The organism is Novosphingobium sp., from assembly GCF_024642085.1.
GTDB lineage: Bacteria > Pseudomonadota > Alphaproteobacteria > Sphingomonadales > Sphingomonadaceae > Novosphingobium.
Window position 1 is genome coordinate 1 of the sequence record NZ_JAHEBV010000006.1, and the last position, 57671, is coordinate 57671.

Sequence of the window (57671 nt, forward strand, 5' to 3'; positions counted from 1 at the left end):
AAGAAACGGTCGGGGCCGGCATCCGATCGGTCGTGCCCGGTTCGCCCGAAGCGGAACAGCTGAAAGCCGCGCTGATCGGACAGGGCATGTGGTCACAATATCTCGAAGTTGCCATTGGCCCCGATGCAGAAGTGTTTTCCAAAGCGCCGGTCCTGTCGTCCGTGGGCACTGGCGAACCCATCGGTGTGCGATCGGATTCGACCTGGAACAATCCCGAACCCGAAGTCGTGCTGATTTGCGACAACCACGGTGAAGTGATCGGCGCAGCACTGGGCAATGACGTCAACCTGCGCGATTTCGAAGGACGGTCGGCGTTGTTGTTGTCCAAGGCCAAGGATAACACGGCAAGCTGCGCCATCGGGCCGTTCATCCGCCTGCTTGATGCAGGTTTCACTCTGGATGATGTGCGTAAGGCCGACGTCCGCCTCACCATCGAAGGGACCGATGGCTACCACCTTGAAGGGGTCAATCACATGGATCAGATCAGCCGCGATCCGCTCGAACTGGTCCGGCAGGCGATAAGCGAGCATCATTATCCTGACGGGATCGCACTGTTTTGCGGAACGTTGTTTGCGCCCGTGCAGGACCGCGGCACGCCAGGTGCAGGCTTCACCCACAAGTTGGGCGATCGGGTGACTATCGCGTCGCAGCGGCTGGGACGGCTGGTCAATACGGTCACCACATCGCGAGATGCGCCGCCCTGGACCATGGGGCTGGGAGCATTTATCCGCAATCTGGCTGCGCGCGGCCTGGCGGAGAAGGTCTGATGGCAGAGCCCCTGATCCGCAATGTCTACCCCAGCCTGGCCGGCAAGCGCGTTATCGTAAGCGGCGGCGCGGCGGGAATCGGCGAAGCCATCGTTGAAGGTTTCGCCCGGCAAGGCGCCGCAGTCGCGTTCGTGGATATCGACAAGGCAGCGGGGCAGTCGGTCGCTTTCCGGCTGGTCGATGCGTTCGTGCCGCCGGTCTTCTATGCCTGCGACATCAGCGACTGCGATCGTTATGTGCAGACAATCGGCCAGATTTCAGACAGTCTTGGCGGCTGTGACGTGCTGGTCAACAACGCCGCCAACGACGATCGCCACAGCGTCGGCAATGTGACCGGACAATACTGGGACGAACGCATGGCCGTGAATCTCAAACATCAGTTTTTTGCAGCTCAGGCCGTCATTCCGGCCATGACCGCGGCCGGCGGCGGCAGCATCGTCAACATGGGTTCGATCAGCTGGCACCTTGGCCTGCAAGATCTGGCCATCTACCAGACGGCCAAGGCGGCGATCGAAGGTCTGACCCGCAGCCTGGCGCGCGATCTGGGGCGGCACAACATCCGCGTCAACACCATCGTCCCCGGCAACGTCCAGACACCGCGCCAGCAAAAATGGTACACGCCCGAGGGCGAAGCCGAAATCGTTGCAGCCCAGTGTCTTGATGGCCGCATCCTGCCAGCCGATATTGCGGCGATGGCCATGTTTCTGGCCAGTGATGATGCCAGGTTCTGCACCGCCCACGCCTATTGGGTCGATGCGGGGTGGCGTTGATAACCGAAGCCAGGTCCGTCTGCGCAGCGCAGGCACTTTTAGGCGAAGGCCCGGTATGGGATGCGGCGCGCCAGGTCCTGTGGTTTGTCGATATCAAACGCCGGCTGCTGTGGTGCCATGATCCGGCCGATGGCGTGAACACATCGTTCCCGGCGCCCGGTCAGATCGGATGGGCCCTTCCCGCAGAAGATGGACTGCTGCTGTGCGGTTTGCAGGACGGGCTTTACCGGTTCGATCCTGCAACGGCCCTCTTTTCGTTGCTGTGCACGGTGCCCGGCGAACCAGCGGGAAACCGGCTTAACGATGCCTGCACCGATCCCTGGGGCAGGGTCTGGTTCGGCTCGATGGACGATGCGGAATCCCAACAAAGCGGGCGGTTCTATTGCTTCGACCGCGGCAGCGTGACCCCGGCAGGGCCATCAGGCTATGCCATCACGAACGGGCCGGCGGTCGATCCGCTGCACGGGCTGATCTATTTTACCGATACCCTGGGCAAACGCATTGTCGTCGCCGATCTTACCGCAGCGGGTGCAGGCGATATCCGCCCCTTTGCGGATTGCGCGCGCGATTTTCCTCAGGCCTATCCCGATGGCCCGGTCGTCGATGCCGAAGGCTGCCTGTGGACGGGTTTGTACCTGGGCAGTGCTGCAGCTCGCTATGATGCCCGCGGCACGCTGATCGATCGCGTTGCCATGCCCGCGCGCGATGTCACCAAGATCGCCTTTGGCGGCGTGGATCTTATGACCATGTTCGTCACCACGGCCACCAAAGACGTGGCGGATGACGAACGCCGCAATTGTCCCCTTGCCGGGCATCTGCTTGCCATGCCGTCATCGGTGCGCGGGACGGTTTCGGTTCCGGTGCGGTGGTGAAGCGGGCCAGAGCGGGGCGGCGCGTGCAGCATGCGCCATATCGGACTGCCAATCAGTGGTTGTGCCGCGGCAACTTGCGTGCGGTGCCCCGATACTTGACCGCAAACTCCATCACCGCTCCCGCGCCAAGCTGCCCGGTTTTTTCGCGGTAGAGTTCTTCCCACGGCGTTTGGCCGGGGGGAACGACAGGCGCCGGACCGCTGGCCAGACGGCGCGCGATTTCATCCGGTTCGACCAGTGCATCGCAGGTCCGCGCGTTAAGATCGACCCGGATCACATCACCGTCGCGCAGCCATGCGAGGCCGCCCCCGACTGCCGCTTCAGGACTGGCGTTCAGAATGGATGGACTGTCGCTGGTTCCCGACTGGCGGCCATCACCAAGCGTCGGCAGCCACTGCACCCCTGCGCGGATCAATGCGTCGGGCGGCTGCATGTTGACCACTTCGGCGCTTCCGGGCCAGCCGATCACCCCTGCCCCGCGGATGACCAGGATCGATCCCGCATCGATCGCCAGGCCGGGATCGTTGATGCGGTGGTGGTAATCGTCCGATCCGTCAAAAACCGCTGCCCGCGCTTCAAACACATTCTCGGACCCGGGATTCATCAGGTAACGCGCCCTGAATTCGTCCGAAATGACCGAGGTCTTGAGGATGGCAAAATCGAACAGGTTTCCGCGCAGCACCAGAAACCCGGCCTTGTCCTTCAGCGGGTCGGCATAGGGGCGGATCATTTCGCGATCCGGGCTCTCTCGGCCGGCAAGGTTATGGGCGATGGTTTGCCCGGTGCAGGTCAGCGCGCTGCCATCCAGTTTACCAGCCTGGAGCAATTCCCACAGCGCGGCGGGCACCCCGCCGGCACGGTGAAAGCGTTCGCCCAGGTATTGGCCGGCAGGCTGCATATTCACCAGCAGAGGCAAGTCATAGCCATGATCCTGCCAATCATCAGCGTCCAGCGCCACGCCGGCATGGGCGGCCATCGCCGCTACGTGCGGCTGTGCATTGGATGATCCACCGATGACGCTGACTGCGGCAATCGCATTGCGGAATGCGGCGGGCGTAAGAATGTCCGACGGCTTGAGATCCTCGTGGACCATGGCCACGATGCGCTGGCCGGTGCGATAGGCCATCTGGCCGCGTTCACGGTAAGGGGCGGGAATGGCCGCGCATCCGGTCAGGCTCATCCCCAGTGCTTCGGCAACGGCGTTCATGGTGCTGGCCGTGCCCATGGAATTGCAATGCCCGGCGCTGGGCGCGCTGCCGGTAGCGCGGCGAAGAAACTCCGTCTCGTCGATTTCGCCAGCCGCCAACTTGCGGCGGCTGCGCCAGATCACCGTGCCCGAACCGACCAGTTCGCCGTCATGCCAGCCGTCCAGCATCGGACCGCCGCTTAGTACAATGGCCGGGATGTCGACCGTGCTGGCCGCCATGATCTGGCTGGGGGTCGTCTTGTCGCAGCCGGTGGTCAGCACCACCCCGTCGATCGGATAGCCGTTCAGCAATTCGACCAGCCCCAGGTACAGCAAATTGCGGTCAAGGGCGGCAGTGGGACGGCGGCAGTTTTCGAAAATCGGATGAACCGGAAACTCGATCGGAATGCCGCCGGCATCGCGGATGCCGTCGCGAACCCGCGTGGCCAGATCGATGTGGATGCGGTTGCACGGGCTAAGGTCACTACCCGATTGTGCGATGCCGATAATCGGCTTGCCGCTTTGCAGTTCCTCTGGCGTCACGCCGTAATTCATGAACCGCTCAAGATAGAGCGCGGTCATGTCCGGGCGATCGTGATTGGCAAACCAGTCGCGGCTGCGCAGCGGCGTTTTGCCCGCGCTCATGTTTGCAAACCGGATTTCGCGGTTGGTGCCGACAGCGCCGGCGCGGCATCGGATTCACGTCGGATAAGATCATAGGGCATCACTGCCCGTTCGATCTTGGGAAGTTCGGCGGATCGCTTGGAACGCAGGGCGCGCACGATCGCAGCCACCGCCCAGGCAGTCATTGCCCGGATCGGCTGGCGGATCGTGGTCAGCTCAGGCCAGATCGAGCGCGCCAGATCGGTATCGTCAAAACCGCATACCGATATGTCGTTTGGCACGTCGAGATGCTGACGGTGCGCCACCGCCACCGTTGCTGCGGCCATATCATCGTTCGATGCAAATATGGCGGTGGGCCGCGGATCGAGCGCCAGGAGGCGTTCTGCTGCGGCCATGCCGGATCGGTAATTGAATCGTCCCTGGACCAGCAGTTCGTCAGGCACATCAAGCCCGGCATCCTGCATTGCCTGGCAGAAACCGCCCAGTCGCCGGCCGCTGGCAACCTGTTCGGGATTGCCAATGATGAACCCGATGCGCTTGTGACCCAAGCCGATGATGTGCCGCGTCATATCGTAGGCGGCCTGGAAATCGTCAATGGTCACCGAACCATGGGTGCCGTCGGCCTTGCCCGGCCCGACTGCAATCGCGACGGTATCAAGTTCGGCGACCAGGTCGAGCACCGACTGGTCATCGCACAGCGGCGGCGGCAGAATGAAACCGCTGATCCCGCTTTCGAACATCTTGCGCATCATCGGCTTGGCTTCGTCCGTGCTGTCGCAGCTTTGCACTTCCAGATGCACGTCGCGCCGTCCCGCTTCTTCCAGGGCGCCCATCAGAAACTCTGCCAGATAGGACGCCGAAGGATTGTCGAACAACAGCCCGATACGGACCTGCGCCCCGCCCGCCAGGCTGCGCGCTGCCCGGTTGGGGGTATAGTTAAGCTTGTTGATCGCTTCGAGAACCAGTTCGCGGGTTTCTTCGCGCACGCTGTCTTCGCCGTTGATCACCCGGCTGACCGTCATCGGTGAACACGCAGCAGCACGGGCGACATCGGCGATGGTCGGCGCTTCGCTGCCCCTGCGCGGCGTGCGCACCGCACCTTTTAGAGCCTTGGTCCTGTCACTAGCCATGCCCTTGGCCTTTAGTCGCTGCTGCGCTCATGACAAGTGGGCCGCGCGCCGGATGACGGCAGACAGCAGGCCCGTTTCAAGCCGTTTTCCGGGCGTGTTGACAAGCTCGCTGGCCATCATATGGTAGCGCTAACACAAAGCGTTGCGCAGTCAAGCGGCACCGCCGCGGGAGAGTTTCGATGGTGCTTAAATCCTGGCTTTGCATGGCGTTGACAAGCGTTGCCGTGACCGCCCTGCCCGCTGCACCGGCAATGGCCAAGCAAGCCGCACATGCGCCGTTGCCAGACCGGCCGATGCCCGATGCGGCATACTGGAATGCGCAGTTGCCGGTGGCGCAGCGCGTGGCCGATCTTCTGGCGCGCATGACGCTGGAAGAAAAAGTCGCCCAGGTTACCAGCGTGTGGCAGGGCAAGACCAAACTCCAGCGCGCCGATTTCACTTTTGATCCGGTCAAGGCCCGGGCGGTCTATCCGCATGGGATCGGTTTCTTTACGCGGCCCAGCGACAAGACCGGCCCGGGAAGCCCGCGCGACAATGCTCCGCGCAGCATTGCCGACAGTGTCGCCTATGCCAACGCGGTGCAGAAATGGGCGCGGGAGGGAACACGGCTGGGCATACCTGTCATGCTGCACGAGGAATCGCTGCACGGTCTGGCTGCGCTTGATGCAACAAGCTATCCCATGCCCATTGGCCTGGCTTCGACCTGGAACCCCGACCTGGTCCGCGAAGTGAACCGCCAGATCGCCGGCGAAGCGCGTGCCCGCGGCGTGCAACAGGTCTTGTCCCCGGTCGTCGATGTGGCACGCGACCCGCGCTGGGGCCGGATCGAAGAGACGTTTGGCGAAGATCCGTTTCTCGTCGGTGAAATGGGCGTTGCAGCGGTTGAAGGGCTGCAGGGGGTGGGCAAGAATCCCAAACTCAGCCCCGGTCACGTGATGGCCACGCTGAAGCACATGACCGGGCACGGCCAGCCCGAAAGCGGAACCAACACGGCCCCCGCACCGCTTGGCGAGCGGACCCTGCGCGATTTCTTTTTTCCGCCGTTCAAGCAGGTGATCGATCGCACGGCCGTGGCCTCGGTCATGGCCAGCTATAACGAGATTGATGGCATTCCGAGCCACTCGAACAAATGGCTGCTCGGCACCGTCCTGCGCAACGAATGGAATTACCAGGGCGCGGTCGTCAGCGATTATTTCGCCATCGAAGAAATGGTCAACCGGCATCACGTGGCGGCTGATGTCCCCGAAGCGGCCCGGTACGCACTGGACGCCGGGGTCGACGTGGATTTTCCCGATGGGGTTTCCTATTCGACCCTGCTTGCCCAGGCCAAGGCCGGGACCGTACAGGCCGCCCAGATTGACCGCGCGGTTACACATGCCCTGACGATGAAGTTCAACGCCGGGCTGTTCGAACAGCCGTTCGTTACCGACCTCAAGCCAGCCCTGTCATCCAACACCGCCGCGGCAGTTGCACTGGCACGAAAGGCTGCAGAGCAATCGCTGGTCCTGCTGCAGAACGATGGCACCTTGCCCCTGGCCATGCCAGCGCCCGGTGCGGCGAAACGGACAATCGCGGTCATCGGGTCCAGCGCGCAGAAAGCCCGGCTGGGCAGCTATTACGGGATACCCCGCGCAACCGTAAGCCCGCTGGCCGGGATACAGGCGCTGGTGGGAAGCCGCGCCAATGTGATCTACGCCCCCGGGGTAGAGATAACGAAAAACGACGATTGGTGGGCCGACAAGGTTGAACTGGGCGATCCCCAAACCAACCGCCGGATGATCGCCCAAGCCGTCGAAACGGCCCGCGGCGCTGACACCATCGTGCTGTTTCTGGGCGATACCGAACAAACCAGCCGGGAAGGCTGGGGTGATGACCATCTTGGTGACCGCAGCGATCTTGATCTGGTTGGCCAGCAGAACGAACTGCTTGCCGCGGTCAAGGCCCTGGGCAAGCCGGTCGTCGTCGTGCTCGTCAACGGACGTCCGCCCAGTTACCCGGCGGTAGCCGCCAGTGCCAATGCCGTCCTGGAAACGTGGTACGCCGGCGAACAGCAGGGGGCGGCGATCGCCGATGCGCTGTTCGGGCGGGTCAACCCATCTGGCAAGCTGCCCGTGACGGTCGCGCGCAGTGTGGGCCAGTTGCCGGTTTTCTATGACTACAAGCCCAGCGCGCGGCGCGGGTACCTGTTCGGCACGACCGAGCCGCTTTATCCATTCGGTTACGGTCTTAGCTATACAACGTTCGACATCGGCGCGCCGACCCTGTCAGCAGTCACGATCCGGCCGGGCGAAGCCGTAACCGTGCGCGCAGCGGTGACCAACACCGGCTCGCGCGCGGGGGACGAGGTTGTGCAGGTTTACCTGCGCGACGATGTAAGTTCGGTGACACGCCCGCTCAAGCAACTGGTCGGTTTTACCAGGGTCCGGCTCCAGCCGGGTGAACGGCGCGATGTAGCGGTTGCCATCCGGCCCGAGGCGTTCGGCCTGTGGAACCGCGAGATGAAGTTCGTGACCGAACCGGGCAGCTTTACTCTGATGGTCGGCGCAAATGCACGAGACATCAAGGAGGTAAAGCTGACGGTCGCGCCATGATCGCCGATCGCCGTACCGTACTGGGCGGCCTGGCCAGCCTGCCCCTGGCCGCTTGCGTAACCGCGGCGGACGTAACCGGCGAAGGTTCACTGGCAAGCCTTGCCGCACGCAGCGGACGGCAGTTCGGCAGCGCGATTGCCGCCCGTGGCGGCGGGTCCATCCGCAACCCTGCCTATGCCGCGCTTGTCCGGTCGCAATGCAATCTGGTCGTGCCGGAAAACGAAATGAAGTGGCAGGCGTTGCGGCCTGATGCGGACACGTACGATTTCACCGGGATGGATGCCATCGTGCGCTGGGCTGCGCAGCACGGTCTAGCCGTGCGCGGCCACACGCTTTTATGGCATCGGCCCGAATGGTTTCCGCAATGGCTCAACGCCCATGATTTCGGCGCCAATCCGCGCCTGGAAGCGGAACGGCTGCTCACCGGCCATATCCGCGCGGTGGTTGAACGCTACGGACCGCGCATCACAAGCTGGGATGTGGTGAACGAGGCGATCGATCACCAGGCCCGCGGCCCGGTGCAGACCAGCCTCAGCCGCGCGATGGGGGGCGCCGAGGCGGTCCTTGATCTGGCCTTTCATACCGCGCGGGATCTGGCCCCGGCAAGCGAGCTGGTCTATAACGACTATATGAGCTGGGAGCCGCAGCACGCGGCCCATTGCAGCGATGTACTGCGACTGCTGGAAGGTTTTCGCAAACGCGGCACCCCGGTCGACACGCTGGGTATCCAGTCCCACATCGAAGTTCTTGAAGTGGACCGGGCAACCGGCGTCGGACCGTATCGCGAGCGCGCATGGCGGGATTTTCTGAACGAGGTGACTGGCATGGGTTACCGGCTTCTGATCACCGAATTCGATGTGAAGGACAATGCTTTGCCCGCCGAAGCGGCTGCACGCGATGCCAAGGTGGCGGAATACGCGCGGCGCTACTTCGACGTGATGCTGGACCAGAAAGCGTTGGGCGATGTCCTGGCCTGGGGGCTTGCCGACCGGTTCAGCTGGCTGCAGGACTTTGCGCCGCGGTCAGACGGCCTTGCGCAGCGCTGCTGCCCCTATGATGACCGGTACCGTGCAAAGCCCCTGCGAAACGTTATCGCTGCTGCTCTGACCACCGCGCAGGCGCGCTAACTACCCGACCGAACGACGAAAGTTGGCAAAAAATGCCCGCCGCACCGATGCGGTGCGGCGGGCAGTCTACGCCTGGGAGGGCGCGAAGTCAGAAGTTGCCGCGAACCACGAACGAGAAGCGGCGGTCATTCATAAAGTAAGACCGCGGTGCCAGCTGGGCCGGATCACCGGTGTAGGCCTGCGACGTCTTGGTCACTTCGTTGAGCAGGTTGACACCCTGCACCCCGACCTTGATCTGTTTGGTCAGGTTGAAGAAGATCGACCCGTCAAGCTGCCCCGTCGGCTCGTTGAAAATCGACGTGTAAGGGAAAATCACGTCGGCAACGGTCAACAGGAACCGCGAGCGCCAGTTGTACGCCGCACGAACCGATATCGGCCCCTTTTCATAGAAAACCGCCACATTGAAGTTGTGCTTCGACAGGCCTTCCAGCGGCAGGCTGCCTGGCCTGATCGTGCTGGAATCCACCGGTTCGCCGGTATTCAGGAAGGCATTGGGCAAGCCCGAACTTTCGATATACGAATAGTTCGCGCTCATCCCCAGACCGTCGAACGGCGCCGGAAGGAAATCATAGGTCTGCTGGTAAGCAAGCTCGAAGCCCTTGATCTTCCCGGTTCCGTTATAATTTGCCGGGGCCAGAATGCTGGCATCCAGGGTCACCCCGTTGTTGGTGATCTGGAACGGCTGCGGAGTGGAATAGAAGAACCCGTTCACCGATTTGTAGAACACGTTTGCGGTAAGCGAGCCGACCGGCGCAAAATACCATTCTGCGGTCAGATCGAACTGCCAGGCGGTTGCCGGACGAAGATCCGGATTTCCTGCCGAAAGCAGCAATGTGCCCTGGCTGGTATCGAACGTCAGGTAATTGCGGATGTAGGATGTTTGCGGGCGCGTCAGCACTTTTGAAGCCGCTGCGCGCAAGATCACCTTGGGCGTGACTTCCAGCATCACGTTCAGGCTGGGCAGGAAGTAATCGTAGCTGGTTTCCGTGCTGCGCGGAACAATCGTTGCATTAGCGCCGGTGAAGGCTTGCAGCTGGTTGTACCCCGCCAGACCCAGTGAGCAGACGCCGCCCGGAGGGCTGACCGCCGTACCGGGCGGTGCGCTGGGCGGCGGCGTCGCCGAACAGCGCGCCGCAAAGCTTTGAGCGATGCCAACTTCGCTTGCCGTGGGCACGCGGGTCGCGCTTGACGAATTGACCTTCGTGCTTACCCAGCGAACACCCAGGTTGCCGGCCAGTCGCTTTCCGCCATCGCCAAGATTATCTGTGCCGAAGCGCAGCATGGCGTAGGCCGCGAAGTCCCTTTGCTGGATGTCGGATATTTCGTCAGGCCGGAAATAGGATCCACCGACCGCATCGGCGCGTTCTGCTGCCGGCCGCCACGCCTGGGATCCAGGCGTTGCGCCCTTCGCCAGCCACTGCTGCGAGATCGATTTGAAGATGCCGGCCGATTTCGTGTAATCGTTGATCAGATCGCCGCTGAAATAACGGCTCGATGGCGGTCCGGGTACTTCGCCGCGGAAAAAGTTCGGAAAATCATACGAATCGTAGATGCCCGGCGTCTGGCTTAAACGCACGACATCCGAGCCGGCCCACACTTCCGACAGCACGCCCCAGTTGTAGGTCGTATAGCGAATGGTCTGATCGCGATCCGCATAACGGGCGCCGACCTTTGCCTGGCGGATAAACGAATCGTCGCCAAAGTCGTACGTCAGGTCGCCTTTGAACGCGAACTCGTCACCTTCGCTGCGTTCGAAGTGGTCCATTGCCGCCCGCCAGAACTGGACATCGTTGCTGGCAAAATAATTCGCCTCGCTCAGGCCGGCCAAGGCGGGATTGCCGCCTGCCCAGGTCTGCGCATACTTCGTTACATTCGGCTTGTGCGGGATGATCACCGGGTATTTGCCGGTAAGGTCCAGTTCCTGATCGGCGAAAGTCGAACCAAAGACGCTGACATCGTCAACATCATGCTTGGACCGGGTGTACTGACCGTCCAGTTCGATCGTCAGTCCGCCTTCGGTCTTGTGCCGGAAGTTCAGGCCAAAATCGTTGTTGGTCTGCTCTTCGAAAACCTGGCGACGGGACAACGTCTGCTGCACGCCGCCATAGGGCACGTAGGTCGAACCATCATTCGGCCCGGCGCCGCGCCACCCTGATGCCGGGCTGGTGATATAGCCCGACTGGAACAGCCCGTTGGCATCATACTGGTAATTGCTGAACCCGGTAGTGGCGCACTGCACGTCACCTTCGCTCGCCGCTTGGCCGCCAGCATTGGGATTCAGGAAGCAGCCGCGCGGATAGGTGTTGTATTCCGCATTGTCCGGCGCCGATTCAAACGTGCGCTCACCCCAGGCGTTGGTGGTGTGCGACCGGATAAACTGGGCAGTAAGCAGTGTATTGCGGTCCGAACTTTCGAACTGCGCGGCTGCCGCAATACCATCGCGTTTGCGATCGAAATCCTGGGTACGGAACTGACCGCCAACCGGTGCATACCGCAGGCTGGCCAGATCGACGAAACCGTCCGCACCGGCGGTTTGCGCGGCGCCGCAGGTTCCGGAAGCGGGCAAGGTTGTCGCATCGCCGCTACCGGGCAGGCGGTTGCGGCAGACAAAGCTGTCAAGCGCATTGGCCTGGCGCACGGATGATCCGTCGCGGGTCTGGTAGTTGGCGATCTGGATGCCATCGGCCCGGCTTTTGATCCGCGAATAGTTGCCGCTGATCAGCAGGCCGAACGTGCCTGCATCGGTATCCCAGGTGTTGCTGATCAGACCAGAGAAGCTGGGGGTCCATTCCTTGCGGAAATCGCCATAGTTCGCCTCGGCACTGAAGCCGATGTGGAAACCGCGGTTGTCGAGCGGCTTGCGCGTGTTGAGGTTGACCGTGCCCGCCAAACCGCCTTCGATCATGTCAGCGGTCGAGTTCTTGCTTACGATGACCGATCCCAGAAGTTCAGCCGGGATATCGGCAAAATTGATTGCCTGGCCGTTCACACCGGCAGCAAAGGCGTCGCGTCCGTTGAACTCTGACCGCACGAAGTTAAGGCCGCGGATGACCACGCCCGAACCTTCGACCGAAAAGTGATCCGGATCGTTCGATCCGGCAAAGCGGTTGATCGCAACACCAGGGACGCGCTGCAGGGCTTCGGTTACCGAACGGTCCGGCAGGGCACCGATATCTTCGGCAGTAATGGCGTCGACCACGGTATCGGCTGACCGCTTGATGTTCTGGGCGTTTTCCAGCGAGCGGCGAATGCCGGTGACGATGATTTCGCTGGTTGGCGCATCAGCGCTGTCGGCCGGCTGCTGGGTTGCAGTGCTGCTTTGCGCCGCTGCCATTGCCGGTGAAAGCAACAGACCGATAACCGCCAGCGATGCGCTGCCTTTCAAACTCACGACGCGTGCCGGAAACCGTACGTGCGTGGCCATATGCCTTTCCTCCCCATGTTAGCGCTACCATTTTGGCGCGCCCGACGCCGAAAGCGTTTTATTGATTGCATCCGGATATCCGCGATCCTATCGCATTGCAAGAGGGAGATCAGCAAAATGGTAGCGGAACCATTGCAGGGCTGCCGCAGCTTGGGTATCTGCCCGCCCCATGCCTGACGTCCGCCCCATTTCACGCGTTGTCATCGTCGGTGGCGGAACCGCAGGCTGGATGACGGCTGCAGCGATGTCGCGCTTTTTCAATGACGGGCAGCGGCAGATCACAGTGGTCGAATCGGACGATATTGGCACTGTCGGCGTGGGCGAAGCGACGATACCGCCTATTGCCACTTTCAACCGCATGCTCGACATCGACGAAAACGAGTTTTTGCGGGCCACCCGCGGGACCTTTAAACTTGGGATCGAGTTCGTAAACTGGGGCCAACTCGGAGACCGGTACTTCCATCCGTTCGGATCCTATGGCGAAGACCTTCACGGCATATCGTTCCATCAGCTCTGGTTGCGTGAGGCCGCGCGGGCGGGCGGCGGGTCGATATCCGATTATTCGATGTGCACGGTTGCCGCCGCTCAGCGCCGGTTCGGGCGGCCAAAGGCCGGGGCGCAAAGCCTGGTTTCGCAGATTGCCTATGCATTCCATTTCGATGCCGGACTTTATGCCAAGTTCCTGCGCGGTCTGGCGGAACGACAAGGGGCCCGCCGGATCGAAGGCAAGATCGTTCACGTCCACCGCGACGGACAAAGCGGCGATGTCACTTCGGTTGAACTGGCCGGCGGCGAACAGGTTGGCGGCGATCTGTTTATCGATTGCTCGGGATTTCGCGGCTTGCTGATCGAAGAAACGCTGGAAGCCGGTTTCGAGGACTGGAGCCACTGGCTGCCGATGGACCGTGCAATCGCCCTGCCGACGCGCAACGTGACATCGCCGGATCCTTTCACGCGTTCAACCGCGCACGGCGCAGGCTGGCAATGGCGCATCCCCCTGCAGCACCGTACCGGCAACGGGCACGTGTTCTGCAGTGCCTATATGCAGCCGGATGAGGCGGAACGCATCTTGCTAGCCGGGGTTGAGGGAGAGCCGCTGGCCGAGCCGCGCATGCTCAGCTTCCGAACCGGGATGCGGCGCCAGCCATGGAAAAACAACGTGGTGGCAATTGGCCTTTCGTCCGGTTTCATCGAACCGCTTGAATCGACCGCCATCCATCTGATCCAGAACGGCATTCACCGGCTGTTTGCCCTGTTCCCCGACAACCCGGTCACGCCGCTGGAACGGGATGAATACAACCGCGGTATGGGTGAACTTTACGCCGATGTGCGCGATTTCGTGATTCTCCACTACAAGGCCACGCAGCGCAGCGACACCGCGTTCTGGCGGTATGTGCGGGATATGGAAGTCCCCGATTCGCTGGCCCGAAAGATCGAACTGTGGAAGCGCCGTGGCCGCGTGTTCCGGGAAAATGTGGAACTGTTCAGCCAACCCAGCTGGATAGCGGTCATGCTGGGGCAGAACATCGTACCCGAACGGTGGGAGCCGATTGCCGATACCCTGGACGAGGACAAGGTCGCTGCGGCCATGGCGCAGATGCGCGCGGCCTATCAGGCGGCGGCAGCATCCCTGCCTGGTCAGGAAGAGTTTCTGCGCCGAGCCGGAGGCTGGGGCGCATGAACGACAGCGGCCCGATCCGCCGCATCGTGATCGTCGGAGGCGGTACCGCCGGCTGGATGGCAGCCGCCGCGCTGTCCAAAGTGCTGCACGGTATGCCGGGGCTGACTATCGAACTGGTCGAAAGCGAGGCAATCGGCACCGTAGGGGTTGGCGAGGCGACCATTCCGCAGATCATTGCTTTCAACACCCTGCTGGACATCGACCACGCAGCCTTCATGCGAGAGACGCGGGCCACCTACAAATTGGGAATCGAGTTTGTCGACTGGCGGCGCATCGGCCACAGCTACATTCATCCCTTCGGCGGCTTCGGCATCGATATGCTGGGGATCGAGTTTCACCACTTCTGGCTGCGCGGTCAGCGGCTGGGGGAAACCGCGCCGCTGGATGCTTATTCCATTGCGGCCGTTGCGGCCGCGATGGGCCGCTTCGATTTGCCGCGGCCGGACTTGCCCAATTCGCCCATGGCCAAGCTGGCCTACGCATTCCAGTTCGACGCGTCCCGTTATGCCCGTTTGCTGCGCACAATTGCAGAAGGACGCGGCGTCAAGCGTACCGAGGGGCGAATACGTTCGGTTGAACAGAACCCGCTCAGCGGCTTTGTCGAAACGGTGACGCTGGAAAATGGCATTACGGCGGCGGGCGACCTGTTCATCGACTGTTCGGGCTTTCGCGCGCTGCTGCTTGGGGAAACGCTGGGGGTGCCGTTTACCGATTGGAGTGAATGGCTGCCGTGCGACCGCGCGGTTGCAATCCCTTGTGCCTTGGGCGGGGCCGATCTGCCCCTGACCCGATCGACCGCACGCCCGGCCGGGTGGCAGTGGCGCATTCCGCTGCAGCACCGGATCGGCAATGGGCACGTGTATTGTTCAGCCTTTACCACCCAGGAACAAGCAACGCAGTTGCTGCTGGCAAACCTGGACGGCAAGCAGCTGGCCGATCCCAACCACCTGCGCTTCACCGCCGGGCATCGCGCCCGCGCGTGGGACAAGAACGTCGTTGCGCTGGGATTGGCGGGCGGATTTCTTGAACCGCTTGAATCGACATCGATCCATCTGGTGCAAAGCGGGATTGCCCGGTTGATGACACTGTTTCCGACCAGCGCCTTTTCAGCAGCAGAAATAGACCGGTACAATCGGGAATCGGTGCAGGACTATGTTGATATCCGCGATTTCCTGGTTTTGCATTACCGCGCGACGGAACGAAACGATTCTGCCTTTTGGAACCATTGCCGCAACTTGCCCGAACCCGCCGGACTGGCCGAAAAAACGGCCATGTTTGCTTCGTCTGGCCGTATCATCCGCGAGCACAACGAACTGTTTACCGAGGCCAGCTGGCTTGCCGTATTGGTTGGGCAAGGCGTAGAGCCCGGCGGTTACCATCCGCTGGCCGAAGCACTGGAAGCATCCGAACTGCATCGACGTCTGGATCATATCCGCGCAGTCATAGCTGATACGGCCGGGCGTCTGCCCACCCAGCGTCAGCATTTACAGGCAATCGGCGGCGCAGCATCGGTTGAGCAGGCGGTCGCGTAAATCGCCGGCCTATGCGGAAAGTTGGCCGGCCAGCCATTCGGCATAGGGCGGCGTGCGCACCAGCACCGAACGCGCCTTAACGGCAAAGGCGGCAGCCACCGCTGCTTCATCAGCCGGGCGCGCAGCCGCCAACGTTGTAGTCCCGGGCGCAAAGCCCAGCGCGACAAGCAGCGCGCAAAACTCTTGCCCGGCCAACGGCGCTTCTTCGCGAAACGGCATGCGCCCGCGCCGCGTATACTGGTCGATCGTGCGATCAAGCTGGGCAGAGCGGCCTTGCGAACCGAAAACGGCCATTGCTGCCGGCGCCGCGTAATGTACCGCAATGGTATCGCGCACCGCATCGGCCATCAAAGCGGCGCGCCGGTTGTATTCGGCGCGCTCGGCGGGCGCGAAGGCCAGGCTGGGAAGCAGTTCTAGCAGCAGTGCAAGTTGCCGGTGCGCCAGATCGAGAGGGTAGCCGCCGATGGGTTCAAAGCGTGCTGCTGCATCGCCAAGCGCAACGACGTTGCCCAGCCAGGATGCCTTCGCGCGTGCCGGACCGATCGGGATCGCTTCGGCCGCCGGCGCCCCCAAGGCATCCCGAACCTCTTGCGGGTCAAGCGAACGGGACGCGGCCAGCGTTGTCTGCAATCCATCCCGCCCCGCCAATTCAGACAGCCAGCCCTGCGGCAGCAAGGTCATGCGGTCTTCCAGGGCCAATACCGGCGGTCCCGGTTCTGCCAGATATACGGTGCGCACAGGCAGGCGGTCCGCCCAGTCAATGACCGCGTGTTCACGCAGCGCCGCAAGCAGCTTGGCATCAGGCCCGGTGCAGTCGACAAACAGGTCCGCCGTGATATCGCCATCTGCCGCGGTCGCAACCGAACGCAATCCGCCTTGGCCATCCAGCTTGCATCCAACGACTGGCCCGGCCAGTCCGGCAATCCCCAGCTGCGCAGCCGCTTCGCTCAGGATTTGCCGGTAAGCGCCCGTGTTCCAGCGCATCGCATGATCGACGGCGCCTGCAGCACCGCCGTCATCAGCCAGCGGAAAGGCATAGCGGCCCGCGTCTGCCAGCACTTCGGCGATGGAACCGGGTGCGGTGTCTGCCGAAACGTTGCGCTGTCCGCCGCCCCAGCTGCGGGCAAAAGCACCGGCCATGGCCGGATCCAGTTCGGCGCCATAGGCCGCAACGCCGTGGCTGTCCGACCCGCCCCAGCCGAAGTACCGGGTGATGAGGCGGTGGCTTGCGGCGGCGCGGCGCAGCAGCGCGGTATCCGCAATGCCCAGCCGCTCATGCAGCCTGCAGGTAAAGGGCAGTGCCGTTGCGGATCGGTCGGCAAAGGCGGCGGCACCGGTTGGAGCCGAAATGACCACCACGTCACACGGCGGCAGTGATCGTTTCAGCGCCGCAGCGGCCAGCAGACCCACAGGCCCGTCCCCGGCAACAACGATGCGGCGTAGCGGCCCGGCTGCAGCCATTATGCCGCCGACGCAAGGCGCGCCGCTTCGTGCCCCAGGAAATCGGCGTGCCCCGGCATCGCCGCAACCTCATCCGCGATTGCTTTGCGCAGCGCGTCGAAGGCCCGTCCGACACGCGCCGGATCCGCCAGAGCAGTGCGCTTATCATAGGCTTGCGGCACCATGCCCTGGCCCACGTAAACGGCAAACCAGCTTGCGTCATAGAACAGGCCGTCGGAATATTTTTCGATCCGTGCAGCATCCCGCCACAGGGCCAGCTTGTCGGTCAGACTGTCAGGCACCTGCATGGTGCGAACATGATTCCAAAACGGGGAATCGCTGCGCGTCGTGGCGTGATAATGCAGTATCAGGAAATCACGAACCCGGTCGTATTCCATGTCGACCAAGCGGTTGAACTCGTCCCGATCGCGCGGATCGCAGTGGCCGCCCAGCGGAAACAGTTCGATCAGATAGGTGATCGCCATTTGCGACAAATAGATCGAGGTCGATTCAAGGGGCTCAAGAAATCCGCTGGCGAGCCCCACAGCGACGACATTGCGGCTCCAGCTTCGGCGTCGGCGCCCGGCCCTGAACCGCAGCACGCGCGGATCGGCCAGGGCCTCCCCCTCGGCCGCCGCGGCTATTGCCGTGCATGCCTCGTCTTCTGAAAGATGCGCGCTGGAAAAAACATAGCCGTTGCCCATCCGGTGCTGCAGCGGGATCTGCCAGCGCCACCCGGCCGGCATGGCTGTGGCGGTTGTATAGGGACGCAGCGGCGCTCCCAGGACATGGGCACACGGCATCGCCGCCGCGCGGTCGCAGGGCAGCCATTCGCTCCAGTCCTCCCAGCTTTCATCCAGCGTTTCGCCCAGCAGAAGCGAGCGGAACCCCGAACAGTCGACGAACAGGTCGCCTTCGATGCGCCGGCCGTCCGACAGGATCAGAGCGGTAACATCGCCGTCAACTCCGCTGCGTTCGACCGAAACGACCCTGCCTTCGTGCCGGATCACGCCGTTCGCCATGCCGAAGCTGCGCATAAACGGGCCAAACAGAGTGGCGTCAAATTGATACGCATAACCATAGGTTGAAGCCAGTGACTGGTCTTGTGCCGGGGGGCGGAACCGGTTGGCCTGTGCTGCTGCTACAGCCAGCGAATAGTCGCCCAGCGGTCCTGCCTTGCCGCGGCGCGCCTGATCCAGCCACCAATGGTGAAAGCCCACCCCGGCAACCTCTTCGCCAAAGCTGCCGAAAGGATGGATGTAACTGGTACCCAGCGCGCCAAAATCGCGAAAGTCGATACCCAGCTTGTAGGTTGCGTGGGTCGCCTTCATGAAGGCTGCTTCATCGATGCCCAGCTTTTCAACAAAGGCGCGAATATGCGGCAGTGTAGCTTCGCCTACGCCGACTATGCCGATATCTTCGCTTTCGATCAGCGTAACCTGCGCATGATCGGGCAGCAGTTTGGCCAGACCGGCCGCAGTCATCCACCCGGCTGTACCGCCGCCCAGCACGACGACCCGAACGCGGTGGTGAAGACTAGCCTTCATCAGGCAGCCCTATCGTACTGGCAACCTGCAGATGCAACTGGTCATCCTTGCATGTCTTCCAGCTCCATCCCCTTGGTTTCGTGAACGAAGGCCTTGACCAGGAAAAAGCTTATGACGGCGCAAACGGCATAGAATGTGTAACTTGCCGCCAGTCCAATCCCTGCTGCCATAGCCGGAAACGTCTGCGCAATAAGATAGTTTGCCAGCCACTGGAAAAAGCCCGCCACGGCAAGAGCGCTGCCGCGGATCTGGTTGGGGAACATTTCGCCCAACATCACCCACATGACGGGGCCCCAGCTGACGTTGAAAAAGATTACATAAAGATTGGCGGCAATCACCGCGACCAGGCCCATTTGCGATGACAGCTGCAGCTTGCCTGCGCTGTCCAGGCTGCCTTGGCTGAAGGCATAGACCATAATGAACAGCGTTGCCGCCATGCCGGCAGATCCGATCAGCAACAGGGGCTTGCGGCCAATCTTGTCGATCACGGCGATGGTGATGAAGCAGGCCGCGATGGACACCGCGCCCGACACGATGTTGATCAGCAGGCTGTCGTTTTCGGTGAAGCCGGCCAGCTGCCACAAGGTCGCACCGTAATAGAAAATCACGTTGATCCCGACCAGCTGCTGAAACACCGCCAGCATGATGCCAACCCAGACAATCGGCCGCAGGCCAAGAAAACCCCGGGTTCCAGCTGGCGCTTTCACATCCGACAGGCGCGGACGGTGATCTTCGGCAAAACTCGCGCGGATTTCGATCAGTTTGGCGTCTGCGGCGTTTGCGCCGAACAGGCTGACAAGCACCCTGCCCGCATCGTCAAACCGGCCCTTGGCGACCAGAAAGCGCGGGCTTTCCGGAATGAAGAACAATGCGATGAGAAACACCAGCGCCGGAACCGCCTGCATAATGTACATCCACCGCCACGCTGCAATTCCGGCCCAGAACGGGGCCGTGGATTCGCCGGCCGATCCGGCAACGACATAGTTGACCAGAAAAGCCGCCGTCAGTCCGGTGATGATCATGATCTGCTGCACGGTCGTCATGCGCCCGCGGATGTTGGCCGGTGCCACTTCCGAGATATAGGCCGGAGACAGGACGCTTGCCGCGCCAACCGCAATGCCGCCCGCCACGCGCGCCATTACGAACAACAGGTGGCTTTCCGAAAAACCCTGGACCAGCGCGCCGCCCAGAAAAAGTACCGCTGCCAGCCGCATCACGTTGCGACGCCCCAGGCTGTCCGCCAGCGTTCCGGCAAAAAAGGCTCCGATAAAACAGCCGATCAGAAGCGAACCCACCGTGAAGCCCAGCCCGGCTTCGTCCAGCTGAAACGCCGATTTAAGGCCCTCCTGCGTGCCGTTCACAGCACCGCTATCGTATCCGAACAGCAAACCGCCGATCGTCGCCACCGCGACAATGGCCCAGATCAGACCGGTATTTGCACTTTCGCGCGGCGCGTTCATCCTGTCTCTCCCCAGCGGCTATTGCCGTAATGTTAGCGCTACCTTACTAGGCTTGCGTGGGGCTGCAAGCGTTTTGCGGCTTGCCCCTTTTTCGCAAGCGCAGGAGCGGATGCACATGAACCTTTCCGGACAGAACTTCATCGCTGGCAAGCGCCGCGGCGCTGACGCAACCTTCAAGGCGCGCGATGCAGAAACCGGCGCGCTGCTGGAGCCGCCATTTGCCGCAGCGTCATCGCAGGACATCACCGATGCTTGCACGGCAGCAGGCAAGGCGCAGGCGGCTTACGCCAACCTGTCGCTGCCTGATCGCGCTCGTTTCCTGCGATCCTGCGCTGACCACATCGATGCCCTGGGCGATGTGCTCACCCAGCGCGCCATGGCAGAAAGCGGCTTGCCCGAAGCCCGATTGACCGGTGAACGCGGCCGGACCGTGGGACAGCTGCGGCTGTTTGCAGACGAGGTCGAGGACGGCGCCTGGCAAGCATTGCGCATCGATCACGGCGATGCAACGCGCACTCCTCCCGCCCCCGACCTGCGCCTGCGCATGGTGCCGCTGGGACCGGTGGCGGTGTTTGGCGCCAGCAACTTTCCCTTGGCCTTTTCTGTCGGCGGAGGAGACACCGCGTCAGCCCTCGCGGCGGGATGCTGTGTCATCGTCAAGGGCCACCCGGCCCATCCCGGCACATCTGAACTGGTGGCCGGCGCGATAACCGCTGCGGCCGCTGAAACGGACATGCCGGAGGGCGTTTTTTCCCTGCTCAACGGGCCGGACAACGCGCTGGGCGCTGCACTGGTCAACGATCCGCACATCGCTGCTGTTGGCTTTACCGGATCGCGTGCAGGCGGCCTGGCGCTGATGGATCTGGCGGCAAAAAGGGCCGTACCGATCCCCGTCTATGCCGAGATGAGCAGCGTCAATCCCGTTGTCCTTCTACCCGAACGGCTGGACGAAGCGGCAGAGGTGCTGGCAAGCGGCTATGTTGCGTCACTGGCCCTGGGTGCCGGTCAGTTCTGCACCAATCCGGGCATTGTCCTTGCCATTGATGGTCCTGCACTTGATCGGTTCATCGCGGCTACGGCCGCGGCAGTGGCCGATGTGGCGGGTCAGACCATGCTGACAGCATCCATCTCGCATGCCTTCGTGCGCGAAACGCGGCACCTTGCCAGCCTGCCAGGCGCGCGCATGATCGGCTGCGGCAAGGAAGCCGCCGATCATGCCGCAAGGGCGCAGGTTCACATCGTATCGGCTGGCGATTTCATAGCCGACGGCGCCTATGCCCGCGAAGTTTTCGGGCCAAGCTCGATCATCGTGCGCTGCCAGGACATTGCGCAATTGCAGCAGGTACTGGAAGGCATGGAAGGACAGCTGACTGCCACCGTGCACATGGCCCCGGCTGACTATCCTGAGGCCGCCCGCCTGCTGCCCGTACTGGAAACGCGTGCGGGCCGCATCCTGGCAAATGGCTGGCCGACCGGTGTTGCCGTAACCCACGCCATGAACCACGGCGGTCCGTTTCCGGCAACGTCGGACGGGCGCAGCACCTCGGTCGGGACACTGGCAATTGGCCGCTTTCTGCGGCCGGTGAGCTATCAGGACTGGCCCGCCCAGCTGCTTCCCCCAGCGCTGCACGATACGCCCACCACAGCTTTGCGCCGGATTGATGGCATTTGGACCGTTGGGTAAGGGACCCGGCTATGTGGCGCGCATTTTAGCGGGCGGTCATGGCCTGCCGTACAAACTGCACGGTCAGTTGTAACCGCGCCCCGATGCGATTTCGCTTAGTACGCCCGCCGCACGGCTACACCGCCGTGGCCCGCACGGCGGGCAGTCCCTTATAAAGAACGCGGCCAGTTCCGGCCGCAATCCACTGCGCTTTGCGGGGGACGTCCGGGCCGCAGCAGCTGTTAGCTCAGCCGCACTGGCGATGTTGATCAGTGTCATGTCATCATCCTCTCTTTGGGATGGATCTGATTCTGGACTTCGCGCTTGCCAGGCAGAATTGCTTTTGCGCTATTGGTGCAATGCCTGTGCCGCCCAGCCCCGAGGCGGATCATCACCTTTGCGCATCGAAGTAATGCGTGAGCAGCATTTGCCACAAAGGCGCCGGCAATCGATCATGAGCTGATCAACACAGCACACGGAATCTGCCGACATGAACACCTTATCCCGCCCAATCCGCAGCATGATCGCCGGTGGCATGGCTGCCGCGTCCGCACTTTGCATCGCCGCTTCGCCAGTGGCGGCAGCGCCGGTCGATACGGTCCAGACAGCGCCCGCCGACGGGGTGATCAGGCTGAAAAGCGCCAACGGCTTCGATGAAACGGTGCTCCGCCTGAAGGCCGACGTGCAAGCCAAAGGTATCCGTTTTTTCGACGTGATCGATCAGTCCGGCCTTGGCGCACAGGCAAACCTCAAGACAGCGCGTTCCACATTGATCATTTTCGGCAACCCGCCGCTGGGCGTTCAGTTTCTTCAGTCCAACCCCTATGCCGGACTTGATTGGCCAGTCAGAATGCTGGTCGTAGAAGAAGGCGACGGCAGTGTCTGGGTCGCGTGGAGCGATTTCGCGTTCATTGCCAAGCGATATCGCATCAGCGATCGAAACGCACAGTTTGCCATGGCGAACCAGGTTGCCGGATCGATTGCAGCTGCAGCGACAGCGCGTTGACGCGCGGGCGGGGACCATGATGAACGCGCTGCATCTTCACAGCAATTTGGCGCTGATGGCGGCGATTGCTGCAGCGGCGGCGATGGGCGCGGCGATCCAGCATGGCGGCACCTGCGTGGTCGCCGCGGTTGATCAGGTTCTCAGCATGCGCTCGGCGCAGCGCCTGGCTGCACTGGCGGAATGCAGCCTGTGGGCTGCAGTGTTGGGAATGATGGCGCTGGGCGCCGGTTTCCATTTTGCAGCAAGTCCGTCCTATCCTGCAGGGTGGTCGGCCGCCGCCGGCGGCGCGATGCTCGGCTTCGGTGCGTGGCTTAACGGTGCTTGCGTATTTGGTTCAATCGCGCGGATCGGTTCGCGCGACTGGCACTATCTGCTCACGCCTTTTGGATTCTTCGCGGGCAGCCTGATCCACGCGCGGACCTTGGGCCCATTCGCAACGCACATAGAACCGCGATCTACGCCCGATGTATGGGGTTTGCTGGTCGTTCTCGCCACCTTGAGCGCGGGATATTCGGCCTGGCAACTGCGGCACCGCAGGCGCGCAGCCCTGTGGGGCTGGCGTCATGCGACAATTGCGATCGGATTTGCATTTGTCGCGCTGGCGTCATTGGCCGGACCGTGGACCTACACCGAAGCTTTGGGCCGGGCAGCGCACAATGGGTCCTTGCTGGCCTGGCAGGACGCCGCCCTGTTTGCAGCGCTTTTGGGAGGCGCTGTTGCGGGCGGTGGATCGCGACCAAGCGCAACGCAATTCGCATGGGGCCGGGCGGCATCGTGCGCCGCTGGCGGTGCCTTCATGGGATTTGGCGGAGCTTTGGTGCCTGGCGGCAATGATAACCTCATCCTGGTTGGCCTCCCCGCGCTGCAAGCGCACGCCTGGCTGGCCATTGCAGCGATGGTTCTGACGATTGCCGGGGGCTTGCTTGGATCCCGCGAATACAGCAAAATGCGCCTGCTCCGGTCAGAGAGTCGCGCTGAACCGGTTTGACAGGCCCTAGGGTGGGGAAGCGACATGGAAATGCAGCAAGTCCGCTATTTTCTGTCTGTAGCCAAGACGCTCAATTTCACGCGGGCGGCAGAACAGTGCAATGTAACGCAGCCAGCTTTGACGCGCGCGATAAAGCAGCTTGAGGACGAGCTTGGCGGCGAACTGATCCGGCGCGAGGGGCGACACAGCCACCTTACCGATCTTGGCCTGCGGATGCTTCCGCTGCTGACCCAATGCCATGAAAGTGCGCTCAACGCCAAGGTGCTCGCCGCCAAGGTTCGCAGCGGCGATGTCGCGACGTTGGCGGTCGGTGTTTCGGTGACGCTCGACGTCGATCTGTTGCTGGTTGCCCTCGCCGAACTGCAACGCGCTTTTGCCGGACTGCAACTGGTGATCCGCCGCGGCAATGGTTCGCAAATAGCCGATTGGCTAAAAAACGGAGAAATCGAGCTGGCCTTTGGCGGTCCGCTGGGTGAAAGCTGGGACAGGCTGGATTGCTGGCCCATGTTTACCGAGGCTTTCGATCTGGTGGTCGCCAACGATCACGAACTGGCCATGGTCAACGACATGGATCTGCAGGTCGATCTGATCGGCAAGGAACGCCTCTTGCTCCATTCGCTGCTCGACGGATCAGAATTGACGACCAGCAGCCTCGAAGCGGCCGGGGTCAGGGTACGAGACGCACATCAGGTCAGCTGCAACAGGGATCTGGAAAAGCTGATGCTGGCGAAGTTCGGCGTGGCGATCCTTCCGGCCAGCTCGTTCCGTTCGCCCCATCTCCGGCATCTTCATTATCCCGGACTGGACTTGCGGCGCACCGTCGCGGTCTATTCGATAGCAGGGCGCCCGCGTTCGCGCGAAGCGGCAGCGCTGTTGTCGTTGGTTCGCGCCGCGGACTGGTCTTCAACCGACGCTGCCTAACCCCGCCACTGCTTTGATCAGAGCGTCGATTTCCATTCGCCGGCGAAAGTCGGGGTCGATATGACGAGCGCGGACAATGCCTTGGCGGTCCAGGACGAAAACCGCCGGGATTGCAAGCGTCCAGCCTCTGCTTCCGAGAAAATCGGGAATCCGCTTGCCCAGGCGCAGATAAAGTTGCTGGATTGCCGGATCGAACGTCACGGCAAGGCCAGCTGAGCGCGCAAACTCCGCGTCCATGTCGCTCAGAAACCTGAAGTGACATTGCGTCTCGGCCCTGATCCGCCGGGTATAACGCTGCATTTCAGCAGAGATCGCAACAATGCGCGCGCTGGCCAGTTGGACCTGTGCTTCGGCAATACTGGCCAGCGTCACGCGGCAATAAGGGCACCAATGGCCGCGATGGAAAACGATTACCAGCGGCCGATCGCGGTGCAGCTGGGCAAGGTCTGCAAGGCGGCCTTCGTGATCGGGCAGCATGAACGGCGGGAACATTTCACCGGCTGCCGGTGCCCCTTGGCCGGCTTGCGCCGCTTCAAGCCGCGCCACGAATCCGTCAATCAGCGCCATGTTGTCGGGGCAGCGCTCACGCGCATCGCGGGCCACTGCTTCAAGCCGTTCCTTCAGCGCCATTGGCCTGCGGATAAGACGCGTGACCAGATCGTCGGGACTGTCGGGAACCGATCCAGCCGACTGGCCAATACTGCCGGCCCACTCCGGACCTTCAGTCCCCAAGCGCTGCCACCCCAGCGACAATGGCATCCAGCTCCATTCGCCGCCGATAGTCAGGATCGACGTGGCGTGTGCGGATGATGCCCTGGCAATCGAGGATGAAGACAGAGGGAACCGGCAGAATCCATGCCTGTCCGCCCTGATAGCCAGGAATATCCCATCCTGCCCCCCCGATCAGCGATGCCATGAATTCGTCCACCCAGATGGCAAGGTTGATCGACAAGGCGTATCCCGCGTCGGTATCGGTCAGCAGCGGAAACCGCGCGCCCGTTTCATCCCGCAACTTGCGCGTGTAGGTCTGCAACTCGGCAGAAATCGAACAAATCTGTGCATGGCCCAACTGGTCCTGGATTTCCGCCAGGCCCTTAACGTTGATCCGGCAATAGGGACACCAGTGTCCACGGTGAAACACCAAGACGACAGGACCGCGATCGAGCATGGATTGCAGGCTCACCAGCCGGCCATCCTGATCGGGCATGGTGAAGTGCGGCATCGGGTCGCCGATCTGAGGCGCGCTTGCCCCGGCTTCGGCGGCTTCCAGTCGGTTGACGAAAGTATCGACCGCCATGGCAAATTCGGGGCTGCGCGCGCGCACCTCATCGGCAATTGCCAGGAGCCGGCGACCGAGCGGCCATTCTGAATCGCGCAGTTCCCAGACCATGTTATCTAGCGCGGCAACAAGGGGATGGGTCATCGCACACCTCCGAAGCCGCAAACCTATCATACTCGGTGATCAAGGTCATCGCCTTCACCCCGCTGCAGCGGTACGAATGATCTCTCCGCCCGACAGTTCATGAAGGACGAAGCCTTCCAGCGGGTCTATCTCCTCGCGCCAAGGGGCCTGGGCAAGCGTTTCGGCCGTATGGCGGTATCCCGCCTCGCGCCGCAGCTTGATACCGTTAGCGCTGAAGTCGATGTCCTTTGAATGGTCTTCGCTGTCGAGAGACGGGGCAAGCAGGCGGATGACATGCATCCGCGTGTCGCAGCCATAGCCGCGCAGTTCGGCGAGCCGGCTGGCCGAGGCTGCGGTATCTGGTACAAGCTTGGCGATCTCGGTGACGACATGGCGCAATCGGTGAAGCTGCCGTTGACGCTTGATGTTTTGTGCAGCGCGGCTTGAATACTGGAGGTCCTTCTGGCGGTTCAGCACCTGCCAGATCGAATCCGGTTCCGGACCGTGCGGGTTCCACAGATGCACTGTAAACACCGTGCCTGATCGGCGCGGTTCATCGTCAAACACGATTTCCACCGGGGTATTTGAAAGAATACCGCCATCCCAATAGAGTTCACCATTGATGCGAACGGCCGGAAACGCTGGCGGCAACGCGCCGGATGCAAGGATGTGATCGACCGTCAAGGTTTCCCTGTCGCTGTCAAAATAGACCATCTCGGCGCTCTGCACCTTGGCCGCTCCGACTGACAGGCGGGTGGGTCCATGGTTGATCCGGTCAAAATCCACCAGTTCATTCAGCAATTCACGCAGCGGGTCGAGGGAATAGTAGGCGGCCTGTTCAGCGCCCAATCCCATAAGCGGGCTAAGGAATGCAAACGGGCGCGGCCGGAAAAAGGCTGGCAACCCCGAAGTGATGGTCATCGCGTTGCGGATGTTCTGACCGATCCAGTCAGGCATGGGCATGCCCATTAGATTGCCCTGTTCGACGCGGCGCCAGAACTCGGCCAACTTTTTCAGGCGGGTTTCCTGCGTCGACCCGGCAATCAAGGCTGCGTTGATCGCGCCAATTGATGTGCCGACTATCCAGTCGGGTTCGACCCCGGCGTCATGCAGCGCTTCGTACACCCCCGCCTGATAGGCACCCAGCGCGCCTCCGCCCTGGAAAACAAGCACAATCTGGCCGCGCGCGGCAAGTTCATCGTGTAGCTGAGACATGACTTTCTCCTTGAAAGGGGGCGGCTAGACCAGGCGCCTGGTTGGCCCGGACATCGCCAGTGATGAGGCGCGCATGGCGCGCATAGGTCAGGTAGTTCCAGGCCAGTTTCATCCCGACTTGCAACCGGCTCCTGAAATCGACGAGGAAGAATACGTGCGCCGTTGACCACAAGAGCCAGGCCACAAAACCGCGAACCTTCCACCACCCGAAATCGATCACAGCGTGACTGCGACCGATAGTCGCCAGATTCCCGAAATGGCGATACCGGAAGGCCGGCTCGGACCCACCGTTCAACAATTGCCGGATTGCCTGGGCGGCGTGCCGCCCCTGCCGTTTGGCCACAGGAGCAATCCCGGGAAGCGGACGGCCATCGGCGCCTTTGCAATGGGCGGTGTCACCGATTACGAACACGTACGGATCGTTATCTGGGTGCAAGTGCGCATCCACCATGACCCGCCCGGCTTGATCTGCCTGTACCCCTAGCCAGCTGGCCGCCGGCGACGCTGCTACTCCGGCGGCCCAGATCACGGTGTGGGCAGGAATGGTCCGCCCGCCGGCTATCACCCAATCGTTGCCGATCGCTTCGACCGGGGTCGAAAGACGGACTTCGACGCCCAGGTTTTCCAGATCTCGCAGCGCTGCTGCGGACAGTTCTTCCGGGAAAGATTCCAGCAGACGCGGTGCAAGGTTCAACAGGATGATCCTGGAGCAATGCGGTGTGATCGACCGAAAATCGCGGCTGACAGACCGGTGCGCCAATTCGGCAATTGCTCCGGCCAGTTCAACGCCCGTCGGCCCGCCCCCGATGACGACGAAGGTCAGAAGTGCCACGCGGCGCGCCTTGTCTTCCTCGGTTTCCGCTCTTTCCAGCGCCAGCAAGATCCGGCTACGAACCGCGGTTGCGTCCTCAATCGTTTTGAGACCCGGTGCGTGCCCTGCCCATTCGTCCCGTCCGAAGTAGCTGTGCTGTGCACCCGTCGCGACGACAAGCCAATCATACGGCAACGAACGCCCGCCATCGAGAGCTACCGTTCGCCGGCTTCGATCAATCGCGACAACCCGGTCCAGAACCACGCGCGCGTTGGCTTGGCGGCAAAGGATCGAACGGATCGGACTGGCCACATCGGCCGGAGACAGGGCCGCAGTCGCAACCTGATACAGCAGCGGCTGGAACACATGGTGGTTGCGCTGATCGATCACGGTAAGGTCGACGGACGCACCAGCAAGACCGCGGACTGCGGCCAGTCCGCCAAATCCTGCGCCTATGACGACGACCTTTGGTCGCGCGGGTCCAGCAGAAAGGACCATGTCACTGTGCCGTCCAACCGCCATCAACCGGGATCGCGGCACCATTGATCGACGCTGCCATTGGTCCGGCAAGGAACAACGCGAGTGCGCCGATTTCCTCGACGGTGGCAAAGCGCTTGCTTGGCTGGGCAGCGAGCAGCACATCCTCGATCACCCGGGTGCGATCAAGCCCGCGGGCTTTCGCAGTATCTTCGATCTGAGCCTCGACCAGAGGGGTCCAGACATAACCGGGGCATATCGCGTTGCACGTGATGCCTTGGCGGGCTCCTTCCAGCGCGACGGTCTTGGTCAAGCCCAGTACGCCGTGTTTCGCGGCGACATAGGCGCTCTTGAAGGGCGAGGCGACGAGACCGTGGGCCGAGGCGACGTTGATGATCCGGCCAAAGCCCGCCTCTTTCATGCCGGGCATGGCGGCGCGAATTGTATGAAATGCAGCAGCCAGATTGAGCGACTGGATCGCATCCCATTTGTCTATCGGAAACTCTTCGATTGGAGCGACGTGCTGGATCCCGGCGTTATTGACCAGAATATCGACCCGCCCATGCCGTTCGAAGGCGGCATGAACCAGTTCAGCGGCGCTTTCACCCAGCAACAAGTTCGCAGGATCATAGTCTACCGCGACATCCAGTTGTGCAAGTTCGGCGACAGTGCGCTCTATCTCGTCGGCGCGGCCGAGACCATTTAAAACAATGGCGGCGCCCGCGTCGGCCAAGGATCTGGCAATGCCCAGACCGATTCCGCTGGTCGATCCGGTAATTATTGCAACCTGACCTGACAGCTGCCGGCATTGCGGCGTGTCGCACTGGTCAAGATGGCGGGATGTGGCGGCGAGGTTCATCGAAAAATCCTTCACGCTGGGTGTCCATGAAGGATGGTCGCAGTGCCGCGCGAACTAAAATGCCTTCTGGTTCGGCTTTCGATGCTGAGAGGTTATCGCCGGCCATTTGCGATGCGGCCCAAGCATGGTTTCGATGCGGCAATGCGATTGGCGCAGCGGCCGGCAAATGGCGAAAACCAACGGCATCGGGACGGTTTTCCACCAGACCCGAACTTACCGGTTTTTCGAACAGGAGCCTTTTATGCGTAAACCAACAATAGCCGCTGCCGCTTTGGCGCTGGCGACTTCGTTCGCCATCACCGCGCCTGCTTTTGCAGGTGACTGCCCGTCGGGCCAGGAAGCCGCGAACCCCCTCACCGGTGCCCCAACCATGGGCAAGGACGTTACGGACACAGTGATCGGTTCGATCGACCTGAACAGCGAAATCGGCATTGCCAGCCGCTTGCTGCGCACCCGCCGCCTGGTTGTCCAGCCGGGCGGCATCGTGCCGATGCACAGCCACAAGAGCCGTCCCGCGCTGATCTACACCGTCAGCGGGCAGATCACCGAACATCGCAGCAGCTGCGCTGTGCCGATTGTCCACAAGGCGGGCGACATTGCGCGCGAGGCGGACGGCATTTCGCATTGGTGGATGAATGAAGGCAGCGAACCTGCGGTCCTCCTTTCCTCCGACGTGTTCAAGCAGCCCTGACCCGCAGAACCGTTACCCTTTCCGGCGCCGGCATTTCCCCACCCCCCGCCAGCCTGCGCCGCGGCGTCCCGCCGGCAAGTCTAACAGAGACTGCCGGCCGGGACGCCCAACCGTTGGGGGTGATCCGAAGTCCAAAGGAGAAGTATGATGAAGACCACAACTGCCATTTCTGCCGCCGCGCTTGCCGCAATGCTTTCGGCTGGACTTGCCCACGCCGGGCCCGTCCCGCCGCAGCCCAACAAAGAAAAATGCTATGGCATTTCCCAGGCAGGCCGCAACGATTGTGCCGCCGGCGCGGGGACCAGCTGTGCTGGCACGTCGCACCGCGACTATCAGGGCAACGCCTGGAAATACGTCAGCAAGGGAACCTGCACCAAGATCCGCACGCCAACGGGTGTGGGATCGCTGACCCCCAAGGCCCGGTAAGCGCCGCGCCGCCTTGCAAGGGAGAACGGCCATGATCCCGACCGCCGGCATAGGTCTAAAGGCCCGCCATTTCGACGAGGCAATGATCTCGTCGGCGGTTGGGTTGTGGTTTGAAGTCCATGCCGAAAATTACATGGTCGGCGGCGGTCCACGCCTTGCCATGCTGGAACAGGTTCGCGCCGAGCGACCGCTTTCCTTGCACGGTGTCGGTTTGTCCCTGGCCGGCCATGAATTGCCCGACGTTGAACACCTCGCGGCGCTTAAACGACTGATCGACCGGTTTGAGCCTTTCCTTATTTCCGAGCATCTTGCCTGGTCGCGCTGGGGATCCCGCGCCTTGCCCGACTTGCTGCCGTTCCCCCGCAGTGCAGAGGCTCTGCTGATCGTTTGCCGCAACATAGATTTCGCGCAATCGCTGCTGGGACGCCAGCTGTTGATCGAGAACCCATCACATTATCTGGACGTCAACGGCCACAATTGGAGCGAAACCGATTTTCTTGGTGAGGTCGCGGCCCGAACAGGCTGCGGTCTGCTGCTCGATCTTAACAACGTGCAGGTCAGCGCCAACAATCTGGGTTTCGCTGCCGGCGACTATCTTGCTTCTTTTCCGGTGGACAAGGTGGGCGAGGTTCACCTGGCCGGCGCGAGCAGCGATGCGCATCTGCAACTCTTGATCGACACTCACGGAGCGCCAGTCGCCGATGAGGTCTGGGATCTGTTCGGCCGCTACCTTGAAAATCACGGACCGGTACCGACCCTGATCGAATGGGACCGCGATGTGCCCGTGTTTCCGGTGCTGATAGCCGAACGTGACAAAGCTGCCCGCATGATGGCGGCCATATCCAAAAAGGAGAGAGAATATGTCTGAACTTGCCGCTTTCCAGCGCGGTTTTGTTGCTGCGCTAGATCAGCCCATGCCCGCTTTCGCCCCGATGCGGGTCTACCTCAACACCGTGATGCTCGGCGCGGTCGAAGCACTTGTCGCCAATTTCCCGGTTACCGCAATGATCGTCGGGGCGCGGACTTTCGAAACGAATGCCCTGGCCTATGCCCGGCATTTTCCGCCTGAGGTGCCGGTGCTCGCCCTCTATGGGCAAGGCTTTGCAGCGTGGTTGGAAGGCCAGCCACTGGCCCGTGAACTTGAATACATTGCCGATGTGGCGCGCTGTGAGGAACTTCACGCACAGGCGCTTCACGCCGCTGAAGCCCACGTGCTCCAGCCGCAGGATCTGAGTCCTTTAGATCCGGAGCGGCTGCTTACTCTGAAGTTGCACTTGCACCCTGCGGCGCGTTTCGGGTGGTTCAAAACGCCGGCAATGGCCCTGTGGCTCGCCCATCAAGACCCGATTGCCGATGAAATCGCGCCCCAATGGATTGCTTCGGGGGGCCTGATGACACGGCCCGGCAATGCCGTTGTTGGCACGATACTTGATCCGCCAAGCCACCGGTTGCTGGCGGGAGTTCGCCTTGGCGAAACGATGGGGGGCGCGGCCAAGGCTACCAATTCGCTTTTCCCCGATGCCGCGGTCGGAGAAATCTTTGCCGCACTCATCTCCTGCGGCGCTTTCGTCGCGAAATCCTTTTGAAAGGACATCAACCATGAACGCCCATTTCATTCCTGCTGAAGAACTGCAGATCGAAAATACCGGTGCAGCTAGCGCCCCGGCGTCTTTCCCCAAACAAGCCGCGGCCTTGTTGGAAAGTGGCTTGCCTCCCGCGATGCTCCTGCTGGTGCAGCGCCTGGGGATTGCCGCAGTGTTCTTCCAGTCTGCCCGGACCAAGGTCGATGGCTGGTTCACGATCAGCGACGGGACGTACGAGCTGTTCCGGACCGAATATGCCGGAGTTCCGCTACCGGCTGAATTCGCCGCCGTTGCAGCGACGGTCAGCGAGCATGTTTTCGCGATCTTGTTGATCGTCGGGCTGTTTACCCGGTTTTCGGCCCTGGCTTTGCTGGGAATGACTGCCGTGATCGAGATTTTCGTCTATCCCGACGCGTGGCCAACCCATCTGAGCTGGGCAGGATTGCTGCTTCCGCTGGTCGCACTTGGCGGCGGGCGGCTTTCGATTGATCGGCTGCTTTTCCGGTAATGCAAAGCATCAGGCTGCACAGGCGCATCGCAAACATGCCAAGTGCGCCGCGGCACTCCCCGGCAGCCTTGGCGCGTAGATCGGGCGCCCAATAGCGTCAGGACGGCAAGACTGCCTTGACCGCGCTTTTCATAAGCTTTGGGTTGTCGGGAACTTCACCGATGATCTCGATACCGTTTGCGGTGGTCCGGCGGATCATCACCAAGGCAAACTCCTGCCCTTCGGCCGGAATGCCGCTGATGTCGGTCAAAGGCATCTGGCGTAAACGGCGAAGCGACCGGTCGCTCAGCCCGTTATGAGCGGTGCGGTCATGGCCCAGCATGGCCGGCCGTTCGCGGCGTTCAAATGCCACGATCGATTTAATTCCACCTTGCGCCGAACCAAGCAGTGTTTCCAGCTCCCCCCGGGCCACGTTGTGCCGGGCGGCATGGGCCAGCACCGCGGCATATTCCGCGATGCGTGTCTTGTCATAATCCGAGCCGAAAACGAGCTTTATGATCGGGGTCATCGGTGCGCGCGGCTGCGCGCTTATCCCTGACCGTTCAAGCAACTGGTCGTAATATCCGGGTGCATCGCGCACGGTGAGCGCCAGATCATATGCCGAAGAAATCGCACGATACAGGACGGCCTTGGTACGTTCATGGCTGGTTTTGGCGAAATTGGCGTGCCGGCGCGCGGCTTTCAAAGCGTCTTCCAGCTCGGCGAGCTGTTCAAAATGCATGGTGCCCCAATGCGCATTGGGGACGCGAGGCATCATTTGAGGTTCTGAAGGCACTTCCCGCATTTCGCGGGGAGGCCTTGGCTGATGTTGCTGGCCGTTGCGGATTCGCACAAACGGGTCTGACCCGTGCTCGTTCAAAACGGCCGGCCGGGCTATTTCCATGCCGATGTCCAAGCTGAGCACATCGGCCGCACCCGCTGCGTCTGCCGCATCGATCTGATCGTTCGACAGTTCGAGAACCGAGTCCGGCTCGTCGTTGCTGCCCGCCCAACGGGTGGCGGTTGCTGATGTATCGGTCAAATCGAACTCCCCGAAATCCGGACGTATCGCTGCCGCCAAGTGTGACAGGGCAGCGGCCGCCGTTCAACTTACCCGAAGGGTGTACTCCCATTCGGGCAGCGAGGGCGGACCGATCGGCTTAATCGAGGGTTCTAATCCGAACGGCGGATTGATCGTGCGGGGATTGATCAGCATTAAGGTTGAAGCACTCAGACTAATGGTGGCGTGTTTGAAATGGTTCCTGACCCCTGCGCTGTTGATGACGCTCGCTGCGGCGTCGAGCGCGCAGCCCAGGCCTGTAACGGGTCCGAAGATCAAGCTGTGCGGATACCAGCTGGCCTGGTCTGACGAGTTTGACGACATGAGCATCGGTAACTGGCGCCTCGATGGAAAGCGCTGGACCGCGCATACGCCGTGGGCTGGCGATTTCGGCGACGCCCGATTCACCGATCCGGGGGAACAAAGCGCTTTTTCCATTCGCGATGGTCATCTTGAAATCACCGCGCGGCGCGGCACTGACGGCAAATGGACTTCCGGCCTGATCGCCGCCGCAGACCAAACAGGCGCAGGTACCGGGCTTACCGAAGGGTACTTCGAAACGCGGATGCGGATGACGGCGGGTTCCGGCACTTGGCCAGCATTCTGGCTGTTCAGTTTGACCCCCCGCAGCGACAAGCGGCCCAAGATCGAGCTAGATGCGCTGGAATATTACGGCCATGATCCAAGCAGTTATTACGCCTCGTGGAAAGTGCATTCCCCCGCCGACAAGAAACACGAACGCGGCGAACTGGAACGGATCCCTATCATCCCTGGTGCGATGGCCGCCCGCTACAACACGGTTGGCGTCCTGGTGACCCGGACCCGGATCAGCTATCTGTTCAACCGGGTAGTCGTCTGGACCGCGCCGCGTCCGGCTGAGCTCGACGTGCCGCTGTTTCCTTTGGTCAATCTTGCGTTGGGTTCGGGATATTCCATCCGCAACACGCCCGATCCATCGGTACTGTCGATAGATTATGTCCGTCTATATGCCCCTTCCGCGAAACGCGGTGGAGGATCTTGTATTCCCGACAGGGGTTGATGCCCGCGCCGCTCATCCGCTTCGCGCAAAGCGCCGGGCAATGAGTATCCGGGCAAGTGGCTGCGGTGCCAGCAAGGTCGCCGCGCTCCAGCCTGCAACCAGTAGCCGCTTGGAAAAGCCTTCGATGCCATAGGGCAGCAAAGACCGGATCGCATCGGCCAGTGTGGCCCACCAGCCCCCTGCAACCGCGGGGTGCGCCTGCGGGGCCGAGCGCAGCGATGCCGCGCGCAGCTGCAGCAAATGTCTACCGCGGCGAAGGCAGCCCGCCTCGGGCGCAGTCAGCCCCAGCTTCCGGCACACCGATTCGGCATTTTGATGGCGAAGATAGGCACGGGCAATCTCACGACCAAAGCGGTCAGCCGCAGCTGCGAGACTGCTGTCGTTCGTCCCGTGGATCCGGTATTCGGCCAGCGGCCTAAGAACGGTTTCCACCTCGCCAAGCAGGGGAGCATAGGCAAGGCAGGTCGAATCGGTAGAACTGTCGCAATCTGCGCCGATCGGGAAAAACTTGTCCAGAAAGTCCCGCGCGTAGGCATTTCCCGATCCCGGCGGTGTTGGATATTCGCCCGTCGTCATCATCCAGTTGCGCACCTGCGCGGCGCTTGGCGCCGAAGCGATTGCCGGGACAACAATCCCGAGCGGCTGGCGGTCGGCACCTACACGCATCATCTGAACCTGTACCTTGCTCAAGCCGGATCGCCACGCCGCAGCCACGCAAGAGGCAAAATCAGGTGCAAGAACATCATCAGCATCCAGAAAGACCACAACATCGCCGGACGCCATGGCAAAACCAGCGTTGTTCGCGCAGCGCTGCCCTTGGTTGGCCTGGAAAATCGCTTGGACGCGCGATCCGTAACTACTGATGATTGTGCGCGAATCGTCTGTCGAACCGTCGTCCACCACGATGACCTCAAGCGAGGGCCAATCCTGGTCCAGCGCGCTTCTGATCGCATCGGTGATGAAGCGGCCGTAATTATAATTCGCGATGATCACGCTGAAGCGCAGCGAACTGCCGTCGTCCAAGAGGCTGCTTGAACCCCGGATCATGTAAAGCGCTGGGCAGGCATGTTGCGCGTCGAGTTCCAAATCATGCATTCGTGTTCCTGGGCTCCCAAATGGGATAACCCTCGCCGCTACGCCGCCGTCCCAATATCCGGCGGGCCGCTGACTTGGCACCAAGTGCAGCGATCCAGGCCTTTGCCTTGGCCTTGTCCGCCAGAGGACGAGTGCCTGGCTGACCTGCTTTCACGCCCAGTTTTGCTGCCCGCTGATTGAAAGCATAGACATGACGCAAGCTGCCGTGAAGCGAGCGGACATCATAATTGACGTTGATTGAAATCGACACGGAATCGCCGTTCTGCACGCAATGCGGACCCAGGCTTGGGAAATGGACGCCGTCGCCGGGCTCCAGGTAATAGGTCTGAGCCAGGTGTCGCAAGTCCGGCTTGTAGACCGCGGCGCTAAGGTTTCCGGCGCCGCAATAGGCCGCGATTTCGCTTTCCGGAACGATGGCTCGATCACCGCAAGGCCAGGCGTAAACAGTCTTGCTGCCAGCCAGCTGAAGCAGGAAACTTGCTTCAAGGTCGAAATGGTATGCAGTCATCCGGCCTGGCGAATTTAGGAATACCAGACATTCTCCCATTATGACGTCTTCACGGAAGCGGCGCGAAGAACAGTCGAACATGTCTTGCAGCAAGTCCCGCAGTACCGGTCCAATGATGTCATCCTGCTCAATATGTTTAAGGACAACCAGACTGTTATTGGTTTCGATACCGGCAAGTGTATCGGCCAGTGTCAAGCGCTCTGCCGGGCGCTGGTTCCAGCCGTCCGAAATCCCCGTGATCCCGTTTTGCCAGCCCTTGAACGCATCGCCATCCGGCAACCGTTCGCTTAGCGCGATCAGGTCGGTGACGGTCAGCGGCAATTCCAGCGCAAGCCGGTGCCGAAAACCAAAAGGGCTAAGATTGACATTGGCGAACCGGTCACGGTCACGCGCATCGACCAGTTCAGCAGTACGTGAGGTGTTTTGAAGGATTGGTGACACGGCGTTCATGTCTTGCACCCCTTGTCATTGTCACGGTCCGAATATCCCATGCCGACTTCTGCAAAGATGCGCCTTACGACCTTGCCGATAACAGCAGCGCCTTCGGGACGAAACATGGTGTCGTGAGTGCCGGGGCAGTCGCTGACCATGAAGCCGCCGTTCACATATCCCTTCCAGCCGAAATCACGCGGGAACAGCCGGCCAGGAACCATGGCAGTATTGCGGAACAGCACGACGCGTCCATGGTATGGCCGCATGTGAAAACGTGCCTGACTGGCCCGAAGTACTTCCTCGGGAAACCAGCGGTTGTGATCCTGCATGACGTCCCGTCTGGTGGCGCTTTCAATTAAGCCAAGGCGCGCCAACAGCCGCGTCACGCCCAGACCGCGCAGAAGCCTGTAATTGTCGAGCCATTCAGCAAAGCTGATTTCACCTGCCGCGTGGCGGCGGTGCATGGTGTGGAACGTGCGCCAGCGCACTTGCCAGTTGCGCAAGCTGCGATCGAACAGGCCAAGGTTTTCGCGAAAGCCTGGACGGTAGGTGTCATTAAGGATGACCAACGGCACATCTTCACCTTCCTCCTTCAGTATCCGCGCCGCCTCAAGCGCGATCGCACCAAAGATGCACAAGCCGAACAGCACGTAGGGTCCGTGCGGGCAGGCCAGACGGATCATCTCAACCGCGTCCCGGGCATGGTCGGAAAAATGCCTGTCCGGCAATTCTATGCGCACCGGCGACGGGCAGAACTGGATGTCGATGAAAGGATGATCGGTGCCGATGGCGCGTGCCACCGGATAAAGCACCGAATTGCTGTTGAGGGCAATGATCGGCACGCCGTCACCGGCCTTCTGGATCACGGCAATCCGTTCTTTGAGCGCTTCTATTCGGGGGTTGATCCAGGCAGTCAGCGCGTTGGCTTCTGGCGGCCCGCCGGGCGCCGCATGACGCCGTTCGTGCGGATCAAGCTGAGTGACATCGCCAATGGGCGCGCAAGGATTGGCGATAACCCCCTCAATCACCTTGCGCCAGACCGACAGCAGGGCATCGATTGTCGCGGTGTCATAACGCGCAGTGGCAGCTTCGCACGATAGGCGCCAACCTTCATCGCGGCCAACCATGAACAGGTTAAGATCACGCTGTGCACCAGCGCAGTGACTTGGCACCGATTCGACACGAAATGCGCCAAAGTTTTTGCCACTGACCGACGCGCTGGAGATATTGCTGCGCTGAATGATGATGCTGACCGCATATGACGGATCAGGGTCAGCTGGATCATGGTCGGCCAGGAATGTCTCAACTTCGGCGAACGGCAGCATCTGGTGCTGCATCGCTTCGAACGTCGTGTCACGGACACGGTCCGCAAAGTCGAAAAACGTATCGCCTTCAAGCACCGGGAGCCGCAGCAGGACCGGGTTCAGCAAGGGGCCGACAATGCTTTCCGAGTCTGGATCATCGCGGCCAGCCAACTGTGTTCCCAGGACAATTTCGCGCTCAGCCGTAATGAGATGCATTGCAGCGGCGGCCGTTGAGGTCGCGAGGGACGCAAGGGTGTGGTTCCTGGTCCGCGCCAGAGCCTCGAAACGATCGGTGAGATCGTGCGGCAACAGGATCGAGCGGATCTCTGCCGCTTCGCCGCGCACGACGCCTGGCCGATCCGCGGCAATCGAAAACCTGGCCAGACCGTTGAGCTTGTCGCGCCAATATCGCCGTTGCTGTTCCAGAGCCGGTCCACCAAGCAGGTCTGCTTGCCAGCGCGCGTAGTCCCCGAAATGAAGGTCAACGGGCGGCAAGTCGAGTGACCGACCTGCATCGTGGGCGTCGGCCAGGCGGCAAAACTCATCGACAAAAAGATCGACCGACCAACCATCCATCACAAGGGGATGAACCGTCAAATGCAGGTAGGCCAGATCATGCCCCATCCGCACCAACATGACCCGGACCAAGGGCACCGGCGAACTATTGACGGTAAAGGCGAACGGTTCGCGGGCCGCTGCCAGGCCCAGCTTTTGAAGCTCTGCTTCGCGCAGCGGGGTCGGTAGGTGCCGCAGGTCTACCTGCGCCGGCTTGAAAGAAACGTGTCCAAAAACCTCTTGGGCCAGTGTGCCATCCTGCTGAACGCGAAACCGGGTGCGCAGTATCTCGTGCCGATCAACCACCGTCTGCAGGGCGGTCATCACGGCAGCATCCGAAATCCGTCCTTCGATTTTTCGGCGAAACGCGGCGTTGAGTGCACTTCCCGTGATGTTTTTCATGACCCCGCGCCAGCACGCAGTCTGGTTCGGGGTCGCGGGATAAACACCGACAACCGTATCGTAGGCCGCCCGATCCGCTTGCGGCCAAGGCGAAAGTTCGCCGCGGTTCATGATGCAGGTGTCCCTGCCGTGCCGCGCCGGTATGCTGAAAGCGGCGTTATGGCAGGTGGCTTGTGCAATGCCGGTGCTGCATCTGCCCCAAACATCGCGGCAACTTCACCCAGCGTCGGGTTGGACATAAGGCGTCGGTTATCAAGCGGAAGGCCTTGGTCGGCCATCCTTGCCGCTATGCGGAATATTTGGAGCGAATCCGCCCCCAAATCGAAAATGGCATCATCCCGCGCCACCGACTCAAGTCCAAGAACGTCGGCCCAGATGGTTCCGATCCTGGCTTCGGTCGGGTCGAGATCCGCAGGCTGAGGCTTGCTATCAAGGATCGGTACAGCCGGATTGCCTGCGCGCTCTTCAATGGCCTGCATCAATGCATGGCGATCAAGCTTTCCATTGTCGGTAGAGGGCAGCGCCGGAACAACCAAGAACGTGCGGGGACGCATGTAGACGGGCAAATTACGGGCAACCCGCTCCATCGCGGCCGCAACCAGTGCCGATTCGGTCAGTCCTGCCTCTCCGATCAGAAAGGCGTGGAGTTGGCGGGTTCCTGCTGCGCCGTCCACAACAATGACTGCGGCATCGCGCACTTCGGCCGTACCGCGCAGCACAGCCTCGATCTCGGCCGGTTCGATGCGGTGGCCGTTGACCTTGATTTGCCGATCCGACCGGCCGCAGAACTCAAGCGCGCCGTCCGTGCGCCAGCGCGCCAAATCGCCGGTACGGTACAGGCGCTCACCGGGCGCGAATGAAGCGGTAACAAATCGCTCGGCGTTCAGTGCGTCATCGCCCAGGTAGCCGAGTGACAGCCCCTCGCCGCCGACCAGAAGTTCGCCGGTCGCGCCGCGTGGACACAGCTCCATGCGGGTATCTGCGATATAAACAGTGGTGCGCGCAATCGGCACCCCGATGGGTACCGGGCCATCGCCCCAACCATCGGCTGAAAAGACATGGCACGCCGTAAACGTAGTATTCTCTGTCGGGCCATAACCGTTGACAAGGCGCACGTGCGGCAGTGCTTGCTGCAGCTTGCGCACATGGCTGGGAGAGAGAACATCGCCGCCGGCAAGAATCTGGCGCAGCGGCCTGAGCACTTCCATGCCTTCATCGACAAGTGTATGGAAAAGCGCCGCAGTGAACCATGCGGCGGTGACCCCATGTGTTCGAATTACCGCATCGATCTGGGCCAGTGACGGCTTCGGCGCCGAAACCACCGCCAGCGCCCCCCCGTGCAGCAGTGCACCCCATAATTCCAGCGTGCTGGCGTCAAACCCCAGCGGAGCCAGATGCAGGAATGTTTCGTCCGGCCCGAAGTGCGCGAAGTCCTGGTCTGTGACGAGCCGAACTGCAGCGCGATGAGGAACAACGACCCCTTTGGGCAGCCCGGTCGAACCCGACGTATACATGACATAGGCGGGATCGTCGGCCTGCACTGATATGTTCGACGGTTCCGCCGGATACGATGACAAGCTATTGAAAATGTTTTCAAAGTCGACCGCGTCAAAATCGGCTGGCAAATCCAGAGCAGTGCCTGTTTCGGTTGACCCAACCAGTACAAGCGCCGCGCCGACATCGCCTGTCACGTATTTCAGGCGTTCGGCGGGGTACGCAATGTCCAGCGGTACATAGGCTGCACCCGCTTTAAGAATACCTATGATTGCAATTACCGTCCGCGCCGATCGTCCTGCCAGCAGCGCAACCCGGTCACCTTTGCCAATTCCGCGCGCAGTCAGGGCATTTGCGAACCGGTTCGTTTCTGCATCAAGCTGGGCATAGGACAAATGCCCTGTTTCCGAAGCGATTGCGACGTGCGCCGGATCAAGGGCAGCAGCCGCAGCAAAGCGCCCCACTATCGTTGCGTCATCGGGCAGTCTTTCGAAACGGGTGTTTCTGCTGGAAATCCAGGCACGTTCTTCATTCCCCAGCAAGTCGATAGTGCCAATCGCCTGGCCGGGATCTGCCACCAATGCGCGCAGAACCTGGCGAAGGTTTTCCGTCCAGCGGGCTATCGTTTCGGCATCGAACAAATCGGTCGAATAGTCGACCTCGAGGCGCAGGCCGTCGCTCGATTCCACCATGTTGAAAAACAGATCGAAGTTTACCGCAGCCTTGGGATTGGCGACAAGCGTCGCCGCAGTGCTGCCAAAATCGATCCCTTCGCCCAGTCGCTCAAGATTGAATTGCACATCGGTCAGTGGAGTGCGGTTCGGATTACGCGGGATCTTGAGCGCGCGAACAATCGCACCATAAGTAACGTCCTGGTGCTCGAACGCTTCCATCACCATCGTCTTGACCGTCGCAAGGTGATCTCCAAGCGAAGTCTCCATCGTAAAGGGCGCGCGTAGCGGCAGGAAGTTCACGCAATGGCCGGCCAGAACGTGGTCTTCGATCAACGCCTGGCCAGCAGTCGGGCAACCGACAATGACATCGCCCTCGTTCGCCAGCCGGCCAAGTGTCACCTGCAAGGCGCCGAACAGCGTCGCGAATAACGTGCAGCCCAGCTTTGCCCCGGCTTTGCGCACAGCCTGCGTGAAAACGGCATCGTATCGTGCTGAGAACGTTGCGCCTTTGAATGACTTTAGCGGCTGGCGTGCACGGTCAACGGGAAGCGCGAGCGGCTCTGGCGGATCTGCGAGCAGCGATTGCCAGTAATCAAGTTCGACCGGACCGATGGGTGCCTTGCCATCACGCTCAGCCGCATAGGCTGAGAACGGCAGCGCCGGATCAAGTTCAGGCGCAGCGCCCGTTTGCATGGAGCGGTAGATTGCCGCCACCTCGTTCGCAAACAGGTTGGCGGTCCAGCCATCGAAGACGATGTGATGCGCCGTTATGACCAGGCTGAACCGGCCATCGCCCAGATCGACAATGCCGCCGCGGATAAGCGGGCCCTTGCACAGATCGAACGGATTTGCCGCCTCGTCCGCCAGCAGCGCTCCCAGTCCCTGTTCGTCGGTGCGGACAACGGGCAGATCGATCGTCAGCGAAGGCGCAACCAGCAGGGCGCTCTCTCCCCGCGCCAGCACCGAGCGCAAGGCATCGTGGCGGGCAATAAAGGCGTTGACCGCCTGGTTCAGTAACGCGGCATCAACCGGACGGTCAAACGCCAGCGATATTGATTCGTTGAAGGCGCAGGACGCATCATCACCCATCTGGGCTGATAGCAGCACTTCCATCTGCGGTTCGGTCAGCGGGACTTTCAGCCACGTTTCCTGCGCGTTTGCCTCTGCTGCCGATTGGCTGCCCGGCAGGATCCCTGCAGCTTGCAATTCGTCAAGCGAGTCGGCTGCGGCTGCGATGATAAGATCAAGATCGGCCTGGCTGTGTGCCGTGGTCAGGAAGCAGGGATAACCATCAAGGATGTGGACGCCGCGTAGCCGCATGGCGTGGCTGAACAGGCCGGCCAACCGGTCGGCGCCCGAATGGTCGAGCATGAACCAGCTGGAATAGCCATTGATCGGCGGCACGATCCCGCGATCGGTGAAAACCCGGCGCAGGTCTTGCACCAGGCTGTCGCAGCGCGCCGCAAGCGACGTTTGCAGTTCGGGCCCTGCCGCTTCGATATGGTCAAGCACAGCTTTGCACGCGGCCATGACCAAGGGGTGGCGCACGAACGTTCCGGCGAAGAATGTTGGCGCAACTTCCGGGAAACTTTCGTCGCCAAACTGCCAAGCCCCGCCGTCCAGCGCATCGAGGAATCGGCTTGATCCGGCCAGGACGCCGACGGGCATGCCCCCGCCGACAACCTTGCCGTAAGTAGCCATGTCAGCCTTGATCCCCAGCACCGCCTGCATCCCCCCGGCGTGCGTGCGAAAGCCAGTGACCACTTCGTCAAACACCAGCGCGATTTCCTCTGCTTCTGTAAGGGCGCGGAGCGAACGGAGGAAATCAAACGGGCGAAGTTCGGGATGGCGGCTCTGGACGGGCTCAGCGATCACGGCCGCTATGTTGTCGGCGTTGCTGGCTATCCAGTCCAGCGATTCGGCCGCTCCATAGGGCAGCACCACCATGTGCGATACCGCTTCGGGCGGGATGCCCGGGGCGATCGGAACCGCGCGGGCGAAGGCAGCCTTGCCTCCGGCCTTGACCAGTACTTCGTCAAACTGGCCGTGATAATCGTTGTTGAATACTACGACTTTGTCGCGTCCGGTCACGCAGCGCGCGACGCGCATCGCTGCCATGACGGCTTCGGATCCGGTGTTACAGAACGTTACCCGTTCCAGCCCAACCAGCCGCGAAAACTGCTGAGCAACCTCACCCGCCAGTGGGGACTGCGGGCCAATGGCAAATCCTTTTTCCAATTGTGCAGCAACAGCTTCGGTAACGAAATCGGGCGCATGGCCAAAGGCCGTCTGACCATAACCATTGACCAGATCGACATATTCGTTGCCGTCGACGTCCCAGATTTTCGATCCCTTGGAACGCGCGGCGACAACCGGAAATACCATTTCCTTCCATTCTGCCCGGAAGCCCGAGGCTGAACGCGGATCGGCGAAATAGGGGCGGTGCTGCTGGGTCTGCGCTTTCGATTGCGGCATCCGGGCGCACGTGCGCGCGGTCAGGTCGGCAATCAGTGCGCGCTGGGCCGCCGTCAGCAAGTCCGCATCCTTGGCTACCGGACGGTAAGGGCGAAACCGTGATGGCGTATTTCCAGACGTTTCGTCAGTCTGCGCCACTGAAGGCAAGGTAGGTGCCGCTGGAATTGCCGGTGCGGTCGTCGCTGCTGCAGCGGGAGCAAAGGCCTGCGCTGGCATGGCACTCAACACTTCTAGCTGGCGGTTGATTACAGCCTGCATCGCATCGAGCTGCCCCTGGAAGGCCGCGGCGATGTCACCCGCAGGTCCCGCAGGCGCCGCTTTCGCCGCGTTCTGAGTGACCGGAGCCGGGGCAAGCTGCACGGCCACCGGTGCGGTCACAACCGGAGCGACTTGGGCAGGGACGATCAGATCCAGGTGATCGGCAAGGGCGGCCATGGTCGGCAGATCACCCATCAACTGGCGGAAGGTCAGCTTGACCCCGAAATCACGCTGCACCTTGGTTGCCACCCGGCCCAGCAGCAGCGAATCGAAGCCCAGCTCAAGGAACGGCACATCGCCATCGGCAGCAGTAATCTGCTCCCCCGACAGGTCCTCAAGGATGGCGGCAAGACGTCCAACAAACGCCTCCTGCCGGTTTACGGGGTCAGCATTGTGATTTGCAGTCATGGCAGTCACTTCATTTTCCAGATGTTCGGTTGCGGCTGCGTCCGCAGGGAGGGTGGCCGGCGCCGCGATCGCCGGCTCGGGAAGACGTTGCGGTGGATCGATCCAGTAGGTCTTGCGCTGGAACTGGTAAGCCGGAAGGATCACCTTGCGCGCGTCAGGACCGTAAAGATCGGACCAGTCGGGATCCGCCCCGCATGCCCAGAGGCGTGCGGCGGCGCTGTAGAAAGTCTGACGGTCGCGCTCGGCATCGCCGCTATCGGGCATCGACTGGACCACTGCCGTATACGACGTGCGCTCAATCCCTTGCGTCGCAAAAGTCGACAGAGCCCGGCCCGGTCCGACTTCGAGCAGAACCGGCCTGGCATCGCCCACTACGGTCGCCAGCGCCGCGGCAAAGCGAACCGGGGCGCGGCAGTGGCGCGCCCAATAACCGCCGCTTGCAGTATCCGGCGACCCGGCCCAATCCCCGGTTACTCCAGACACGTAGGGCGTATGCGGTTCGGCATAGCAGAATGTGGAAGCGAGCTGTTCGAGTGCAGCCACCACCGGGTCCATCATCGCGGAATGAAAGGCGTGCGACGTATGCAGCTGGCGGGTTTCAATACCCGCTGCTTCCAACCGGGCTTCAAGTTCGGCGATGGCCTGATCGGGCCCAGCCGCTACGCACAGTTCGGGCGCGTTTATCGCCGCGATATCAGTTTGCTGACTTAGCAGGGGCGCCAAAATGTCTTCAGACGCACGTACCGCCAGCATTGATCCCGGTGCCACACTTTGCATCAGTTCACCGCGCCGGATGACAAGCGCCAGCGCGTCTTCAAAGCGCATTACACCCGCCAGGGTCGCGGCAACGAACTCGCCGATGCTGTGTCCGATCATTGCACTGGGCCGCACCCCGCGGGCCAACCACAATTGCGCCAACGCATGCTGGGTGATGAACAGTGCCGGCTGCGCGTTAGCAGTCTGGCGCAAACGATCCGCAGCCGCGTCGCCGCCCGCGCCATCCAGCAGCAAGGCGCGCAGATCTGATCCGGCCCGCGCCGCAAAAAGATCGCATCCAGCATCGATCCATTGCCGGTAGATGGGCTCATCGCGGTATAACGTTGCACCCATGCCGGGATACTGCGACCCCTGCCCCGGAAACATGAACACTATCGGAGGCGCCGACTTTGCTTGTTCGCGAAGCCCACGACGCGGCAGGTTGCGCAGCGCTTGCACGGCCTCTCCCCGCGTCGCTGCCACCACAGCTGCCCGCTCACGCCGGGCGGTGCGGCCCTCGGCCAGGGTAATGGCCATATCGGCCATTGCGGCTTCGGGGTGGCTTTCGATATGATCGGCGAGCGCTGCGGCCATCGCGTCGAGCGCAGCGGGTGTCCTGGCCGAAATCGGCAGGACTTGCAGGCTTTCTGCGCCTTGCGCGTGATCGGCTGTCGGCGCTTCTTCAAGCACCAGATGCACGTTGGTGCCGCCGACCCCAAATGAGCTGACTCCGGCACGGCGCGGTTTGTCATGACGCGGCCATGGGGCCAGCGATGTTTCAACCCTGAACGGACTGCCTTCAAAGACGATGTGCGGATTGGCCCGCTCAAACCCGGCAAGCGGCGGGATTGCGCCGTTTTCAAGGCACAGCACGGCCTTGATGACTCCGGTTACTCCGGCAGCGACGTCAAGGTGGCCGATGTTGCTTTTGGCTGAACCCAGCGCACAGACTGCCTCAGGACAATCATCGCCAAAGGCTGTGACCAGGCCGGAAAACTCGATCGGATCGCCCAGCGGCGTGGCGGTTCCGTGCAATTCGACATAACCGATAGACGCCGGATCTACCCCTGCCGCTGCGTGGGCAGCCCTGATAGTGCGCGCCTGGCCTTCGGCGCTGGGCGCCGTAAAGCTGCCTTTGCCGCCGCCGTCGTTGCCGATCCCGCTGCCGCGGATCACAGCATGGATATGGTCGCCTTGCAGCAGGGCATCTTCCAACCGCTTGAGCAGAACGACCCCTGCCCCGGACCCGAAAACCGTGCCAGATGCGCCTGCATCCAGCGGGCGGCAATGCCCGTCATCCGATCCCATGCCGCCATCCTGCGACAGATACCCGCGTTCCTGCGGGAAAGTGATCGAAACCCCGCCTGCCAGCGCTGCATCGCACTGGTGCAGGATCAGGTTCTGGCAAGCCTGTACGATGGCAACGGCCGATGTCGAACAGGCGCTGAGCACCGTCATCGCCGGGCCGTGAAGGCCCAGCTTGTAGGCCACGCGAGTCGCCAGCGCATCGGGCAGCGAGCCGACCAGGGTTTCCATGTCATCAAGCTGATAAGTGCTGGCGAATTGCATCGCTCGCTCAGTCCCGGCCAGCACGTTGCCAATGAGGTAGGTCGGCATGCTGGCCCCGGCAAAGACGCCGACCGAGCCTTCGAAGCGCTGCGGATCAAGGCCGCCACGTTCCAGCGCTTCGAGCGCAATTTCCAGGAACAAACGGTGCTGCGGATCGGTCAGCCGCACCTCATGCGGGTTCATCGCAAACAGATCGGCATCGAAATCCGCCGGAGATTCAAGAATTCCGCGCGCGCGCACAAAAGCGGGATCCGCCCGTGTCGCCGGATCGAACCAGTCTTTCAAATCCGCATCGTCGAAGCGGGTAATGCTGATTGCGCCGTTCTTCTGGTTTGCCCAGAACTGTTCGATCGACCGCGCACCAGGAAAACGGCCGCTCATCCCAACGATTGCTATGTCGTTCGGGCGGGTGGCCGCCTGTGAAGCACGAGAAGCAGGCTTTATGGCGGAACGAGCCTTCGCCCCGCCAAGGTATTCAGCCAGCCCGCGCAAGGTCGGGTTGGCAAAGAGGCCGGTGATCGGCAGATCGCGCCCCTCTTTGCGGCACAGCGCGGCGTGGACTCGCATCAGTTGCAGCGAGCGACCACCCAGTTCGAAGAAATTGTCATCGGGACCGACCGAATCGAGTCCCAGCACATCACTCCACAGTTTCGCAATGTCCGCTTCGGCGGTCTGCGTCACAATTTGTGCAGACCCGTGTCCGGCGCTTTTCAGTAGCGCCACGCGGTCGAGTTTCCCGTTGGGGGTCAGGGGGAAAGCATCGACCGCGTGGATCCTTGACGGCCAAAGATAGTCGGGCAGAATATCGCGCAGTGAAGCCGAAAGGTTTGCGCTGAACTGCCTTTCATCACCGGAACAGTCCGATGAAGTGACAAAGGCGATCAGACGTTTAAATCCGGTTGCGCTTGTTTCGACCAGCACCGCGGCGTCTGTGACATCGGCGCAGGTACGCAGCGCTTGTTCAATCGCGGCAGGTTCGATCCGCTTGCCGTCGATTTTGATTTGGCGGTCCAAGCGGCCAAGGAATTCAAGTTGGCCGCCGGGCAGTTCGCGCGCCAGATCACCGGTCAGATAAACCCGTTCGCCGATCGGATCGGGCGCGGCCACGAACTTTTCATGGGTCAGTGCATCATCACCCAGATAGCCGATAGCCAGACCATCACCGCCGGTGACAAGCTGCCCGGTTTTGCCAGTCGCTACCGGTTGCAGGGCATCGTCAACTATCCACGTCCGCGTCCCTTTGATCGGGCGCCCGATTGGCGCGCTTTCACAGGGCCATGGCCCTGCTGCCAATTTGGCACAGCACGTGAAAGTCGTGTTTTCGGTTGGACCGTAGCCGTTAATCACCGCGCATCGCGGCGCTGCCTCCTGCAGTCGGCGAACATGATCGACTGACAGAACGTCCCCGCCCGCCAAGACCTGGCGAAGTTGGGCCAAGGCATCGATCCGCTCGTCGATCATCAGATGGAACAGGCCCGCTGTCAGCCAGGCAGTGGTCACCCCGCAGCCGGTGATAACCGCGGCGATCTGGTCAAGCGAAGGCCGGTCATCGGGTACAATGGCCAAGGTCCCGCCATTGAGAAGCGCGCCCCAGATTTCGAACGTACTGGCATCGAAGGCCAACGGCGCAGCGTGCAGGATGATTTCGTCCGGGCCAAGGTGGCAGTAATCCTGATCCAGCACCAGCCGGCAGGCGGCCCGGTGCGGGACGATGACGCCCTTAGGCTGGCCCGTCGATCCTGACGTGAACATAATGTAAAGCGGATCGTCGGCGCCCGGTTCTGGCAGAGTATCGAGCGGCGCGGTGCCAGCCGCTTCATCGCCCGATGTGACGGGCCAGATAGCAAGGCCATGTTCGCCCAGTTCAGCCGGTGCCGGAACTGATGTCAGGATCAGTGCTGGCTTGGCCAAATGCAAGACCTGTGCCGCCATGGATTGCGGCATTTGCGGGTCGAGGGGCATGTAGGCAGCACCCGCCAACATGACGCCGACGATTGCCGTCAGTGTATCGAGCGAACGCGGCGCTGCGATCGCGACCGTATCGCCGTTGCCGATGCCCGCGGCGTTCAGGCGATTTGCCAGGCGCCGCGATCTGCCAAGTAGCTCTTTGTAGGTCAGCGGGACCTGGTCAGGCTGGATGGCTGCAATGGCGTCGGGCCGGAGCAGTGCGGTGGTAACGAAGGCGTTGGCTAAAGCCGAACGCGCAGAGCCCGAAGCGCTGTCACCCGCACCATGCTCCTCCTGGAAAGCACCTGAAGAATTGAAGCCTTCGTCCTGCAACCTTGGAAATCCCCCACCGAATAAAGCGAAGTCTATTCAAGGCGGAACCCGCAGGAAACTACCATTCCGGAGCATCTGGCAGGGGTAAGCGAAGCCCAGACTGGCTAAAGGGGGTAGACGTCCTAGACCGATGCGCGATTGCTGCCGAAACGGAAAACGCGGAAAAGAAAGGCAAATGACGCAAGTTCACGATCGCCACCCGCTTGGTCCATTTTGGGCTGCGGACGAAGGGAGTTTAGCCGCACAGCGCCGCGCGGCGCATGCGGAAGATCTTGGCCGCATAGTGCAAACGGTTGATCAGCCATGCAAACTGGACGATTTCATCGTTGCATGGGCGGCAGAGGCGCGGCCCGGATCGCAAATGTCCGCGCAAATGATCACTTCGATCTGTCAGCTTGGCCCCGAAGTGCTGACTGAAAACGGGGTGACAATTTGGTGCGGCCGGCCGGCAGCCGAAGATGGCGAGATGGACTTGGCCCGGTTGTTGTACCTGCTTTCACCAGAAGAACGCCGCACGGCAGCACGGTTCCGTTTTCCCGACGATCGGTGGAGCTTTGTCGCGGTGCATTCGGCGCTTCGCCTGATGCTGGGACAATTACTGGGATGCGATGGTTCGGAAGTACGGTTTGTCTCTTCGGACAAGGGCAAGCCGTCGCTCGATCAAGACCGCCATTTGCAAAAGGCGGCCCGGGCGGTTCATTTCAACATTGCGCACACACGCGGGATGGTTGCGATCATCGTGGCGAACGTTTCCGTCGGCATCGATGTCGAGCGCGTGCGGCCGCTGTCCGACATGCGGGTGCTGGTGTCCGGCCTCATGGCGCCAGAAGCCATGGCAGCCTATGACGCGGCGCAAGACTGTGAAGATCGCTGCACTCTTTTTTTCAGGAACTGGACTTTGAGCGAAGCCTTTATCAAGGCGACGGGCGAAGGGGTCGGGCAGGGTCTGTCATCCTTCGCATTCACCCAGCATGGCAAGCCGCGGCTGCTGCGGACTGATGCGCAGTGGGGACCGGGGGAACGGTGGACATTTGGCCAGCTGGCCGGCCCGTCGCGCGGTGCGCACAGCAACTGCCGCGCGGCGGCGTGAACAGTTAGGCGAATGACTGGTCTTGCGCTTCGCGACAAGGTCGCCCGCGGTGCGATCCTGCTTGGATCGACACGGCTTTTGGCGCGCGCCCTGGATCTGGTCACCTTGATGGTGCTGACGCGCTGCCTCCTGCCACAGGATTTCGGGATCGTGGCGCTGTCGCTTTCCATCATGCAGGTTGCCGAAGCCGTGCTTGAATTGCCGACTGGCCAGGTCTTGATGCGCCTGCCGGCAATTCGCCGCAGCCATCTCGACACGGCCCTGACCATCGCCTTGATCCGCGGGATTGCCATTGCGGCGGTGCTTGCGCTGCTATCGGTGCCCTTTGCCCATTTCTATGGCGATCAGCGACTGGTTGCGCTTGTCTGTGCCATAGCGGTGGCCCCCCTGTTTCGGGGACTGCGCAGTCCCAAGCTTGTCCTGCTTTATCGGCGGCTGCGCTTCAAGGAAGACGGTTACAGCGAGTTTGCCGGCAAGCTGGCTGCATTGGCAGTAGCTGCGACGCTGGCGATTACTACGGGCAGCTATTGGGCGATAGCCGCCGGCACGATCGCCAGCCCGGTTGTCAGCGCTGCAGTATCCTTTGTTCTGGTGCCCTATCGCCTTCGCCTGACATTGCAGCACTGGCGCCTGTTCCACCATATCATTGGCTGGAACGTGGCCGGACAGACGATCAGCGCGCTCAACTGGCAAGCCGACCGGTTCGTGCTCGGCCGGTTGGCCACCCACGCGGTTCTGGGGCTTTTTTCAACCGCGCGCGAGTTTGCCGCAATCACCTACAAGGTCCTGTTCGATACATTGCAACGCCCGATTTTTTCGGCTCTGGCGGCAGCCAGCCACGATCCTGAACGCTTCAGGGATGTTTACCGCAAGACGATTTCGGCAACCTTTTCGATCGCACTGCCAGTCACGCTTGGACAGGCCCTTGTCGCACCCGAACTGGTCCGCTTGTTCCTGGGCAACCGCTGGATGATTGCGGTGCCGGTATTCCAGATCATCTCTCTGACTCTGATACCTGGCCTTTATTCCAGCCTGACCGCGAACCTGTTTCTGGCAGCGGGACGGCCCGAGCTGGTGTTCAAGCGCAACTTGCAGGACTTTGCCTTCCGTATTCCGGCGGCCATATTGCTGATCAAATGGTATGGCCTTTATGGCGCGCTTGGGGCCTTGGTTGCGGCGGACGTGCTGCTTGCCGTGCTGTGCATGCGGTCGGTCAGCAAACTTATCGGCCTGTCGGTCTTTTCCCAGATCTGGGCCCTGCACCGGGGTTTGGTCAGTGCGGTAATTATGGTCGCCGCCATCCTGGCGACGCGGCAGATGACACCCGTTGCGGACACGGTCGCTGCGGCTGTAGCTGGGCTGGCAATCGTCGTGCCGCTGGCCGCGCTGGCCTATGTCGGAGCGCACTTGATCGCCTGGACAGTCAGCGGCAAGCCAACGGGGATTGAAGAGGTAGGCCTGCGCATTGCGCACACCGCCTTGGCCCGTATGCCGGGAATGACCAATCCGGGGCCTGCCCGATGACCATGACTCAATCCGCTTTCGAAGTGGTCGTCATGGCGCTGTGCCCGGAAGATCATCTACGCCGCTTTTGTGAATATTATCTGGATCAAGGTGCGGCGCGGATCCACGTCTATCACGATGGCCCGCCGGACTTCGCGACGAATGATCCCCGTATCGCCATGACAATCTGTGACGATGCCTTTTGGCAAGACCTGGACATGGAGCGCCCCTTCGGCGTGGAAGAGCGGCAGCGGTGCGTCTATCGGCAGGCGTACGCACGGTGCCATGCCACTTGGCTGTTGATCGTCGACATCGACGAGTACGTCTTTGGGCCCGCACCGCTTGATACGCTTCTAGGAACTGTTGACGATAAATCCGACTGCGTCCGCTTCACCAGTGCCGAGGCCGTTTATTGCGCCAGCGATGCCGTGACTTGCGAGTTTGGTGCGTCCCTGTTCCGCCTGCCGATGGAACGGCATTTTTCGCCGCTGCTGGCACGTCTGATCTACGGCATACGGGGCGGCCTGTTCACGCGCGGGCTGCTGGGCCATTCGCGGGGCAAGCAGGCCGTACGCAGCGGCAATGCAGCGCTGGTGATTGACATCCACGATGCCGGTATTTCTGCGTCGGAGACGATCCGCTTCGATGCTACAGAGCACTGCGGGTTTCATCTCGCGCATTACGATGCAATCAGTTTCCAGTGCTGGGCGGCCAAGTGCGCTGACCGCCTCAGCCGCGGTGACGCGCAGGAAATGGGACGCAAACGCGAGCATCAATTGCAACTGTTCGCAGCGTGCCGATCCGAAGACGAACGCGAACACCTGTTCAGGCGCCTCTACGCGCTTTCGCCGTGGCAAGCTCGCTTGCTTGAAAGGCTGGGATTATTGGTGAAACGGCCCCGGGCGCTGGAAGATCAAGGCGGGCGGCCTATTGGTTCCTTTGCGGATCAAGCCTTGCGTAGTAGCCCTGACTTGACGATTGGCCAAAAGCTGGATGCTTGAAACTGAGATCGCCGATCTCCCATTGGTCGATGATTTTATAACCCAGTTCGGCCAAGCTCGCCTCGAAGGCAGCCCGGCCCAAGACCAGATAAGGGACTTCGGCACCTGGAAAGACTTCCAGGGTGACCACCGTTTCACCGTCTCGCACAGCAACCTTATTCAGCAACAGGTGTTCCGGTAGCCTTGGCAGGCGGCGCATGAACGCGGCAAACGGTTCATCAAGATATTGCAGCAAGCCCGAACCCAGCATTACATCAGACGGAGGGACAGCAGCCAGATCGTCATGGAAACGCAGGCTGCCGAGCCCATCTTTCAGCGCGCGCCGCCGGCCAGCCTCTGCAATCGCAGGTACTTCATAGACGATCCATTCAAAATCGGCCGGCAGGTCCAGCAAATCGCGCCATGCCCGGTATTTTGTTCCCATGTGCCCAGCTGCATCGAGGATATTGTCATAACGTGGGAGAAGTTTGCCGAGCCAGAACAGCACGGGATAATCCCATAGCGTCACGGCACACATTTGTTCAAAGGCAACGTCGGCAATTTCAGCATGGTCGTAGCCGGCCAGATGGCCTGGGCGTACGTTGCTCATCGCGGCGGTATAGTCCGCGAAGCGCCCTCTGAATCGTCGCCGGATATCATCGCGGATCAGCAGGCTGACTTTGCGCTTGACCTCAGCCAGGCCCAAAGCGGTTACAACATTGCGCATTGTTCGCTGGACAATCATGCAATCGCAGCCCGCGACGGGTCGGTGGCCGGTGATGGCGGCGGCAATCTTTCCGAATTGTCCCGGCGTCGCTGCTGCGGTCTAAGCGCCAGCGCTGCACCCGCCAGAAAGGCAAAGTTCGTACCTGGATCGGGCTTGGCCGACGATGTCGCCGATGGAACCAGCGAAAAGACGGCCGCAACAGCAAAAGCACCACCGATAGAGTGTTCAAGCAGCGCCGTGCGGCCATAAGTGGAAAGCCGCTGCGGCTGCAGAACCGTACGCAGGTAAAACAGGAACGATACCAGGCCTATTACGCCGGTTGATCCCAATATCGCCGTCGCCAGACTGGATGACCGGAAGCTGCCCGGGCCGATGCCCAGGCCGTAAGAGTTGGTAAAGGCGTCCCAGCCCTGCAATGCCCAGAACAGACGCTGCCTGCCTGAATCCGATCCGGATTTACCGATCGTCATGCCGTTTATCATGTCCATGAACTTGAGCGGCAGCTCGGGCACGACCAACATCATTGCCGCAACCAGAATGATGATGACCACAAGGGCAAAGGCAAACTGGCGGATCCGGCTTGCTGGGGCCAGTCTTGGGGTCAAAAACGCCCTCAGCATAAAGAACAAGCCATAGGCAAACAGTGCTGCATAAGCGGTCGATGATGTGCTGAACGTCAGGATCATGGCCAGCGAAAAGGCGGCGGGACCGGTAGCCCCCGGGCGGATCGACCGGTACCACAATTCTGCGTTCAGGACCATGAACGCGAAACCGAAATCAGCAAACCCGGACGGTTCAGGGAACAGCCCGCGGATCCGGACAAAGCCCTGATAGGCTTGGTCGAGCTGGGCATAATTACCGTTGCGAAGCAGGTTAAGCACTGCGTCAATGGGCGTTCCGTGCACCGCCATCACGACCAGCCCCAAAATGACGTGCGTCCACGCGATACCGATCCCGGCGCTGATCAGCGCAGCCACCCCTCCCCGCTGGGATCGCGTGACCAGATAGGCCGCAAGAGCGACCAGCAAGGTGCCGAATAAATAGAACGCCGAAGTCAGGTTCTGCGTGCTTGGTCCCAGCAATGCAGTCTCGAACAGGTCTGGCGAATCGAGCGGCTTCATCGGCGCGACCTGCATCATGCCGGCAAACAGACGCGGCGCGAGTATTGCGCTGGCGATGCCGTAGGCTACGAAACAGGCCAGCCAGCGGTTGGCGCGGATGGCATCGGGCAGCAGCTGAAGGCAACGCGTGGGCGAAATAGCTGCCGCGACGATCACGAAGAGCAGAGCGACTTGAAGCGGAGGAATCGTCGATCCGCCCATCGAAGGCAGGACCAGCGCGGCTGAACCGGCCAGCAATCCGCAATAGAGCATAAACACGAAAGCAGTCTTCACCGTGCCGCGAAGCAGGATGATCAATCCGATCGCCAGTTGGATTGCTGCAATAAACGTCGGCTGCAAATGCTTGAACCTCTTCGGTTTGAAGGTCGCCAGAATAGCATTGCGTTCTGCCCGATGCCCTGTCGGAGAAGGGGTAGCCCTTATGGGGAATAAGGCGAAACGCGCCGCCAGCCTCAGCAGCAGTGGGCACTCGCGCCAGAGGTGTGATCAAGGTCCTTAGCCGGATTATCACGCGCTTACTCCCAATGCGACATCGCGCCGCGGGCCAAAAAAATGGCAAAAAGGACGCAATCGGGGTCCGGCCCGGTTCAGTCATTCCGGAGTTCACGCTTGACGACTGCGCTGCGTTCCACACTTTCGGCGATCTCGCACGATCATGCCACGTCACGGCATTTTGCTGCTTTGGCGGCGGTACTGGTCGCCGTGCCTCTTTGCGTCAGTGTCAAGGGACTCGACAGCGAGGTGTCGGCGCAAACAATAACCGTTCGGCACTCCGCAGCCGCCGATCCGGGCGGTCAGGATCGTGTGCAGCCCCTTGCGCTTCCGTTACCAGTGTCGGGGGTGGTACCTTCTCTCCTCGATCCTGCGACACAGTCCGCAATGAGCATCAACAACCTGACCCGCTTTGCTCCGCCCGCAGCCCTAGCGCCGGCCAGTGCGTTCCGATTTTCAGGATCAACCGATGCCCGTGATCAGGCCATTGGCTGTCTTGCCGCGGCGGCTTGGTACGAAGCCGGAAATGATGCTGAAAGCCAGCGCTCGGTGATTCAGGTGGTGTTGAACCGGGTCAAGCATCCGGCGTTCCCCAAGACGGTTTGCGGCGTGGTCCTGCAGGGTTCGGAACGGCGGACAGGGTGCCAGTTCAGCTTTACGTGCGATGGATCGCTAGCCCGAAGGCGCCCGGCTTCGTTCGATTGGCAGATGGCCCGGGTCCGCGCCGAAAGTGCACTTGCTGGTGCTGTCGATCGTGACGTGGCAGATGCAACCCACTACCATGCTGATTATGTCGTACCGTGGTGGAGCGCCAAGCTTGAAGCGCTGACCCGCGTTGGCCGGCACATCTTTTACCGATGGTATGGGCCAGGAGGTCGGGCACAGCAAACGCCGGGTCCTGAAAATCCGAATGCCTTGGCCCTGCCGCGGCTGGGTATCGGCCCCAGCGGTGCCATCATCGGATCTAATCACGTCGCGTCCCCGGCGATCGTTACACAGCCACGGATGCAACCAGACGTGGCGGCACTCACCGGGATAGAAGCGCCAGACGCAATTGCGCCGACCGCCTTCGCACCGTCCCCGCAGGGGGCCAAGGTCTTTGCGCTCGACATGGCGCAACCGGCCGGACGCTGGGCGCTTGATGCCCTGGGCAAGTGCAATGGCGGCGCGTGCCATGTGTTTGGCTACGCCAGCGCCGAAGCGGCATCTCGCAATGCGGTACTCTCTGACCGCGCCAAAGAGGTTCCACAGTTTCTACTGGTCAAGGATCGGGCGTCAGGGATGACGCTGGCATTCTGGGATTGCAGCGTAACCCAGCGGCCCAACCCCGATCAATGCCTGCCAAGTCAACCCGACGCGCTGCGCTCGCTCCTTCGTGAACGTCCGGGACCCTGATTATCACGGTCTTCCGCCCTTTTCCGCTTGTCGCAAATTGGTGTCCGGTGGTCGCGCCGCAGTGGACTATCACAAAGGACTACTCGTGGTGGGGAGTGACGACTGGGCCGTAGGAACTATGCCGTGGAATGGAGGATAGGCGGCATGTTCACGTATCGTGGTTGGTGTATGGTTTGGATGCAACAAGGTCGGATCGCCTGGGTTATTCCCGAATTGTCCGGTCCGACTTGCGGAGGCCGAAGATGAAGCGTCCCAAGAAGACGGTAAAGCCGGCAGTGGAAGGGCTGAAAAGTTTGATATCTGACCAGAATTCGTCGCCACATTTCGCCGACTTTAGCGAGATCAGCGAAACCATGGTGAACGGCTATGCGCGGCTCGTCAGGCTTGGCATGCCCGGACACACCGTCGCTCTTGCCATGCTGGGCGCAACGGTGAACCTCTACCGCATGTTCGGGCTGGACGAAGAGCTGCCCGAACTGTTGCGCGGGCTGGCAACCAGCATCGAAAAAGACGTCACCACCAATTGAGCTGCCCTGCGCAGGGCCACCCTACCCCTTTCGGGGGTGATCCCTATGCTGCGTACGCAAGCGCCTGATATGCGGCTAAAACGAATCCCTGAACGTGCCGTTTGCCACCGGCATCGAAGCTGCATTTCAGGGACCCCGTGTTGATGGCCGAATTGATACAACCCAAAATCTTTGTTGCGATCGCCACCATCGGGCGGTCTTCGATCCTGTGCCAGGTATTGCGCCGCATTTCGTCCCAAGACCGGCAGCCGGACGGCGTGGTCGTCGTGGGCACCTGCCCGGCGGATGTTGACGGCGCCGGTCGCGCCTATCCCGGCAGCGAGGTTTTGATTTCGCAGAAAGGCCTATGCCGGCAACGCAACATGGCCTTGCGCCACCTTGCCGGACGCGCTGACATAGTCGTTTTCTTTGATGACGATTTCGTACCCGATGACGGATACCTGACAGCCGTCGAACGCCAAATGATGGCCGATCCCGCGCTGATCGGGTTGACCGGCCACCTATTGGCCGACGGAGCACAAACAGGCGAAATCTGTTTCGCCGAATCGCTCAAGATCCTTGATGGGCGCGTTCTTGCACCACGGTTCAGGACAGAAAATACGTCCTGGCTTTACGGCTGCAACATGGCAATCCGCACGGCGGCCGCGCCAGACTTGCGCTTTGACGAACGACTCCCCCTCTACGGTTGGCAGGAAGACGTGGACTTTTCCAGCCGGCTTGGACGATTTGGCGCCATGCTCCGGTCCCGCGATCTGACAGGGGTACACTTGGGCACGCGTTCGGGGCGCATTTCAGGCGTGCGGTTCGGTTATTCGCAGATCGCCAACATTATCTACCTGCGCCGCAA

At 61.5% G+C, this 57671-nt stretch carries 41 protein-coding genes (1 of these 41 running past the window's edge); 23 read left to right on the forward strand and 18 right to left on the reverse strand.

Going from position 1 to position 57671, the window contains the following annotated elements; all coding sequences use genetic code 11:
• The 3 genes from Q0L62_RS03870 to Q0L62_RS03880 form a co-directional block, all read left to right on the forward strand.
• Window positions 1–767 (forward strand): fumarylacetoacetate hydrolase family protein (locus tag Q0L62_RS03870; protein ID WP_296676701.1); only part of this gene is annotated, 767 nt, incomplete at its 5' end.
• 11 nt (window positions 768–778) lie between these two features.
• Window positions 779–1537 carry an SDR family NAD(P)-dependent oxidoreductase gene (locus tag Q0L62_RS03875; protein WP_296676968.1) on the forward strand — a complete coding sequence of 253 codons (759 nt, stop codon included), beginning with the start codon at window positions 779–781 and terminating at the stop codon, window positions 1535–1537.
• On the forward strand, window positions 1528–2409 hold the full coding sequence (locus tag Q0L62_RS03880; RefSeq protein ID WP_296676703.1) for an SMP-30/gluconolactonase/LRE family protein: 882 nt from the start codon (window positions 1528–1530) through the stop codon (window positions 2407–2409). The genes Q0L62_RS03875 and Q0L62_RS03880 overlap by 10 nt, the downstream gene beginning before the upstream one ends.
• 52 nt (window positions 2410–2461) lie before the next feature.
• Here the strand turns inward: Q0L62_RS03880 and Q0L62_RS03885 are convergent, their stop codons facing one another.
• Window positions 2462–4240 carry an IlvD/Edd family dehydratase gene (locus Q0L62_RS03885; RefSeq protein WP_296676706.1) on the reverse strand — a complete coding sequence of 593 codons (1779 nt, stop codon included), beginning with the start codon at window positions 4238–4240 and terminating at the stop codon, window positions 2462–2464.
• Complete coding sequence (locus Q0L62_RS03890) at window positions 4237–5349, reverse strand: LacI family DNA-binding transcriptional regulator (protein ID WP_296676709.1); 1113 nt, start codon at window positions 5347–5349, stop codon at window positions 4237–4239. Before Q0L62_RS03890 ends, Q0L62_RS03885 begins: the two co-directional genes overlap by 4 nt.
• 179 nt (window positions 5350–5528) lie before the next feature.
• Here Q0L62_RS03890 and Q0L62_RS03895 point away from each other — a divergent pair, with 179 nt between their 5' ends.
• On the forward strand, window positions 5529–7940 hold the full coding sequence (locus tag Q0L62_RS03895) for a glycoside hydrolase family 3 N-terminal domain-containing protein (RefSeq protein ID WP_296676712.1): 2412 nt from the start codon (window positions 5529–5531) through the stop codon (window positions 7938–7940).
• Window positions 7937–9067, forward strand: coding sequence for an endo-1,4-beta-xylanase (locus Q0L62_RS03900; RefSeq protein ID WP_296676717.1), 1131 nt, complete (start codon window positions 7937–7939; stop codon window positions 9065–9067). Before Q0L62_RS03895 ends, Q0L62_RS03900 begins: the two co-directional genes overlap by 4 nt.
• 88 nt (window positions 9068–9155) lie before the next feature.
• Here Q0L62_RS03900 and Q0L62_RS03905 read toward each other — a convergent pair whose 3' ends face one another.
• Window positions 9156–12491 (reverse strand): TonB-dependent receptor, encoded by a 3336-nt coding sequence (locus Q0L62_RS03905; RefSeq protein ID WP_296676720.1) that lies wholly within the window; start codon window positions 12489–12491, stop codon window positions 9156–9158.
• A 169-nt stretch (window positions 12492–12660) separates the two neighbouring features.
• Between Q0L62_RS03905 and Q0L62_RS03910 the strand changes: the two genes are divergently transcribed.
• Window positions 12661–14172: a tryptophan halogenase family protein gene (locus Q0L62_RS03910; RefSeq protein WP_296676722.1), complete on the forward strand. Its 1512-nt coding sequence runs from the start codon at window positions 12661–12663 to the stop codon at window positions 14170–14172.
• Window positions 14169–15704, forward strand: coding sequence for a tryptophan halogenase family protein (locus Q0L62_RS03915; protein WP_296676725.1), 1536 nt, complete (start codon window positions 14169–14171; stop codon window positions 15702–15704). The genes Q0L62_RS03910 and Q0L62_RS03915 overlap by 4 nt, the downstream gene beginning before the upstream one ends.
• A gap of 9 nt (window positions 15705–15713) precedes the next feature.
• Here the strand turns inward: Q0L62_RS03915 and Q0L62_RS03920 are convergent, their stop codons facing one another.
• Genes Q0L62_RS03920 through Q0L62_RS03930 form a run of 3 tightly spaced genes read right to left on the reverse strand, consistent with a single transcriptional unit; the run spans window position 15714 to window position 20151 of the window.
• A complete protein-coding gene (locus tag Q0L62_RS03920) occupies window positions 15714–17165 on the reverse strand; it encodes a tryptophan 7-halogenase (protein WP_296676727.1) in 1452 nt (483 codons plus the stop codon).
• On the reverse strand, window positions 17165–18691 hold the full coding sequence (locus Q0L62_RS03925; protein ID WP_296676731.1) for a tryptophan halogenase family protein: 1527 nt from the start codon (window positions 18689–18691) through the stop codon (window positions 17165–17167). Before Q0L62_RS03925 ends, Q0L62_RS03920 begins: the two co-directional genes overlap by 1 nt.
• A gap of 41 nt (window positions 18692–18732) precedes the next feature.
• Complete coding sequence (locus Q0L62_RS03930; protein WP_296676735.1) at window positions 18733–20151, reverse strand: sugar porter family MFS transporter; 1419 nt, start codon at window positions 20149–20151, stop codon at window positions 18733–18735.
• Between the two features lie 115 nt (window positions 20152–20266).
• Here Q0L62_RS03930 and Q0L62_RS03935 point away from each other — a divergent pair, with 115 nt between their 5' ends.
• From Q0L62_RS03935 to Q0L62_RS03950, 4 genes are all read left to right on the forward strand, one after another.
• The gene (locus Q0L62_RS03935; protein ID WP_296676736.1) at window positions 20267–21835 is read left to right on the forward strand and encodes an aldehyde dehydrogenase (NADP(+)); all 1569 of its coding nucleotides are present in this window, start codon (window positions 20267–20269) and stop codon (window positions 21833–21835) included.
• A gap of 469 nt (window positions 21836–22304) precedes the next feature.
• Complete coding sequence (locus tag Q0L62_RS03940) at window positions 22305–22820, forward strand: DUF302 domain-containing protein (protein WP_296676740.1); 516 nt, start codon at window positions 22305–22307, stop codon at window positions 22818–22820.
• A gap of 16 nt (window positions 22821–22836) precedes the next feature.
• Entirely contained in the window at window positions 22837–23808 is a 972-nt protein-coding gene (locus tag Q0L62_RS03945) for a YeeE/YedE thiosulfate transporter family protein (protein ID WP_296676744.1), read from the forward strand.
• Window positions 23809–23832: 24 nt separating this feature from the next.
• Window positions 23833–24729: a LysR family transcriptional regulator gene (locus Q0L62_RS03950; protein ID WP_296676747.1), complete on the forward strand. Its 897-nt coding sequence runs from the start codon at window positions 23833–23835 to the stop codon at window positions 24727–24729.
• On the opposite strand, the gene Q0L62_RS03955 is transcribed toward Q0L62_RS03950, so the two are convergent.
• Genes Q0L62_RS03955 through Q0L62_RS03975 form a run of 5 tightly spaced genes read right to left on the reverse strand, consistent with a single transcriptional unit; the run spans window position 24712 to window position 29493 of the window.
• Window positions 24712–25488 carry a peroxiredoxin-like family protein gene (locus tag Q0L62_RS03955; RefSeq protein WP_296676749.1) on the reverse strand — a complete coding sequence of 259 codons (777 nt, stop codon included), beginning with the start codon at window positions 25486–25488 and terminating at the stop codon, window positions 24712–24714. The two genes, Q0L62_RS03950 and Q0L62_RS03955, sit on opposite strands and share 18 nt — an antisense overlap.
• Complete coding sequence (locus Q0L62_RS03960) at window positions 25451–26152, reverse strand: peroxiredoxin (protein ID WP_296676751.1); 702 nt, start codon at window positions 26150–26152, stop codon at window positions 25451–25453. Before Q0L62_RS03960 ends, Q0L62_RS03955 begins: the two co-directional genes overlap by 38 nt.
• Before the next feature lie 54 nt (window positions 26153–26206).
• Entirely contained in the window at window positions 26207–27346 is a 1140-nt protein-coding gene (locus tag Q0L62_RS03965) for a patatin-like phospholipase family protein (protein ID WP_296676753.1), read from the reverse strand.
• Complete coding sequence (locus Q0L62_RS03970) at window positions 27327–28655, reverse strand: NAD(P)/FAD-dependent oxidoreductase (RefSeq protein ID WP_296676758.1); 1329 nt, start codon at window positions 28653–28655, stop codon at window positions 27327–27329. Before Q0L62_RS03970 ends, Q0L62_RS03965 begins: the two co-directional genes overlap by 20 nt.
• Window position 28656: 1 nt before the next feature.
• Window positions 28657–29493 (reverse strand): 3-hydroxybutyrate dehydrogenase, encoded by an 837-nt coding sequence (locus tag Q0L62_RS03975; protein WP_296676760.1) that lies wholly within the window; start codon window positions 29491–29493, stop codon window positions 28657–28659.
• Between the two features lie 241 nt (window positions 29494–29734).
• On the opposite strand from Q0L62_RS03975, the gene Q0L62_RS03980 reads away from it, so the two are divergent.
• From Q0L62_RS03980 to Q0L62_RS04000, 5 genes are all read left to right on the forward strand, one after another.
• Entirely contained in the window at window positions 29735–30184 is a 450-nt protein-coding gene (locus tag Q0L62_RS03980; protein WP_296676764.1) for a cupin domain-containing protein, read from the forward strand.
• A gap of 147 nt (window positions 30185–30331) precedes the next feature.
• Window positions 30332–30610 (forward strand): DUF2282 domain-containing protein, encoded by a 279-nt coding sequence (locus Q0L62_RS03985; protein ID WP_296676767.1) that lies wholly within the window; start codon window positions 30332–30334, stop codon window positions 30608–30610.
• 31 nt (window positions 30611–30641) lie between these two features.
• The gene (locus Q0L62_RS03990) at window positions 30642–31478 is read left to right on the forward strand and encodes a DUF692 domain-containing protein (RefSeq protein ID WP_296676770.1); all 837 of its coding nucleotides are present in this window, start codon (window positions 30642–30644) and stop codon (window positions 31476–31478) included.
• Window positions 31471–32196, forward strand: a complete 726-nt coding sequence (locus tag Q0L62_RS03995; RefSeq protein WP_296676772.1) for a DNA-binding domain-containing protein — start codon at window positions 31471–31473, stop codon at window positions 32194–32196. The genes Q0L62_RS03990 and Q0L62_RS03995 overlap by 8 nt, the downstream gene beginning before the upstream one ends.
• A gap of 133 nt (window positions 32197–32329) precedes the next feature.
• Complete coding sequence (locus Q0L62_RS04000; protein WP_296676970.1) at window positions 32330–32701, forward strand: DoxX family protein; 372 nt, start codon at window positions 32330–32332, stop codon at window positions 32699–32701.
• A gap of 97 nt (window positions 32702–32798) precedes the next feature.
• Here Q0L62_RS04000 and Q0L62_RS04005 read toward each other — a convergent pair whose 3' ends face one another.
• The gene (locus Q0L62_RS04005; protein ID WP_296676774.1) at window positions 32799–33722 is read right to left on the reverse strand and encodes a hypothetical protein; all 924 of its coding nucleotides are present in this window, start codon (window positions 33720–33722) and stop codon (window positions 32799–32801) included.
• Window positions 33723–33921: 199 nt separating this feature from the next.
• Here Q0L62_RS04005 and Q0L62_RS04010 point away from each other — a divergent pair, with 199 nt between their 5' ends.
• Window positions 33922–34779, forward strand: a complete 858-nt coding sequence (locus Q0L62_RS04010) for a glycoside hydrolase family 16 protein (RefSeq protein WP_296676776.1) — start codon at window positions 33922–33924, stop codon at window positions 34777–34779.
• A gap of 12 nt (window positions 34780–34791) precedes the next feature.
• On the opposite strand, the gene Q0L62_RS04015 is transcribed toward Q0L62_RS04010, so the two are convergent.
• The 4 genes from Q0L62_RS04015 to Q0L62_RS04030 are packed head-to-tail and all read right to left on the reverse strand — an operon-like array spanning window position 34792 to window position 48989.
• A complete protein-coding gene (locus tag Q0L62_RS04015; RefSeq protein WP_296676778.1) occupies window positions 34792–35874 on the reverse strand; it encodes a glycosyltransferase family 2 protein in 1083 nt (360 codons plus the stop codon).
• A complete protein-coding gene (locus Q0L62_RS04020; RefSeq protein ID WP_296676781.1) occupies window positions 35867–36832 on the reverse strand; it encodes a hypothetical protein in 966 nt (321 codons plus the stop codon). Before Q0L62_RS04020 ends, Q0L62_RS04015 begins: the two co-directional genes overlap by 8 nt.
• Complete coding sequence (locus tag Q0L62_RS04025) at window positions 36829–39186, reverse strand: condensation domain-containing protein (protein WP_296676784.1); 2358 nt, start codon at window positions 39184–39186, stop codon at window positions 36829–36831. Before Q0L62_RS04025 ends, Q0L62_RS04020 begins: the two co-directional genes overlap by 4 nt.
• Window positions 39183–48989, reverse strand: coding sequence for a non-ribosomal peptide synthetase/type I polyketide synthase (locus Q0L62_RS04030; protein ID WP_296676786.1), 9807 nt, complete (start codon window positions 48987–48989; stop codon window positions 39183–39185). The genes Q0L62_RS04025 and Q0L62_RS04030 overlap by 4 nt, the downstream gene beginning before the upstream one ends.
• A gap of 175 nt (window positions 48990–49164) precedes the next feature.
• Here Q0L62_RS04030 and Q0L62_RS04035 point away from each other — a divergent pair, with 175 nt between their 5' ends.
• Genes Q0L62_RS04035 through Q0L62_RS04045 form a run of 3 tightly spaced genes read left to right on the forward strand, consistent with a single transcriptional unit; the run spans window position 49165 to window position 52583 of the window.
• On the forward strand, window positions 49165–50079 hold the full coding sequence (locus tag Q0L62_RS04035) for a 4'-phosphopantetheinyl transferase superfamily protein (protein WP_296676787.1): 915 nt from the start codon (window positions 49165–49167) through the stop codon (window positions 50077–50079).
• Window positions 50080–50091: 12 nt separating this feature from the next.
• Window positions 50092–51603 carry an oligosaccharide flippase family protein gene (locus tag Q0L62_RS04040; RefSeq protein ID WP_296676789.1) on the forward strand — a complete coding sequence of 504 codons (1512 nt, stop codon included), beginning with the start codon at window positions 50092–50094 and terminating at the stop codon, window positions 51601–51603.
• Between the two features lie 32 nt (window positions 51604–51635).
• Entirely contained in the window at window positions 51636–52583 is a 948-nt protein-coding gene (locus Q0L62_RS04045) for a glycosyltransferase family 2 protein (protein ID WP_296676972.1), read from the forward strand.
• On the opposite strand, the gene Q0L62_RS04050 is transcribed toward Q0L62_RS04045, so the two are convergent.
• Together Q0L62_RS04050 and Q0L62_RS04055 are read right to left on the reverse strand one after the other, a co-directional pair.
• Window positions 52510–53289: a methyltransferase, TIGR04325 family gene (locus Q0L62_RS04050; RefSeq protein WP_296676790.1), complete on the reverse strand. Its 780-nt coding sequence runs from the start codon at window positions 53287–53289 to the stop codon at window positions 52510–52512. The two genes, Q0L62_RS04045 and Q0L62_RS04050, sit on opposite strands and share 74 nt — an antisense overlap.
• A gap of 14 nt (window positions 53290–53303) precedes the next feature.
• Entirely contained in the window at window positions 53304–54749 is a 1446-nt protein-coding gene (locus Q0L62_RS04055; protein WP_296676792.1) for a glycoside hydrolase, read from the reverse strand.
• A gap of 270 nt (window positions 54750–55019) precedes the next feature.
• On the opposite strand from Q0L62_RS04055, the gene Q0L62_RS04060 reads away from it, so the two are divergent.
• From Q0L62_RS04060 to Q0L62_RS04070, 3 genes are all read left to right on the forward strand, one after another.
• Complete coding sequence (locus Q0L62_RS04060; protein WP_296676793.1) at window positions 55020–56297, forward strand: cell wall hydrolase; 1278 nt, start codon at window positions 55020–55022, stop codon at window positions 56295–56297.
• A 242-nt stretch (window positions 56298–56539) separates the two neighbouring features.
• Entirely contained in the window at window positions 56540–56824 is a 285-nt protein-coding gene (locus tag Q0L62_RS04065; RefSeq protein WP_296676794.1) for a hypothetical protein, read from the forward strand.
• Window positions 56825–56967: 143 nt separating this feature from the next.
• Window positions 56968–57671, forward strand: partial view of a glycosyltransferase gene (locus Q0L62_RS04070; RefSeq protein WP_296676797.1) — the 5' portion only. It continues 181 nt past the right edge of the window; the window shows 704 of its 885 coding nt (coding positions 1–704); the start codon lies at window positions 56968–56970; its stop codon lies off the right edge, out of view.

Bases quoted from the DNA above. Each gene is read 5' to 3' on its own strand.
- Q0L62_RS03885 (WP_296676706.1), bottom strand. From the start codon at position 4,240: ATGAGCGCGGGCAAAACGCCGCTGCGCAGCCGCGACTGGTTTGCCAAT.
- Q0L62_RS03890 (WP_296676709.1), bottom strand. From the start codon at position 5,349: ATGGCTAGTGACAGGACCAAGGCTCTAAAAGGTGCGGTGCGCACGCCG.
- Q0L62_RS03895 (WP_296676712.1), top strand. From the start codon at position 5,529: ATGGTGCTTAAATCCTGGCTTTGCATGGCGTTGACAAGCGTTGCCGTG.
- Q0L62_RS03900 (WP_296676717.1), top strand. From the start codon at position 7,937: ATGATCGCCGATCGCCGTACCGTACTGGGCGGCCTGGCCAGCCTGCCC.
- Q0L62_RS03905 (WP_296676720.1), bottom strand. From the start codon at position 12,491: ATGGCCACGCACGTACGGTTTCCGGCACGCGTCGTGAGTTTGAAAGGC.
- Q0L62_RS03910 (WP_296676722.1), top strand. From the start codon at position 12,661: ATGCCTGACGTCCGCCCCATTTCACGCGTTGTCATCGTCGGTGGCGGA.
- Q0L62_RS03915 (WP_296676725.1), top strand. From the start codon at position 14,169: ATGAACGACAGCGGCCCGATCCGCCGCATCGTGATCGTCGGAGGCGGT.
- Q0L62_RS03920 (WP_296676727.1), bottom strand. From the start codon at position 17,165: ATGGCTGCAGCCGGGCCGCTACGCCGCATCGTTGTTGCCGGGGACGGG.
- Q0L62_RS03925 (WP_296676731.1), bottom strand. From the start codon at position 18,691: ATGAAGGCTAGTCTTCACCACCGCGTTCGGGTCGTCGTGCTGGGCGGC.
- Q0L62_RS03930 (WP_296676735.1), bottom strand. From the start codon at position 20,151: ATGAACGCGCCGCGCGAAAGTGCAAATACCGGTCTGATCTGGGCCATT.
- Q0L62_RS03935 (WP_296676736.1), top strand. From the start codon at position 20,267: ATGAACCTTTCCGGACAGAACTTCATCGCTGGCAAGCGCCGCGGCGCT.
- Q0L62_RS03940 (WP_296676740.1), top strand. From the start codon at position 22,305: ATGAACACCTTATCCCGCCCAATCCGCAGCATGATCGCCGGTGGCATG.
- Q0L62_RS03945 (WP_296676744.1), top strand. From the start codon at position 22,837: ATGATGAACGCGCTGCATCTTCACAGCAATTTGGCGCTGATGGCGGCG.
- Q0L62_RS03950 (WP_296676747.1), top strand. From the start codon at position 23,833: ATGGAAATGCAGCAAGTCCGCTATTTTCTGTCTGTAGCCAAGACGCTC.
- Q0L62_RS03955 (WP_296676749.1), bottom strand. From the start codon at position 25,488: ATGCCATTGTCGCTGGGGTGGCAGCGCTTGGGGACTGAAGGTCCGGAG.
- Q0L62_RS03960 (WP_296676751.1), bottom strand. From the start codon at position 26,152: ATGACCCATCCCCTTGTTGCCGCGCTAGATAACATGGTCTGGGAACTG.
- Q0L62_RS03965 (WP_296676753.1), bottom strand. From the start codon at position 27,346: ATGTCTCAGCTACACGATGAACTTGCCGCGCGCGGCCAGATTGTGCTT.
- Q0L62_RS03970 (WP_296676758.1), bottom strand. From the start codon at position 28,655: ATGGTCCTTTCTGCTGGACCCGCGCGACCAAAGGTCGTCGTCATAGGC.
- Q0L62_RS03975 (WP_296676760.1), bottom strand. From the start codon at position 29,493: ATGAACCTCGCCGCCACATCCCGCCATCTTGACCAGTGCGACACGCCG.
- Q0L62_RS03980 (WP_296676764.1), top strand. From the start codon at position 29,735: ATGCGTAAACCAACAATAGCCGCTGCCGCTTTGGCGCTGGCGACTTCG.
- Q0L62_RS03985 (WP_296676767.1), top strand. From the start codon at position 30,332: ATGAAGACCACAACTGCCATTTCTGCCGCCGCGCTTGCCGCAATGCTT.
- Q0L62_RS03990 (WP_296676770.1), top strand. From the start codon at position 30,642: ATGATCCCGACCGCCGGCATAGGTCTAAAGGCCCGCCATTTCGACGAG.
- Q0L62_RS03995 (WP_296676772.1), top strand. From the start codon at position 31,471: ATGTCTGAACTTGCCGCTTTCCAGCGCGGTTTTGTTGCTGCGCTAGAT.
- Q0L62_RS04000 (WP_296676970.1), top strand. From the start codon at position 32,330: ATGCTCCTGCTGGTGCAGCGCCTGGGGATTGCCGCAGTGTTCTTCCAG.
- Q0L62_RS04015 (WP_296676778.1), bottom strand. From the start codon at position 35,874: ATGCATGATTTGGAACTCGACGCGCAACATGCCTGCCCAGCGCTTTAC.
- Q0L62_RS04020 (WP_296676781.1), bottom strand. From the start codon at position 36,832: ATGAACGCCGTGTCACCAATCCTTCAAAACACCTCACGTACTGCTGAA.
- Q0L62_RS04025 (WP_296676784.1), bottom strand. From the start codon at position 39,186: ATGAACCGCGGCGAACTTTCGCCTTGGCCGCAAGCGGATCGGGCGGCC.
- Q0L62_RS04035 (WP_296676787.1), top strand. From the start codon at position 49,165: ATGACGCAAGTTCACGATCGCCACCCGCTTGGTCCATTTTGGGCTGCG.
- Q0L62_RS04040 (WP_296676789.1), top strand. From the start codon at position 50,092: ATGACTGGTCTTGCGCTTCGCGACAAGGTCGCCCGCGGTGCGATCCTG.
- Q0L62_RS04045 (WP_296676972.1), top strand. From the start codon at position 51,636: ATGGCGCTGTGCCCGGAAGATCATCTACGCCGCTTTTGTGAATATTAT.
- Q0L62_RS04050 (WP_296676790.1), bottom strand. From the start codon at position 53,289: ATGCGCAATGTTGTAACCGCTTTGGGCCTGGCTGAGGTCAAGCGCAAA.
- Q0L62_RS04065 (WP_296676794.1), top strand. From the start codon at position 56,540: ATGAAGCGTCCCAAGAAGACGGTAAAGCCGGCAGTGGAAGGGCTGAAA.